This window comes from Paraburkholderia lebeckiae, from assembly GCF_050436225.1.
GTDB classification, from domain to species: domain Bacteria; phylum Pseudomonadota; class Gammaproteobacteria; order Burkholderiales; family Burkholderiaceae; genus Paraburkholderia; species Paraburkholderia tuberum.
Map to the genome: position 1 here is coordinate 917774 of NZ_JBNDLU010000001.1, position 56320 is coordinate 974093.

General features: G+C 63.9%; 51 protein-coding genes and 9 pseudogenes (2 of these 60 cut by a window edge). 24 read left to right on the forward strand and 36 right to left on the reverse strand.

Going from position 1 to position 56320, the window contains the following annotated elements:
* On the forward strand, window positions 1-188 hold the 3' end of the coding sequence (locus OKW45_RS04360) for an EAL domain-containing protein (protein WP_429466185.1). It extends 2134 nt beyond the left edge of the window; only the last 188 of its 2322 coding nucleotides appear in the window; the start codon falls outside the window, past its left edge; it ends in the stop codon at window positions 186-188.
* Between the two features lie 21 nt (window positions 189-209).
* Here OKW45_RS04360 and hpaI read toward each other — a convergent pair whose 3' ends face one another.
* From hpaI to OKW45_RS04395, 7 genes are all read right to left on the reverse strand, one after another.
* Window positions 210-1013 (reverse strand): 4-hydroxy-2-oxoheptanedioate aldolase, encoded by an 804-nt coding sequence (hpaI, locus tag OKW45_RS04365; RefSeq protein WP_429466187.1) that lies wholly within the window; start codon window positions 1011-1013, stop codon window positions 210-212.
* A 10-nt stretch (window positions 1014-1023) separates the two neighbouring features.
* Window positions 1024-1827 (reverse strand): 2-oxo-hept-4-ene-1,7-dioate hydratase, encoded by an 804-nt coding sequence (hpaH, locus tag OKW45_RS04370; RefSeq protein ID WP_429466189.1) that lies wholly within the window; start codon window positions 1825-1827, stop codon window positions 1024-1026.
* 7 nt (window positions 1828-1834) lie between these two features.
* Window positions 1835-2233 (reverse strand): 5-carboxymethyl-2-hydroxymuconate Delta-isomerase, encoded by a 399-nt coding sequence (locus OKW45_RS04375; protein WP_429466191.1) that lies wholly within the window; start codon window positions 2231-2233, stop codon window positions 1835-1837.
* A gap of 19 nt (window positions 2234-2252) precedes the next feature.
* Entirely contained in the window at window positions 2253-3116 is an 864-nt protein-coding gene (gene hpaD, locus OKW45_RS04380) for a 3,4-dihydroxyphenylacetate 2,3-dioxygenase (RefSeq protein WP_429466193.1), read from the reverse strand.
* Window positions 3117-3198: 82 nt separating this feature from the next.
* On the reverse strand, window positions 3199-4656 hold the full coding sequence (gene hpaE, locus OKW45_RS04385) for a 5-carboxymethyl-2-hydroxymuconate semialdehyde dehydrogenase (protein WP_429466195.1): 1458 nt from the start codon (window positions 4654-4656) through the stop codon (window positions 3199-3201).
* Between the two features lie 40 nt (window positions 4657-4696).
* On the reverse strand, window positions 4697-5455 hold the full coding sequence (locus OKW45_RS04390; protein WP_429466197.1) for a fumarylacetoacetate hydrolase family protein: 759 nt from the start codon (window positions 5453-5455) through the stop codon (window positions 4697-4699).
* On the reverse strand, window positions 5452-6225 hold the full coding sequence (locus OKW45_RS04395) for a fumarylacetoacetate hydrolase family protein (protein ID WP_429466199.1): 774 nt from the start codon (window positions 6223-6225) through the stop codon (window positions 5452-5454). The genes OKW45_RS04390 and OKW45_RS04395 overlap by 4 nt, the downstream gene beginning before the upstream one ends.
* 191 nt (window positions 6226-6416) lie before the next feature.
* Between OKW45_RS04395 and hpaR the strand changes: the two genes are divergently transcribed.
* The gene (gene hpaR, locus OKW45_RS04400) at window positions 6417-6824 is read left to right on the forward strand and encodes a homoprotocatechuate degradation operon regulator HpaR (RefSeq protein WP_018424961.1); all 408 of its coding nucleotides are present in this window, start codon (window positions 6417-6419) and stop codon (window positions 6822-6824) included.
* 9 nt (window positions 6825-6833) lie between these two features.
* Here the strand turns inward: hpaR and OKW45_RS04405 are convergent, their stop codons facing one another.
* The 3 genes from OKW45_RS04405 to OKW45_RS04415 form a co-directional block, all read right to left on the reverse strand.
* Entirely contained in the window at window positions 6834-7982 is a 1149-nt protein-coding gene (locus tag OKW45_RS04405) for a DSD1 family PLP-dependent enzyme (RefSeq protein ID WP_429466201.1), read from the reverse strand.
* A 34-nt stretch (window positions 7983-8016) separates the two neighbouring features.
* Window positions 8017-8691, reverse strand: a complete 675-nt coding sequence (locus tag OKW45_RS04410) for an HAD-IA family hydrolase (protein ID WP_429466203.1) — start codon at window positions 8689-8691, stop codon at window positions 8017-8019.
* A 98-nt stretch (window positions 8692-8789) separates the two neighbouring features.
* The gene (locus OKW45_RS04415; RefSeq protein WP_429466205.1) at window positions 8790-9695 is read right to left on the reverse strand and encodes a LysR substrate-binding domain-containing protein; all 906 of its coding nucleotides are present in this window, start codon (window positions 9693-9695) and stop codon (window positions 8790-8792) included.
* Between the two features lie 119 nt (window positions 9696-9814).
* Between OKW45_RS04415 and OKW45_RS04420 the strand changes: the two genes are divergently transcribed.
* A complete protein-coding gene (locus tag OKW45_RS04420) occupies window positions 9815-10894 on the forward strand; it encodes a hypothetical protein (RefSeq protein WP_429466207.1) in 1080 nt (359 codons plus the stop codon).
* 40 nt (window positions 10895-10934) lie between these two features.
* Here OKW45_RS04420 and aroQ read toward each other — a convergent pair whose 3' ends face one another.
* Genes aroQ through OKW45_RS04435 form a run of 3 tightly spaced genes read right to left on the reverse strand, consistent with a single transcriptional unit; the run spans window position 10935 to window position 13950 of the window.
* Entirely contained in the window at window positions 10935-11372 is a 438-nt protein-coding gene (aroQ, locus tag OKW45_RS04425; RefSeq protein ID WP_429466209.1) for a type II 3-dehydroquinate dehydratase, read from the reverse strand.
* A gap of 52 nt (window positions 11373-11424) precedes the next feature.
* On the reverse strand, window positions 11425-12495 hold the full coding sequence (locus tag OKW45_RS04430) for a Gfo/Idh/MocA family protein (protein WP_429466211.1): 1071 nt from the start codon (window positions 12493-12495) through the stop codon (window positions 11425-11427).
* Between the two features lie 51 nt (window positions 12496-12546).
* Window positions 12547-13950 carry an MFS transporter gene (locus tag OKW45_RS04435; protein ID WP_429466213.1) on the reverse strand — a complete coding sequence of 468 codons (1404 nt, stop codon included), beginning with the start codon at window positions 13948-13950 and terminating at the stop codon, window positions 12547-12549.
* 284 nt (window positions 13951-14234) lie between these two features.
* Between OKW45_RS04435 and OKW45_RS04440 the strand changes: the two genes are divergently transcribed.
* Window positions 14235-15191, forward strand: a complete 957-nt coding sequence (locus tag OKW45_RS04440; protein ID WP_429466215.1) for a LysR family transcriptional regulator — start codon at window positions 14235-14237, stop codon at window positions 15189-15191.
* 45 nt (window positions 15192-15236) lie between these two features.
* Here OKW45_RS04440 and OKW45_RS04445 read toward each other — a convergent pair whose 3' ends face one another.
* The 4 genes from OKW45_RS04445 to OKW45_RS04460 all read right to left on the reverse strand — a co-directional run bounded on the left by OKW45_RS04445 (window position 15237) and on the right by OKW45_RS04460 (window position 18484).
* A complete protein-coding gene (locus OKW45_RS04445) occupies window positions 15237-16586 on the reverse strand; it encodes an MFS transporter (RefSeq protein ID WP_429466217.1) in 1350 nt (449 codons plus the stop codon).
* A gap of 63 nt (window positions 16587-16649) precedes the next feature.
* The gene (locus tag OKW45_RS04450; protein WP_018424971.1) at window positions 16650-17216 is read right to left on the reverse strand and encodes an isochorismatase family protein; all 567 of its coding nucleotides are present in this window, start codon (window positions 17214-17216) and stop codon (window positions 16650-16652) included.
* A 47-nt stretch (window positions 17217-17263) separates the two neighbouring features.
* On the reverse strand, window positions 17264-17716 hold the full coding sequence (locus OKW45_RS04455; protein WP_429466219.1) for a MarR family winged helix-turn-helix transcriptional regulator: 453 nt from the start codon (window positions 17714-17716) through the stop codon (window positions 17264-17266).
* Between the two features lie 120 nt (window positions 17717-17836).
* Window positions 17837-18484: a VTT domain-containing protein gene (locus OKW45_RS04460; protein ID WP_018424973.1), complete on the reverse strand. Its 648-nt coding sequence runs from the start codon at window positions 18482-18484 to the stop codon at window positions 17837-17839.
* 151 nt (window positions 18485-18635) lie between these two features.
* Between OKW45_RS04460 and OKW45_RS04465 the strand changes: the two genes are divergently transcribed.
* Window positions 18636-19163 carry a GNAT family N-acetyltransferase gene (locus OKW45_RS04465; RefSeq protein WP_018424974.1) on the forward strand — a complete coding sequence of 176 codons (528 nt, stop codon included), beginning with the start codon at window positions 18636-18638 and terminating at the stop codon, window positions 19161-19163.
* A 91-nt stretch (window positions 19164-19254) separates the two neighbouring features.
* Here OKW45_RS04465 and OKW45_RS04470 read toward each other — a convergent pair.
* Window positions 19255-20314 (reverse strand): annotated as a pseudogene (locus OKW45_RS04470) (alkene reductase).
* Window positions 20315-20397: 83 nt separating this feature from the next.
* Window positions 20398-20700, reverse strand: a complete 303-nt coding sequence (locus tag OKW45_RS04475) for an ArsR/SmtB family transcription factor (protein ID WP_018424976.1) — start codon at window positions 20698-20700, stop codon at window positions 20398-20400.
* A 357-nt stretch (window positions 20701-21057) separates the two neighbouring features.
* On the opposite strand from OKW45_RS04475, the pseudogene OKW45_RS04480 reads away from it, so the two are divergent.
* From OKW45_RS04480 to OKW45_RS04490, 3 genes and pseudogenes are all read left to right on the forward strand, one after another.
* Window positions 21058-22072 (forward strand): annotated as a pseudogene (locus OKW45_RS04480) (IS110 family RNA-guided transposase); the annotation flags it as partial.
* Window positions 22073-22411: 339 nt separating this feature from the next.
* Window positions 22412-22708: pseudogene (locus OKW45_RS04485) on the forward strand (IS30 family transposase); the annotation flags it as partial.
* A gap of 1050 nt (window positions 22709-23758) precedes the next feature.
* Entirely contained in the window at window positions 23759-24013 is a 255-nt protein-coding gene (locus tag OKW45_RS04490) for a hypothetical protein (RefSeq protein WP_429466221.1), read from the forward strand.
* A gap of 156 nt (window positions 24014-24169) precedes the next feature.
* Here the strand turns inward: OKW45_RS04490 and OKW45_RS04495 are convergent.
* Window positions 24170-24325: pseudogene (locus tag OKW45_RS04495) on the reverse strand (NAD(P)/FAD-dependent oxidoreductase); the annotation flags it as partial.
* A gap of 18 nt (window positions 24326-24343) precedes the next feature.
* Window positions 24344-24608: pseudogene (locus OKW45_RS04500) on the reverse strand (NAD-dependent epimerase/dehydratase family protein); the annotation flags it as partial.
* Window positions 24609-25039: 431 nt separating this feature from the next.
* On the opposite strand from OKW45_RS04500, the gene OKW45_RS04505 reads away from it, so the two are divergent.
* The 3 genes and pseudogenes from OKW45_RS04505 to OKW45_RS04515 all read left to right on the forward strand — a co-directional run.
* Window positions 25040-25225 carry a hypothetical protein gene (locus OKW45_RS04505; protein ID WP_018425010.1) on the forward strand — a complete coding sequence of 62 codons (186 nt, stop codon included), beginning with the start codon at window positions 25040-25042 and terminating at the stop codon, window positions 25223-25225.
* A 93-nt stretch (window positions 25226-25318) separates the two neighbouring features.
* Window positions 25319-26803, forward strand: coding sequence for a mannose-1-phosphate guanylyltransferase/mannose-6-phosphate isomerase (locus OKW45_RS04510; protein WP_429469245.1), 1485 nt, complete (start codon window positions 25319-25321; stop codon window positions 26801-26803).
* Window positions 26804-26887: 84 nt separating this feature from the next.
* Window positions 26888-27019 (forward strand): annotated as a pseudogene (locus OKW45_RS04515) (porin); the annotation flags it as partial.
* Window positions 27020-27079: 60 nt separating this feature from the next.
* Here the strand turns inward: OKW45_RS04515 and OKW45_RS04520 are convergent.
* Window positions 27080-27413, reverse strand: a pseudogene (locus OKW45_RS04520) (IS21 family transposase); the annotation flags it as partial.
* 713 nt (window positions 27414-28126) lie between these two features.
* Here OKW45_RS04520 and OKW45_RS04525 point away from each other — a divergent pair.
* On the forward strand, window positions 28127-29302 hold the full coding sequence (locus OKW45_RS04525) for a M23 family metallopeptidase (protein ID WP_429466223.1): 1176 nt from the start codon (window positions 28127-28129) through the stop codon (window positions 29300-29302).
* Window positions 29303-30090: 788 nt separating this feature from the next.
* Here the strand turns inward: OKW45_RS04525 and OKW45_RS04530 are convergent.
* From OKW45_RS04530 to OKW45_RS04560, 7 genes are all read right to left on the reverse strand, one after another.
* Complete coding sequence (locus OKW45_RS04530; protein WP_429466225.1) at window positions 30091-30528, reverse strand: IclR family transcriptional regulator domain-containing protein; 438 nt, start codon at window positions 30526-30528, stop codon at window positions 30091-30093.
* Window positions 30529-30657 (reverse strand): hypothetical protein, encoded by a 129-nt coding sequence (locus OKW45_RS04535; protein ID WP_429466227.1) that lies wholly within the window; start codon window positions 30655-30657, stop codon window positions 30529-30531.
* Between the two features lie 15 nt (window positions 30658-30672).
* Window positions 30673-33270 carry an ATP-binding response regulator gene (locus OKW45_RS04540; RefSeq protein WP_429466229.1) on the reverse strand — a complete coding sequence of 866 codons (2598 nt, stop codon included), beginning with the start codon at window positions 33268-33270 and terminating at the stop codon, window positions 30673-30675.
* 16 nt (window positions 33271-33286) lie between these two features.
* Entirely contained in the window at window positions 33287-34519 is a 1233-nt protein-coding gene (locus tag OKW45_RS04545) for a hypothetical protein (RefSeq protein ID WP_026226624.1), read from the reverse strand.
* 297 nt (window positions 34520-34816) lie between these two features.
* Window positions 34817-36058 (reverse strand): phospholipase A, encoded by a 1242-nt coding sequence (locus tag OKW45_RS04550; protein ID WP_429466231.1) that lies wholly within the window; start codon window positions 36056-36058, stop codon window positions 34817-34819.
* A 558-nt stretch (window positions 36059-36616) separates the two neighbouring features.
* Entirely contained in the window at window positions 36617-37408 is a 792-nt protein-coding gene (locus OKW45_RS04555) for a phytanoyl-CoA dioxygenase family protein (RefSeq protein ID WP_429466233.1), read from the reverse strand.
* Between the two features lie 69 nt (window positions 37409-37477).
* Complete coding sequence (locus tag OKW45_RS04560) at window positions 37478-39481, reverse strand: bifunctional DedA family/phosphatase PAP2 family protein (protein WP_429466235.1); 2004 nt, start codon at window positions 39479-39481, stop codon at window positions 37478-37480.
* Window positions 39482-39631: 150 nt separating this feature from the next.
* Here OKW45_RS04560 and OKW45_RS04565 point away from each other — a divergent pair, with 150 nt between their 5' ends.
* Entirely contained in the window at window positions 39632-40015 is a 384-nt protein-coding gene (locus OKW45_RS04565; protein ID WP_429466237.1) for a hypothetical protein, read from the forward strand.
* 47 nt (window positions 40016-40062) lie between these two features.
* On the forward strand, window positions 40063-40539 hold the full coding sequence (locus OKW45_RS04570; protein ID WP_429466239.1) for an OsmC family protein: 477 nt from the start codon (window positions 40063-40065) through the stop codon (window positions 40537-40539).
* A 70-nt stretch (window positions 40540-40609) separates the two neighbouring features.
* Here the strand turns inward: OKW45_RS04570 and OKW45_RS04575 are convergent, their stop codons facing one another.
* Both OKW45_RS04575 and OKW45_RS04580 read right to left on the reverse strand, forming a co-directional pair.
* On the reverse strand, window positions 40610-40843 hold the full coding sequence (locus OKW45_RS04575) for a hypothetical protein (protein WP_129957547.1): 234 nt from the start codon (window positions 40841-40843) through the stop codon (window positions 40610-40612).
* Between the two features lie 87 nt (window positions 40844-40930).
* Window positions 40931-41401, reverse strand: coding sequence for an Lrp/AsnC family transcriptional regulator (locus OKW45_RS04580; RefSeq protein ID WP_018425024.1), 471 nt, complete (start codon window positions 41399-41401; stop codon window positions 40931-40933).
* Between the two features lie 153 nt (window positions 41402-41554).
* On the opposite strand from OKW45_RS04580, the gene OKW45_RS04585 reads away from it, so the two are divergent.
* Complete coding sequence (locus tag OKW45_RS04585) at window positions 41555-42235, forward strand: LysE family translocator (protein WP_429466241.1); 681 nt, start codon at window positions 41555-41557, stop codon at window positions 42233-42235.
* Window positions 42236-42288: 53 nt separating this feature from the next.
* Here the strand turns inward: OKW45_RS04585 and OKW45_RS04590 are convergent, their stop codons facing one another.
* The gene (locus tag OKW45_RS04590) at window positions 42289-42462 is read right to left on the reverse strand and encodes a DUF1289 domain-containing protein (RefSeq protein ID WP_018425026.1); all 174 of its coding nucleotides are present in this window, start codon (window positions 42460-42462) and stop codon (window positions 42289-42291) included.
* Between the two features lie 171 nt (window positions 42463-42633).
* On the opposite strand from OKW45_RS04590, the gene OKW45_RS04595 reads away from it, so the two are divergent.
* On the forward strand, window positions 42634-42960 hold the full coding sequence (locus OKW45_RS04595) for a YnfA family protein (RefSeq protein WP_429466243.1): 327 nt from the start codon (window positions 42634-42636) through the stop codon (window positions 42958-42960).
* A gap of 35 nt (window positions 42961-42995) precedes the next feature.
* Here the strand turns inward: OKW45_RS04595 and OKW45_RS04600 are convergent, their stop codons facing one another.
* Complete coding sequence (locus OKW45_RS04600) at window positions 42996-43508, reverse strand: DUF1993 domain-containing protein (RefSeq protein ID WP_429466245.1); 513 nt, start codon at window positions 43506-43508, stop codon at window positions 42996-42998.
* A 311-nt stretch (window positions 43509-43819) separates the two neighbouring features.
* On the opposite strand from OKW45_RS04600, the gene OKW45_RS04605 reads away from it, so the two are divergent.
* The 5 genes and pseudogenes from OKW45_RS04605 to OKW45_RS04625 all read left to right on the forward strand — a co-directional run bounded on the left by OKW45_RS04605 (window position 43820) and on the right by OKW45_RS04625 (window position 49117).
* On the forward strand, window positions 43820-45379 hold the full coding sequence (locus OKW45_RS04605) for a S53 family peptidase (RefSeq protein ID WP_429466247.1): 1560 nt from the start codon (window positions 43820-43822) through the stop codon (window positions 45377-45379).
* An 80-nt stretch (window positions 45380-45459) separates the two neighbouring features.
* Window positions 45460-47125 (forward strand): annotated as a pseudogene (locus OKW45_RS04610) (S10 family peptidase).
* Window positions 47126-47311: 186 nt separating this feature from the next.
* On the forward strand, window positions 47312-47986 hold the full coding sequence (locus OKW45_RS04615) for a hypothetical protein (protein ID WP_429466248.1): 675 nt from the start codon (window positions 47312-47314) through the stop codon (window positions 47984-47986).
* Between the two features lie 86 nt (window positions 47987-48072).
* Complete coding sequence (locus OKW45_RS04620; protein ID WP_018425032.1) at window positions 48073-48423, forward strand: hypothetical protein; 351 nt, start codon at window positions 48073-48075, stop codon at window positions 48421-48423.
* A gap of 427 nt (window positions 48424-48850) precedes the next feature.
* Window positions 48851-49117: an RNA recognition motif domain-containing protein gene (locus OKW45_RS04625; RefSeq protein ID WP_018425033.1), complete on the forward strand. Its 267-nt coding sequence runs from the start codon at window positions 48851-48853 to the stop codon at window positions 49115-49117.
* A 111-nt stretch (window positions 49118-49228) separates the two neighbouring features.
* On the opposite strand, the gene nadE is transcribed toward OKW45_RS04625, so the two are convergent.
* Window positions 49229-50089 (reverse strand): NAD(+) synthase, encoded by an 861-nt coding sequence (gene nadE / locus OKW45_RS04630; RefSeq protein WP_429466250.1) that lies wholly within the window; start codon window positions 50087-50089, stop codon window positions 49229-49231.
* Between the two features lie 448 nt (window positions 50090-50537).
* Here nadE and OKW45_RS04635 point away from each other — a divergent pair, with 448 nt between their 5' ends.
* Window positions 50538-51485 (forward strand): L,D-transpeptidase, encoded by a 948-nt coding sequence (locus OKW45_RS04635; protein ID WP_429466252.1) that lies wholly within the window; start codon window positions 50538-50540, stop codon window positions 51483-51485.
* A 39-nt stretch (window positions 51486-51524) separates the two neighbouring features.
* Here OKW45_RS04635 and OKW45_RS04640 read toward each other — a convergent pair whose 3' ends face one another.
* The gene (locus OKW45_RS04640) at window positions 51525-52394 is read right to left on the reverse strand and encodes a DMT family transporter (protein WP_184008269.1); all 870 of its coding nucleotides are present in this window, start codon (window positions 52392-52394) and stop codon (window positions 51525-51527) included.
* Window positions 52395-52480: 86 nt separating this feature from the next.
* Window positions 52481-54044 (reverse strand): annotated as a pseudogene (locus OKW45_RS04645) (ABC1 kinase family protein).
* 293 nt (window positions 54045-54337) lie between these two features.
* Here OKW45_RS04645 and OKW45_RS04650 point away from each other — a divergent pair.
* The gene (locus tag OKW45_RS04650; protein WP_018425038.1) at window positions 54338-55093 is read left to right on the forward strand and encodes a DeoR/GlpR family DNA-binding transcription regulator; all 756 of its coding nucleotides are present in this window, start codon (window positions 54338-54340) and stop codon (window positions 55091-55093) included.
* Between the two features lie 498 nt (window positions 55094-55591).
* Window positions 55592-56320, forward strand: the 5' portion of a protein-coding gene (gene phnS / locus OKW45_RS04655) for a 2-aminoethylphosphonate ABC transporter substrate-binding protein (protein ID WP_429466254.1). 363 nt of this gene lie beyond the right edge of the window; the window shows 729 of its 1092 coding nt (coding positions 1-729); the start codon lies at window positions 55592-55594; its stop codon lies beyond the right edge, outside the window.

The following is a 56320-nucleotide window of genomic DNA, read 5'->3' on the forward strand; positions in this document are numbered from 1 at the left end:
GGCCTTACTTCCGCAATGCGGTGCTGCTGCCCGGCGAGGCGACCACCAGTAATCCCTATCTGTCGCTCGCGAGCGGGCGGCCGTGCATTGCAGTGACACTTGCCGTGCAGCTGGCGAGCGGGCGCTGTGTGTTGGGGGTCGAGCTGGATTGGTCGGCGCGAGGCTTGCCTTGGCCGGCGGGCGAGTAGGGGAAGTGAAAGGCTTTCGCTTCAATACCCGCCTTTGACCTGTGGCGCGCTCGCCGCCAGGTTCTTGTACGACGCGGCGAGGTCCGCGGCCGCGCGGCTCAGCAAGCCGGTGTCCGTGCCGACCGCGACGAAGGTCGCGCCCGCCGCCAGATATTCGGCCGCCAGCGCGGCATCAGGGGCGAGCACGCCCGCTGCCTTGCCAGCGGTGCGCACGGTGTCGATGCCGTGGCGAATCGCGTCGCGCACGCGCGCGTCGCCCGGCTTGCCGAGCAATCCCATCGACGCGCTCAGATCCGACGGCCCGAAAAACACGCCATCGACGCCATCCACATGCGCGATTTCCACGAGATTGTCGAGGCTCTGCACGGTCTCCGCCTGCACGATCACGCACAGTTCGTCGGCGGCGGTGTCCAGATAGTCGGGCACGCGATTCCAGCGCGACGCACGCGCGAGCGCGCTGCCGACGCCGCGAATGCCTTGCGGCGGATAACGCGTGGCGGCGACCGCATCGAGCGCTTGCGCGGCCGTGTCGATCATTGGCAGCAGCAGCGTTTGCGCGCCGATGTCGAGCAACTGCTTGATCAGCGCGGCGTCGCTGCGCACCGGCCGCACGACCGGATGCGACGGATACGCGGCGACCGCCTGCAATTGCGACAGCGTGCTGCGTACGTCGTTCGGTGCGTGCTCGTTGTCGATCAGCAGCCAGTCGAAGCCGGCGGTGGCGAGCAGCTCGGTCACGTAGGCGTCGGCGAGCGCGGCCCACAGGCCGAACTGCGGTCTGCCTTCGGCGAGCGCGCGTTTGAAGGCGTTTTTTGGCAAGGACATATTGATGCGTTCAGATGAAATTCAAACCGATGCCGCCGAGCGGGCCATAGTCGATGTGGAACGTGTCGCCCGCGCGGGCGGGAATCGGGCTCGTGAACGAGCCGCTCAGGATCACGTCGCCCGCATTCAATGATTCGTCATGCGGAGCAATTTTGTTGGCGAGCCACGCGACGCCGGTGGCCGGATGGTTGAGCACCGCCGCCGCGAGCCCGCTTTCCTCGACCGCGCCGTTCCTGTACAGCAACGCGCCGACCCAGCGCAGGTCGACGTCGAGCGGACGCACCGGCCGGCCGCCGAGCACGACGCCCGCGTTCGCGGCGAAGTCGGAGATCGTGTCATGGACCTTGCGCGGCGAGCGTGTTTCGCGATCGAACTGCTCGATGCGCGCGTCGATGATTTCGACAGCCGGGCTCACGTACGCAGTCGCGTCGAGCACCTCGAACAGCGTGACGCCGGGGCCCTTCAGCGGTTTGTTCAGCACGAACGCGAGTTCTACTTCGACGCGCGGCGCGATGAAGCGATCCACGCGAATGTCCTGGCCGCTTTCGATGAACATGCTGTCGAGCAGTGGCGCGTAGTCCGGTTCGTCGATCTGCGACGAGCGCTGCATCGCGCGCGACGTCAGGCCGATCTTCCTGCCCTTGATTACGTGGCCTTCGGCGAGTTTCAGCTTGACCCACTCGCGTTGTATCGCGTAGCCGTCCTGTACGGTCATCTCTGGGTACTGCGCGGAAAAATGGCGCAGCTGCGTGCGGGTCTTTTCCGCGCGATCGAGTTGCGCGGCGAGGTCGCGAATGGTTTGTTCGTCTAGCATGCTGATGTCAGCCCTTGAACCGCGCGTGCAGATTGTTGTGCTTCCAGGTGCCCGCTTCGCTGAACTCGTTGATTTCGAGCGACAACGCGAGCCCCTGCCGTTCGAACTCAGTGGCGAAGCGCTGCTTGATCAGCGCGAACAGCGCGTCGCCGGTCGCCTTCTTGACGACCTCCGGGCGGCCCGCGCCGATCTTCAGATTGGCGTGCAGGAACGCGGCGTCGGGCCGCCCATCGGCGATGCAGTACTGGTCGCAGCGCAGCGCGCGCACGCGGATGCCGCCGAGCGGATAGACGCGCTCGCCGTTATCGCGCTGCGCGTCGAGGCACTGCGCGAGGTCTTTGCATAGTTCGCCGAGGCGTTGCGCGTCCGCGAGGTTGGCGCTGTATTCGAGTGTCAAGTGAGGCATGGCGATACCTTCGCGAATGTCAGACGGGTAGCGGCGTGACCGGGAAGATCGCGTTGATCTGGCCGGTGCCCGAACTGCCGAAATAAGGCGTGACGACTTCGACCTTGCCGTCGTAACGATCCCAGCCGAGCGCACCGAGAAGCATCGCGGTATCGTGCATGCCGCCTTCGCCCCAACATTTCTCGTTGTAGAGCGGCAGCATTTCGCAGAAGGTCTTCCAGTCGCCGGCTTCCCACATGCGAACCACGCTGCGATCCATCTGTTCGAGGAACGGGCTCCAGACTTTGTGCATGAACTGCTCGGCGGTGCCGTTGTTCGCGAAGTGATGCGACAGCGAGCCGCTCGCGAGAATGGCCACGGTACCGTCGTAGCGTTCTTCGATGGCCTTGCGTACCGCGAGGCCGAAACGCGCGCTGGTCGCGAGGTCGTGCCACATGCACCAGCCCGCAACCGACACCGCCTTGAAGTGCTGATCGCCGTTCATATAGCGCATCGGCACCAGCGTGCCGTATTCGAGCTCGAGCGTGGTCTCGCTGTGCGCGCGGCTTTTCACGCCCATTTCGTTGGCGACTTCCGCGATCAGCTGACCGAGCCCGACATTGCCCGGATACGCGTACGGCATGTTTCTGATGAAATGCGGCAGCTCGTTGCTCGTGTACACGCCTTCGAACTTCGGCGCGCAATTGATGTGGTATTCGCTATTCACTAGCCAGTGCACGTCGAACACGACGATCGTATCGACGCCAAGTTCGCGGCAGCGTCGGCTGATTTCATGATGTCCGTCGATCGCGGCCTGACGGCAACCCTTGTGCGGACCGTCGAGCTCGGATAAATACAACGACGGCACGTGTGTAACTTTTGCTGCCAACGCGAGTTTGCCCATCGCGGTCTCCAGTGTCGACCGGCGTTAGAGCGTCAGCTCTTACTCCGGTCCCATGCTTTAGCAATTTCGTTTGACGTCGCGATTAAATGCCCCAGCGCGGAATATGATGCGAGCCGAGCGACACGCAGACGTTCTTCGGTTCGAGGAACACTTCATAACTCCACGTCCCGCCTTCACGGCCCACACCCGACGCCTTCGTGCCGCCGAACGGCTGACGCAGATCGCGCACGTTCTGGCTGTTCACGAAGCACATGCCGGCTTCGACGGCGGCCGCCACGCGCAACGCGCGGCCCGTGTTCTCGGTCCAGATATAGCTCGACAGACCATACGAAATATCGTTGGCGAGACGGATCGCCTCGGCTTCATCGTCGAACGGAATCAGGCACGCGACCGGTCCGAAGATCTCTTCCTGCGCGATGCGCATACGGTTGTCGACATCGACGAACACGGTCGGCGTGACGAAATTGCCGTGACGCAAGGCGTCGGGCAACTCGGGCGTATCGAGCCCGCCGCACGCAAGCGTGGCACCTTCCTTCGGGCCGAGTTCGACATAGCTGCGCACTTTGGCGAGATGCCCCTGGCTGATCATCGGGCCGACGATCGTGCTGTCCGCGAGCGGATCGCCAACCGTCAGACGCTTCGCGCGCTCGACGAAGCGCTCGGCAAACCGCGCGTAAATGGAGCGCTGCACGAGAATGCGCGAGCCCGCGGTGCAGCGCTCGCCATTGTTGGAGAAGATCATGAACACAGCGGCATCGAGCGCGCGTTCGAAGTCGGCGTCGTCGAAGATCACGAACGGCGACTTGCCGCCAAGCTCCATCGAGAACTTCTTCAGGCCCGCGGTTTGCACGATGCGATTGCCGGTCGCGGTCGACCCGGTGAACGACACCGCGCGCACGTCGCGATGCGCGACGAGTGGCTCGCCCGCTTCCTTGCCATAGCCGTGCACGACGTTCAGCACGCCCGCCGGGATGCCCGCTTCGAGCGCGAGCTTGCCGAGCATCGAGGCGCTCAGCGGCGACAGCTCGCTCATCTTCAGCACAGCGGTGTTGCCGAACGCGAGGCAGGGCGCCACCTTCCAGGTGGCCGTCATGAACGGCACGTTCCACGGCGAGATTAGCGCGCACACGCCGACCGGATGAAACAGCGTGTAGTTCAGATGCGAGTCGGTCGGGTACGTGTGGCCGTCGACGCGCGTGCACATCTCCGCGAAATAGCTGAAGTTGTCGGCCGCGCGCGGCACCAGCTGCTTGCGCGTCTGCGAGATCGTCTGGCCGGTGTCCTTCGTTTCGGTCTCCGAGATTTCCGGCACGTGCTTCGTGATCAGCTCGCCGAGTTTGCGGATCAGCTTCGCGCGTTGCGCGGCGGGTTTCGCGGCCCAGGCGGGGAAGGCGCCTTTGGCCGCTTGCACGGCCGCATCGATCTCCTTCGCGCCGCCGCGTGCGACCTCGGCGAGCACTTCCTGGGTGGCCGGGTTGACGGTTTCGAAGTAGTCACTCGAGGTGCACGCCTCACCGTTGATCAGATGGTCGATCGGCATTGCCTTGTCCTTTCGCTGTTCGGTGGGTTTTTGCTGTCCATCAGACGCGGCCGAAGTCCGCGTCCGAGGCGATCGTGTTGACGAGACGGCCGAGGCCGTCGATTTCGCAGACGACTTCGTCGCCCGTGTTGACGTTGACGATGCCTTCGGGCGTGCCGGTCAGGATCACGTCGCCGGGCGCGAGCGTCATGAAGCCGCTCAGGTATTCGATCAGTGCGGGAATGCCGGTGACGAGATCGCGCGTATTGCCGCATTGCTGACGCGTGCCGTTGACGAACGTGCGCAGCTCGAGCTGCGTGACGTCGGCGATGTCGGCGGCGTCGACGAACCAGGGGCCGAGCACCGTGCCGCCGTCGCGATTCTTCACGCGCAGATTCGGGCGATAGTAATTTTCGAGGTAGTCGCGAATCGCGTAGTCGTTCGCGATCATGTAGCCCGCCACGTGCTGCATGGCGTCTTCACGCGCGACGTTTTGCGCCGTTCGCCCGATCACGACCGCGAGCTCGCACTCGTAGTGCATGAACGTGACGTCGGCCGGGCGACGCGCGACGCCGCGATGGCCGAGCACCGTGCCGGGTCCTTTCAGAAACACCAGCGGTTCTTCCTGTTTGCTGAACTGCAATTCCTTCGCGTGCTCGGCGTAGTTCAGGCCGAGCGCGAAGATCGTGCCGACTTCGATCGGCGCAAGCCAGACTACTTCGTCCTCGCGACGCACGCGGCCGTCGGCGAGGCGGACACCCTGCTCGTGCGGATACGCTTCGTGAATCGCTCCCGCATAGGCGACGCGGCCGCGCATCATGACGGTTCTCCGTTGCGTTGATCCATGCCGATGAACGATATGGTCAAGGGCGGCAGCGTGCCGATCGACAGCGTGGCCGTATCGCCGACATGCGCGACCGGCGAGCCGTGCGGGACGCCGAGCGTGAGCACGTCGCCCGCGTTCAGCGTCATGAAATCGGTGACGTCGGCGAGCAATTGCGCGATGTTGCGCACCGACGTTGCGGTGCTTGCCGTGAACGGTTCGGCGCGGTTCAGCGAGACGGCGATGTCGAGCCGATCCGGCGCCGCGACGTGGCGCGCGGCGACGAGCGCCGGTCCGATCACGCAGAAGCCGTCGCGTCCGCGCAATCGCACGTTCGGGCGATACACGTTGGTATGCGGCACGCTCAGATCGCCGACCAGCGTATAGCCGGCGATGTAGTCCGCCGCGCGCTCGACGCCGACGCGCGTCGCGGTACGGCCGATCACGATGCCGAGTGACGCGCCGACCTCGACGCCGAGCGTGTTATCCGGCACGACCACGCGCGCCCGATGCCCGGCCAGCGTGTTGCGCGGCTTCAGATACAGAATCGGCGCTTTCGGCGGCGCCTTGTACGGTGCCGCATGCACTGCGTCGCCCAGCGCGTTCAAGGCGGCGCGATCGTTCAGCAGGGTGCCGTACACGGCGCCGCCGACTGGCGCGCGACACGCAACGCCGCGTGCCAGCAACGCGGCCGCGGTGTGCGCGTCCACGTCGCGAGGCAGCGCGTCGCCTTCGGGATGCAGCAGATGATCGGCAAAGGCAAACATGAATGCGCAGCCTCGTGGCGAAAGTTTGGCGAAAACACTAAGATGTTAGTAGTATCCCGCTTGATATCATTGACGGTCAATAGGCTGCCGGTTGATCGCGGGTTTTCCCGTAAGCTTCGACAGCTGTTTTTTTCTGATTCCTTGCCACCATGTCCGCTGCGTCCACCCGAGTTTTGCACCGCAATTTGCCGATGCTGTTGTTACGCGCCCGCGAAAAAATGATGGAGCGTTTTCGTCCGTTGATCACCGCGCATGGACTCACCGAGCAGCAATGGCGCGTGATTCGCGCGCTCAACGAGCACGGCCCGATGGAGCCGCGCCACATCTCCGACATCTGCACGATTTCGAGCCCGAGCATGGCCGGCGTGCTCGCGCGCATGGAGAGCATGGAACTCGTGACGAAAGAACGTTTCGCGGAGGATCAGCGGCGCGTGCTCGTGTCGCTGACCGATACGAGCGTTGAACTGGTGCGCGTGATTTCGAAGGATCTCGAGGCGCACTATCGCGAACTCGAGCGCAAGGTGGGACCGGAGATCGTCGAGCGCGTGTATCGCGCGGTCGACGATCTGTTGGCGGGGTTGTCGGAAGAGGATGAGTGACGCGCCGACCTACCAGCCGTAAAACCGCTGCCATTCGACGCTGCTGCCGTCCGGCGCAACCGCGTGATACTCAGGGAACTGCGCGCCGGTCGCACAAGCGTGGTTCGGCAGGATGCGCAGTTTCATACCGATCGGAAAGCGCTGCGCGATGTCGTCGGTCTGTGCGTTGGCTTGCGCATCGGCCGGAACCGCCGCAAGAATCCCATGCTCCTGATTGGCGCCGCTCACGACATAGTCCGGCAGCAACGTGCCATTGAGCAAACACGGCTGCCCATAGCCGAAATCGTGCGACTGCCGCGACGTACCGCGATCACGGCTTAACGCCATCCAGCCCGCGTCGAGAATCGCCCAGCCTTTGTCTTCCTGATGACCGATCACGGTCGTGAGTACGCTAAGCGCGATGTCGTCGAGCGTGCAAACGCCCACGTTGTGCATGACCAGATCGAACAGCACGTAGACACCCGCGCGCACCTCGGTGACGTCTTCGAGATGCCGCGCGGCGAGCGCGGTTGGCGTCGAACCGACGCTGACGGCCGGGCATTCGATGCCCGCTTCGTGCAACCGCTCGGCGGCGCGCACGCAGCCCGCGCGCTCCTGCTCCGCGAGCGCGGCGAGCGCTTCAGGTGTATTCAACTCGTAGCTCGAACCCGCATGGGTCATCACGCCACCGACCTTCACGCCGTTCTCGTGCAGAATCCGCCCGACGTCGAGCAGCGTCTGCTGTTCGGGCTGGATGCCCGAGCGATGTCCGTCCGTATCGACCTCGATCCAGACCTCGAACGATTCGCCGTGCTGGTCGCCGAACGCGGCAATCGCCGCGGCGGCGGTCGGATTATCGACCACGAGCTTCAGATCGCACCCCTGGCGGCGCAGCGCGAGCGCGCGCGGCAGCTTCGACGGAACCATGCTGACCGCGTACAGGATGTCGTCGATGCCGGCCGCGAAGAACGCTTCCGCTTCCTTCAGCGTCGACACCGTGATGCCGCGCGCGCCGGCGGCGATCTGCGCGCGCACGACGTCGATGCACTTGGTGGTCTTCACGTGCGGCCGGAACGCGACGCCGAGCGCATTCATCCGCCCCTGCATCCGCGCGATGTTCTTCTGCATCCGCGCGACGTCGATCAGCGCGGCCGGGGTTTCGATCTGTTCGAGTTTCATGCTTGCACCTGAGGAGCGGGGTGAGGGTGGAGGTTCAGTGACAACGATTGTGGCCAAAGCCTGCGAGCCACGGCACCAGCCCATCGAGCGATGCCGCTTCGACCTCGGGCGCCTGCGCTCCCGTGACGAGCGGCAAGCCGACGTGGTTGTGCCAGTAAGTCCGGAAGCCGACGGCCGCGGTGCCGAACATGTCGTAGCTCGATCCGGCGACGAACGCGGCGCGCCGCGGCTCGACGCCGAGCTTGTCGAGCGCGAGGCGGTACGGTTGCGGGTCCGGCTTGTAGAAGCCGGCTTCCTCGGCGGTCACGATCGCGTCCCAGCGCACGGGCATGAGCGCGGCCGCCTGCGAGCCAAGCCGCGTCGAGCAATTGGTGACGACCGCGAGCTTGCAGTGCGGCGCGAGCGCGCGCAACGCACCGGGCGCGCCGGGCCACGGCGTCAGGTTCAGCCAGTTCGCCTGGAGCGCGTTCGCGGCCGATTCGGACAGACCGAGTTGCGTGGCGGCCTCGCGCACCAGTTGTTCGTAGGGAACGTAGCGGCCGCAGCCGTATGTCAGACGCAGATAGGCGGCCCGCCATGCGCGGCCCGCTTCGTCGGAGCCTGCCGCACGGTTCCATGAGGTCCACGAGTCGAGCAGGGCGGTTAGCAGGTCGAACAGGACCGCGTCGGGGTAGGCGGGGGTGTCGGTGGAATGGGCGGCGGCAGTCATGATTGCATGGGGCCGGCTGTTGAGGATGAGTCAATTATAGGTTTTCGATAGTACGCCAGCGTTCAGACAGGTTGACTCTTAGATTCAGATCGACTGAATCATCGCCGCCACGGTGGCAGCGGCCTGAAGCGGCTTTGCAGATACTGCATGAAATGGCGTGTGCGCGCGGGCAGTCCCGCCCGCTGATGCGTGAGCGCGATCACGTTCGCGTCCGGCGCTTTCCAGCCCGGCAGCAGACGCACGAGTTTGCCCTTCGCAAGATCCTCGGCGACGTCCCATTCGGAGCGCAGAATCACGCCGCGTCCCTCGCAGGCCCATTGGCGGATCACGTCACCGTCGTTGCAACTCAGATGCGCGGACACGCGCACGCTGCGGCGCGTGCGGCCTTTGCTGAACTGCCAGAGTGACACGTCCTCATTGTTTTCGCGCAGCACGATGCACGGCAGCCGGCTCAACGCATCCGGCGATTCGGGCTGGCCGATTCGCTTGACGAGCGCGGGCGCGGCGCAGACGAAGCGCGCGTTCGGCGCGATCGTGTAGCCGACCAGGTTCGACGGCGGCAGCTCGCCGATATGCAAAACAATATCGAAGCGGTCGAGCGTTTCGGTCAACGGCCGGTCGGACAGCGTCAGCGCGACGTCGATGTCAGGGTTCTGCTGCTGGAACTCGCCGATCAGCGGCGCCAGATGGCGTCGTCCGAAACCGAGCGGCGCATTGATCTTCAGCGTGCCGACGAGGCCGCCGCGGCGCGTTTGCAGATCGTCGAACAACGCGTCGAACTGCGCGATCAGTTCGGCGCCGCGCTCGCACAGCAGCAGGCCTTCGTCGGTGAATTGCAGACGGCGCGCGCTGCGGTTCACGAGCTGCGTGCCGAGCTTCTTTTCGAGTTGCTGCAGGCGCTGCGTGACCGCCGACGGCGACAGCGCGAGTCGGCGCGCGGCGGCGATCAGGCTGCCGCTCGCGCGCAGCGTGAGCAGGAAGCGGATATCGGCCGAATCGTTCATGGGTGCGAGGCGGGTGCAATGGCGCAAGCGGGGAATCTCGCAGCATAATGCGTCCCGCTCGTTCACAGGGTAAAGTGGCGCTTCCGGTCTATTGATTCAATCATTGGAAGAGAAGTCCCATGCCGTTGCCTCATGAGTCGTCCGCGTACGACGCCGCGCCCAATACTCCGCTGAAACAGGCGGTTTTTCTGCACACGGGCTGGCGCAGCGCGGGGACGTGGGTGTGGTCGCGGCTGCGCGAACACGAGCGCGCGGCCGGGTTTTACGAGCCGCTCAGCAATGTGCTCGCCGATCTCAAACTCGCCGACGTGCCCGCCTCGCGGCCGACCTTGACCTCGGGGCACCCGCCGCTCGCCGCACCATACTTCGACGAATACCGCCCGTTTCTGCGCGAAGATGCGCGCGGCGTGGCGGGTTACGATCGGCGCTTCAGCATCGATCGCTTCACGCGCGCGCCCGATGCGACATTCCCTTCACTGCAGGCCTATCTGCGCGCGCTGAGCGAGCACACGATCGAGCGGGGCCGCGTGCCCGTCTTCAAGTTTTGCCGCACGGGCGGTCGTCTGCCGTGGCTGAAGCGCGCGTTTGCCGAGGCGCTGCACGTGGGCGTGCTGCGCAATCCCGCATCGCAGTTCGCATCGGGTTGGATGCTGCGGCAGCAGTGGAGCAATGCGTTCTTTGTCGCCGCGCCGTTTCGCGTGCTCGGTCTGAATCAGATGGACCCGCTGGTGCGCGAAGCGATCGGCGTGTGCGGCGTACGCCTGCCGCCGCTACCGTCGATGCCCGATGACGCGTATGCCGTCGCCTGCGAGCAATTCGCGCGCACGGTGGACAGCGACAACGCGTATCGAGCGTTCATTGCGTTGTGGATTCTCTGCGCACTGCGCATGGGCGAGGGCGTTGATTTGCTGATCGATATGGAGCGGCTCGGCGAGTCGCGCGACTACGCGGCCGGTCTGCGCGCCGCGTTCGACGCGCAATGCGGCTTGTCGCCCGATTTCACGAGCGCGCGCGATCTGGTCGAGGAAACGCGCCGCAGCGCGGCGCGTATGACGGGCATCGACGGCGGCGCGTTGCGCGCCGTGCATTCCGCCGCGCTTAAATTCCTGAAGGCGCAGGCGGGCATCGACGCGGCCTTCGTCGAGGCGGTGCGCCAGAAGATGGTGCTGGCCAACGAGTTGACCGAAACATGGCGCTAGCCGCCGTGCGAGGCCAGCGCCGCGCGGCGCATTCCCGTGGCTAGCCCGCCGCCGATACCGCCGCGCGCAGCCCGAGCAGATAGCTGTCCACGCCGAAACCGCAAATCTGTCCTTTGACGATCTCCGCGAACACCGACCGATGCCGGAACGCTTCGCGCGCGTGAATGTTCGACATGTGGATTTCGACCACCGGCACGGTCAGGATCGCGAGTGCATCGCGAATGCCGTAGCTGTAGTGCGTCCATGCGCCGGCGTTGATCAGCACGCCATCGGCGTTGTCGGTGAACGCCTGGTGGATGCGCTCGCACATCGCCGCCTCGCTATTGGTCTGAAAGCTCTCGACCCGCACGCCGAGCTCATCGCCGAGCGCGCGCAGGCGCGCGTCGATTTCTTCGAGGGTGATCGTGCCGTATTGCGCGGGGTCGCGCTTGCCGAACATGTTGTGGTTGATGCCATGCAGCATCACGAACGATTTCATAGAGTCATCCTGAGTAAGCTACTGAGTAGTCTCGACGCGACTTCAGATTGTTTTAGCGGACGGCCGCCGCGACGGCGCGCGTCGTATCGACGACCGCGCCGGTGCGGGCCGCTTCGACGATCGCCTCGGTGATACGCAGATTCCGCAAGCCGTCCTGCGCGCTGACGAGCGGCGGCTCCTTGCCGTGAATGACGCGCACGAAATGCTCGAGTTGCAGCTTCAGCGGATCGTCGCGCGTCATGTCGGCGACGCTGACGTCGAATGGCTTCCACCACGAGCGGTCCGCGGCTTTGGCGTAGGTCTTCAGGCGCATCGTCGGTACCGCGAGCGAGCCGAACGTGCCCGCGATCACGTAGCAGTCTTCGTCCGGGTACGACGGATAGGCCTTGTTCTCTTGTGACGTTTGCTCCCAACTGCGCGCGCTCGCGACGGTATCGGACAGCATGAAGCTGCCGAGCGCGCCGTTCGCGAAACGCAGGTTGATCGCAACCGTATCCTCGACCGGAAATCCGCGCGTCGCATGTGACGAGAAAGCCTGCACGGCGACGATGTCACCGCACAGCATGCGCAGGTTGTGCACCTCGTGAATCATGTTCAGCAGGATCGGACCGCCGCCGGGCTGACGCCGCCAGTCGGCATCGGCGAAGTACTCGTCGGGTTTGAAGAACACCGCGCTGCCCATCACCGCGACCAGCTTGCCGAGCCGGCCCTCGTCGATCAGCTGCCGCGCGCGCGCCATGATCGGGCTGTGCGCGCGATGATGGCCGATCAGCAGCGGCACGCCGCTGCGCGCTGCGTCGGCGGCGAGCGTTGCCGCTTCGTCGACGCTCGGCGCGATCGGCTTTTCGAGCAGCGTCGGCACGCGCGCCGCGAGGCAACGCGACGCGTGTTCGACGTGCAGCTGGTTCGGCGTCGCGAGAATCACGCCGTCCGGGCGATCGCGTTCGAACAGTTCGTCGAGCGTGCGGAAGAGCGGCACGCCCGCCTCGGCCGCGAGCGCGGCGGCGGCGGGCGACGGGTCGACGATCGCCGACAGCGTGCACGCGTCGCTTTGTTGCGCGACCGCCAGATGGGCGCGGCCGATGTACCCCGCGCCGGCGACGGCGATCCGGGTGCGGTTCATGAGCGGGTTCCCTGAAAGTCCTGATCAAGACGCGTTAAAGGGCAAACGGGCTCAAGCAGCGGCCTTTTTCGCATCGGCCATGCTCTGCGCGCGCATTGCGTCGTAGCTGACCTTGTCGAGCGGCACGACGTTCTTTTCGCCGAGGTCGCCAAGCCGCACACGGAAGTTCTCACGCGCGCTCCATGCGGCGATCGCGCAGACGATCGTGATGGCGAACGTGATCGCGCCGATCGTCAGCGGCACGTTGTGCGATCCCGGCGGCGCGACGTAAGCGAACAGCGCCGGCAGCAGCGCGGTGATCGTCGTGCCGATGTTCTGGCCGATCGCCATCGCGGAGACGCGCGAACGGGTCGGGAACAGTTCCGGATAGAAGCTCGGGAAGATCGCGTTGTAGCCTTGATAGATGACGCCCCACATCAGGATCGACATCACCATCGCGAGCGGCACGTTGTGGATGCTGATCGCGTACAGATACGCGAAAGACAGCAGCCCTGCGCCGATCGAGCCGACGATGATCGGCATACGCCGCCCGATCCGGTCGGACAGATCGCCCACGTACGGAATCACCAGCACCGCGACGATGTTGCCGATCACCGGAATCCACAGATACAGGCTCTTCGAAAAGCCGATGCCGTACGACGGCTGCACCGCGTACGCCGCGCCGAAGATCGTCGCGACGACCGGGATCACGTTCATCAGCGAGCACAGCACGACGCGCAGCATGTCGCCCCAGTTGTATTTGAACGCTTCGACGATCGGCGAGCGCGGCACGCCGCCGCTCGCGTCCTCCTTCGCGAACGCGGGCGTTTCCTCGACTTCGCGGCGGATGATGTACCCGGCGATCAGCACGACCGCGCTGAGCAGGAACGGAATGCGCCAGCCCCACGCATTGAACGAGGCGTCGTTCATGAAATAGGCGAGCGGCAGGAAGACCGCGGCGGCCAGAATCTGGCCGGCCTGCACGCCTTGCAGCGTGAAGCTCGCGTAAAAGCCGCGTCGCCCGAATGGCGCGTGTTCGAGGATCATCGAACTGGCGCCCGAGATTTCACCAGCGACCGCGAAACCCTGGATCAGTCGCAGCACGACGAGCAGCACCGGCGCGAGAAAGCCGACGTGCTGATAGGTCGGCAGCAGACCGACCGCCATCGTCGACAGCCCCATCAGGAACATGCAGACGAGCAGTACATTCTTGCGCCCGTGTGTATCGCCCCAGTGTCCGAGCACGACCGCGCCGATCGGCCGCGCGACGTAGCCGACGCCGTAGGTTGCGAGCGATGCGACGATCGCGATCTTGGGATTACCGGAAGGGAAGAACAGCTGAGGAAAGATCAGGGCGGCGGCCTGCGCATAGATGAAGAAATCGTAGTACTCGAGTGCCGAGCCGATCCAGCCGCTGGCGGTAGCCTTGCGCGCCTGCGAGCTATGCCCGCTGCTTGCCGATGCGTTCGTTTGCATGACGTCTCCTGAATGGGAAATGTTTTTGTCAGCTTCTACGGCTGAATCATTGGCGCCTTTAAACGGGCGCCGCGCAAGCCAGGATTTTCCTGGTCTCGTTGCCGCGGTGCGGCACAACGGGATAGATCGACGCGTGTCACGAGCTGCCGCGGCGCACTCCGGGTTAACCACGGCCTGAGTGCGCCGGGGATTGCATTCAAGCCGGCATTCAAACGACTGCCCCTTGCCCAACCAATCCGTCGGCGCTAGGGTAATAGCGTTATGCGCCGACACAATGCGTCCAGATGCAAACTCAGAATGCGCTCACAACCACGAATGAATCCTTCCTGCGCGATCTGCAGTTGTTCTGCCATATCGCGCGGCGTGGCAGTTTTGTCGCGGCGTCCACGGAGATGGGGCTGTCCCCGTCGCATGTGAGCAAGCGCATCGCAATGCTCGAAGCCGGTCTCGGCGTGAAGTTGTTCCAGCGCACCACGCGCCGCGTCAGCGTGACGAGCGACGGCGAAGCAGCCCTGCAGTGGGCGCAAAAAATTCTCGATGACGTGCAGGGGATGGCCGACGCATTCGCCGATCGCCGCACCGAGCTGAGCGGTCTATTGCGCATCAGCACGAGTTTGCGGCTCGGCCGCAAGCACGTCTCGCCGATTCTCGCGATGCTGCGCGAGCGCCACCCGAAGCTCGAAATCTGGCTCGAGCTGCTGGATCGGCGCGCGGATGTCGTCGGCGAGAACTTCGATATCGACGTGCGCGTGGGCGAAGTGCAGGAGCCACATCTGATCGCGCACAAGATGGTGGAGAGCGCGCGCATTCTGTGCGCGTCGCCAGCTTATCTCGAGCGGCACGGCGCGCCGGTGGAACTCAACGATCTGACTGGCCACGATTGCCTGCTGTTTCGCGGCCGCGACGACCGCTTCGGGGTCTGGCGCCTGAGCGGGCCGCATGGCGAAAGGAGCGTGAAGGTGACGGGCACGGTCGCGTCGAATCTGAGCGACATCGTCGTGCAGTGGGCGAAGGAGGGATACGGGATCGTGATGGTGTCGATCTGGGACGTGGCCGAGAGCCTGCGCGCGGGCGAACTGGTGCGCGTGCTGCCCGACTATCGGCAATCCGCCGATGTATGGGCGGTGACGGCCGAGCGTTTGTCGTCGTCGGCACGGATTCAGGTGTGCATCGAGTTTCTCAGGGAGCAACTGACGCGCGGACCGTATGCACTGGTGACGCGCGACGTGGGCGGACTCTGAGCTACGCCGCGCCTGCCTGGATCCGGTGCTCACACGCTTGCGCTTTTACACGCTCGAAGCCGTATCCTCTTCCGCCTCGTCCAGCTCGCTACGCTGAACCGTCGTTACGGAGTCGGGAATGACCGTGGTGGCCGTGACGGGCCGCGGATCTTCGATGCTGTAACGCAGGCGCCAGCCTTCGCGATAGAAACGCAGTTGTCGGTATCGCATCAGATAGACAAGTCCGACGAGCGCCGCGCCGAAGCCCGATGCAGCGCCGACGCCGAGCGCCCAGCGTGGCCCGAAACGGTCGGCGACCCAGCCGACCACCGGCGCGCCGAGCGGTGTGCCGCCGAGCGCGATCGCGAGCAGGATCGCGATCACGCGGCCGCGCATGGCCGGTTCGGTGGTCAGTTGCACGAGGCTATTGGTCGAGGTGGTGAAGGTCTGCGTCGACACGCCGATCACGATCAGCACGATGCCGAACAGCACGTAGTTCGGCATCAGCGCAGCCGCCGTGCAGCCGACGCCGAACATCGCGCCGGCGCCGAGCAGCAGCCCCATGGTGGGCCGCGCGCGGCGCGCGGCGAGCAGAGCGCCGGTGACCGAGCCAATCGCCATCGTCGAGCTGAGCACGCCGTACTCGCCCGCGCCCGCACGGAACGCGGTGACGGACATCGTCGAGATGAAGATCGGGAAGTTCAGGCCGAAGGTGCCGATCAGGAACAGCATCAGGAGCGCCGCCTTCAGATCGGGGCGTGTCCAGACATATTTGAAGCCTTCGACGAAGCTGCCGCGCGAGCGCACATTGCGCGGCTTGATATGTAACTGGTCCAGCCGCAGCATGCGCAGTGCACCGAGCACGGCGACGAACGAAAGCGCGTTGATCAGAAACACCCAGCCACTGCCCACCGACGCGATCAACAGACCCGCAACCGCTGGCCCGAGCATGCGCGCGGCGTTGAACGACGTGGAGTTCAGCGCGACGGCATTCGCGAGATCGCGTTCGCCGACGAGGTCGGATACGAAGGTTTGGCGTGCGGGGGAGTCGAACGCGGTCACGCAGCCGAGCAGGCCCGCGAATACGTAGACCTGCCATAGCTGCACGAGCCCCGTGACCGTGAGCAGACCGAGCGCGAGCGCCAGCGTACCCATTGCCGCCTGGGTCGCGAACAGCAGCTTGCGGCGGTCGAAGTGATCGGCCGCGTAGCCGGTGAGCGGCAGCAACAGCATCTGCGGCCCGAACTGCAGCGACATCACGATGCCCACCGCCGTCGCGTTGTGATGCGTAAGCTCGGTGAGCACAAGCCAGTCCTGCGCCGTGCGCTGCATCCATGTGCCGATGTTCGAGACGATCGCGCCGCTCGCCCAGACACGATAGTTGAATATGCGCAGCGAACGGAACGTGGTGCTCACGGCAGGGGTTTCCTCAACGCGGGGTGGGGCGCATGCGGATAGCGGCCCGCTTCAATTCAGGCTTTAAGCGCGCGAACGTTCGAGCAGATCGAGTACTTCCCGCGTCGTGCCGGTTTCGCCGAGGCGCGGGAAGATGCGCGTGATGCTGTTGGTGTGCGCGTCGGCGTTCAGATCGGTCATCGCGTCGACGACGAGCGTGACGTTCAGGCCCGCCTCGCTCGCGAAGCGCGCGGTCGATTCGACGCCGATGCTGGTCGCGACACCGACGAGCACCACTTGCGTGACGCCTTGCTGTTGCAGATACGCGGCCAGGTCCGTGTTCGTGAAGGCGCCCCACGTGCGCTTCGTGACCAGATGGTCCGACGGCTGCTGCTTCAGTTCGGGCAGAAGCTCGGCGAAGTCGGGCGGGAAGTCGGCGGAGCGGCGACCCTGGTCGGTGCGGCCCGGTGCGCCGGCGGTGACGTTCACGAGCACGACGGGCAGGCCGTGGCGGCGGAACGCGTCGAGCAGCGTAACCGAGCGTTCCACGATTTCGCTGGCCGGATGGGGGGCGGTGGGCAGCGCGACGATGCCGCGCTGCAGGTCGACGACGACCAGTGCGGTTTTGGCGTCGAGAGTAGTGAGTGCCATGAAGTGCTCCTGCGAGTGGCGCGAGACGCGTGTGCGCGAATCGCGAGTTACAAATCGACGAGGCGTTTCAGCAGGTCGACGCCCGTCGCGAGTTGTTGCTGTTCGGCTGCCGTGAAACGCGTTTGAATCGTGCGGTACAGCCAGTCTTCGCGTGCCGCGCGGCTTGCCTTGACCTTCTTGCGAAAGGAGGGTGTCAGCGACAGAACCGTCTGCCGTCCATCGTTAGGATCGGGCGTGCCGCTGACGAGCCCCGTGGCTTTCAGTACCGCGAGCGTTTCTCCCATCGACTGCGGCCGCATGCCGTGCGCACGCGCGAGCGAGGTGACGGTGGCCGGGCCTTCGCGTTCCAGCAGGCTCAGCACCTGCACCTGCGACGGCGTGAAGTCGCCGACATGCGACTCTTCGCGCAGACGCCGGCGCAGCTTGCCCGCCAGCACGCGCAGATCTTCGGCGAGCGTATGAAGTTCTTCCGGCGTAACTGCGGGAGGGGATTTGGTCATGCGGTGAACTCGTGCGATGACGTGATGTGAAGGTTTCCTGATAAGGTTACCTTCGTATCTCGCCCGGGTCAAATTTTGAGGTGGCGGGAGGCCGTACGCCGAAACGTCGCCACGATGGCCTCAGCGCGCCCGCATGCGCCGGTTGAAAAAGCGCCATACCGCTCCGCCGACGAGCATCGCACCGCCGAGCGCGAGGCCCAGCAACACCAGCGAACTCAGATGCTCGCGCACCACCGGCACGTTGCCGAACAGATAGCCGCCCGCGATCAGCGAGACCACCCACAGCGCCGCGCCCGCGGTGACGAACGCGACGAAGCGTGAGAACGTCATGCGCGACACGCCCGCGGCGAACGGCGCGAACGTGCGCACCACGGCGATGAACGGTGACAGCAGGAAGGTCAGGCGGCCGCGCGTCTCGCTGAACACGTGGGCGCGGCGCAGCGCATCGCGATTGAGCCAGTAGTAGTTGCGGGTATAGACCTTGTCGCCGACCGCATGGCCGATTGCGTACCCGACGCTGCTGCCGGCCACCGTCGCGACGAACAGCACGGGCGCGATGATCCACACGTTCAATGCGCCGGTGGCCGCGAGCGCGCCGCAGATGAAGATCAGCGGATCGCCGGGCAGAAAGAACAGCGGCAGAAAACCGTATTCGACGAACACGACGACAAACAGCAGTGCGTAGATTGCCGTGCCGAACTGCACGATCAGCGCGCTCAGGTGCTGATCGAGGTGCAGCGCGATCTGCAGCACATTCATCAGGTTCATCTTGGCGTGGCCTCAGGTGGCGTTCGGATGTGATGAGTGTAGTCCCGCGAGCATGCGTGCAGGGCGCTTGCGCGAGTTTTTGCCATATGTCGCTTGTCGATGTTGCGGTGCCGATGTCAAACTCGGGGCGGTCATCATCGGACGCAACGCCATGTCGCACGATTCCGCCATCACCTTCCGTTTTGCCGCGTCGCACGAAGCCGAAACGATTCGTGCCATCGAATTCGAAGCGGGCCTGCGTTTCGTCAGCGTCGGCATGACCGGGGTTGCCGATGCGCCGCCTATGGCGCGCGAGGTCGTCGAGCGCAAGATCGAGGCGCGCGAGATCATCGTCGCGCTCGACCAGCAGACGATCTGCGCGGGCTTCGTGATGTTCGAGCCGCAGCCGACGCGCATCTACGTTCAGGAACTCGATGTGTTGACCTCGCACGCGGGCAGGCGTATCGGCGCGGCATTGATCGAAGAGGTCGCGCGAATCGCGCGCGCGCGACAATTGACACAGCTGGTGCTGTCGACGTATCGCGACGTGCCGTGGAATGCGCCGTATTACCGGCGGCTCGGGTTTCGCGATCTCGACACGTCGGAACTCGACGCGGCGTTGCTCGCGCGGCGCGACGCGCATATCGCGCGCGGGCTCGATGAATCGAAACGGGTGTTTATGCGGCGCGAGCTTGTCTAGCGCGCAAAAAGCGGCGGGCGTGACTGGAATTCAGTCACGCCCGCCGCTTTGTCATTTCATACGGCGGACATGAGCCCGCTGTCGCTACCGATTACACCGTTTCGAGCGCCGGATAATCGGTGTAGCCGACTTCGCCGCGCGCATAGTACGTCGCCGGGACCGGCTTGTTCAGCGGCGCATCTTCAGCGAAGCGGCGCACCAGATCCGGATTCGCGATGAACAGCTGACCCCAGGCCACCGCATCCGCTTCACCGGCGTCGAGCACCTGCTGCGCGCTTTCCTTCGTGAACTTCTCGTTCGCGATATACGGGCCGCCGAACGCTTCCTTCAACTGCGGGCCGAGGCGGTCGTCGCCGAGCGCTTCACGTGCCGCGATAAACGCGATCTTGCGCTTGCCGAGTTCGCGCGCGACATAGCCGAACGTTGCGGCCGGATCGGAATCGCCCATCGTGTGCGCGTCGCGGCGCGGCGCGAGATGCACGCCGACGCGGTTTGCACCCCACACGCTGATGCACGCGTCGGTGACTTCGAGCAGCAGACGCGCGCGGTTTTCGATCGGGCCGCGCGTAGGTATCGGTACGCTTGTTGGTGCTGTCCTGCAGGAACTGGTCGAGCAGATAGCCGTTCGCGCCGTGCACTTCGACGCCATCGAAGCCCGCGGCCTTGGCGTTTTCCGCGCCCTTGCGGAACGCTTCGACGACACCGGCGATTTCATCGAGGCCGAGCGCGCGCGGCGTCACGAACGGACGCTCGGGACGCACGAGGCTCACGTGACCACCCGCCGCGATCGCGCTCGGCGCGACCGGCAGCTCGCCGTTCAGGAACAGCGGATCCGAAATACGGCCGACGTGCCACAGCTGCAGGAAGATCTTGCCGCCCGCGTCGTGCACGGCCTGCGTGACAAGCTTCCAGCCTTCGACCTGCTCCTGCGACCAGATGCCCGGCGTTTCGGCGTAGCCGACGCCTTGCGGCGTGACCGACGTCGCTTCGCTGAGGATCAGACCGGCGCTCGCGCGCTCGGCGTAGTAGCGCGCCATCAATGCGTTCGGCACGCGGATTTCCTCGGCGCGCTGACGCGTGAGCGGCGCCATGATGATGCGGTTCGGCAGCGTGATATCACCAATTTGCAGCGGATCGAAAAGAGTCGGCATAAGAGTTCACCTTTGGCGGCGGGCAAGGCCCGAGCCTCAAAAAACTGCGTGAAAAAGGAAGCGCGGCGATGCGAATGCGGCGCTCAGAGCTTCGTGTTCATGTATTCGAGGAACGCCTGAATGACGGGCTCGTTGCGCTTGAAAAACACCCATTGACCGACCCGTTTCGACGTGACGAGACCCGCGCGCTGCAACGCGGCCAGGTGCGCCGACACGGTGGACTGCGACAGGCCACAGCGCGAGTCGATCTTGCCCGCGCACACGCCGTGGTCGAGCGGCAACTCCTGATCGGCGAAATGCGCGTGCGGCTCGCGCAGCCAGCCGAGAATCTCCCGGCGGACCGGGTTGGCCAGCGCTTTGTGGATCGCGTCGAAATCGGGCGTCATGTGGATGGTTTTCAGGTGATTCGGCAACCGGCACGCCGCATGGCGTGCGCGATATGCATCGCTACAGAACGAATCATATATCGGAACTTAACGATATTGGTGAAAACACTACTGCGGATGGGGCGATAGGTATCGACATACAAAAAAGTCCGCATTTTCGGAGCAACGCTCTAAACTGAACCGCCCCGGATTTGGTGGAGGCTCCAACTCTTGAGAAAAATGGTATGGGCGCCTCCCGCTTGAGGAAATGGTAGGAATTTCGCAGGTAACCAAGGTCGACTTTCACGGGCCTATGGCATGGGCATGCTCATGGTGCAAGATTATGTGGATGTTCAAAGGCAAACTGGAGAGGCCGAGATGAAGCTGACGCCAGTTGGAATCGATATTGCAAAGACGGTCTTCCAGGTGCACTACGTGGACGAGGACACGGGCGAGATCGTGAACAAACCAATCAAACGTGCGGCGTTACTCGAACATTTTGCGAACCGGTTGCCTTGCCTTATCGGCATGGAAGCGTGCGGTGGTGCGCACCACTGGGCGCGGACACTGGTGAAGATGGGCCATCAAGTCAAGTTGATGCCAGGAGAATTCGTGAAGGCATTCAACATCCGAAACAAGAACGACGCAGCGGACGCCCGGGCGATCTGGCTTGCTGTGCAGCAGCCTGGCAAGGCCGTTGTGGCGAAAACTGAAATGCAGCAGGCAATGCTGGCGCTGCATCGCATGCGCGAGCAACTTGTGAAGTTCCGGACCATGCAAATCAACGGCTTGCGCGGACGGCTAACCGAGTACGGCGAAGTTACGGCTAAAGGACGGGCGTCGATTGACAAGGCGATACCCGAGATTCTTGTCCGGGTTGCGGAACGGTTACCCGCAGTGCTCATCGACACGTTGCGTGAGCAATGGAACGGGCTGACGAAGCTGGACGAGCAGATCGCAGCGATCGAACGCCGGATGCGCGAATGGAAGAAGGACGATCATGCCGTAAAGGCGATCAGTGAGATCCCCGGCGCGGGGTTGCTGACCGCGACCGCGGCGGTTGCGATGATAGGCGACGCGAAGGCGTTTCGATCGGGGCGGGATTTTGCCGCGTGGGCGGGACTGGTGCCGAAGCAGACCGGTTCGGGTGGCAAGGTAAACCTTCACGGCATAAGGTAAGCGCGGCGACACATATTTGCGAACGCTGCTAATCCACGGTGCACGCGGTGTGTTGATAAATGCGAAATAACCAGGCGCATGGGTCGAGCAGCTGAAAAAGCGGCGGCATCCGAACGTGGTGATTGTCGCACTGGCAAACAGAATGGCGCGGACGATCTGGCCGGTACTAGCCAATGATCGTCCGTACCAGAAGGGATACGTGAGCATACATCCAGCGGAAGTGGGAAACTTCTGGTTCAGCCGGCGGTACTGGCGGATAATGGCAAGTAGTTGGCCGACGACGCGGCGCGTTTGCAATAGCAATGAGAAACAGACGGCGCGATCAAATCTGAACTGCAACACCTTCCTCGTGTAAGGTGCGCACATGCAAAAAAGAAGAACGTATCAGCAGCTTCAGCCTGAAGAGCGCGTGACCATTGCAAGCATGAAGCAGCAGGGTTCGAGTGTTCGGCCATGGCCCGAACTGTGAGCCGCGAGCTGACCAGAAACACGTGTTCTGTCGTGGGCTATGCGTCTGCCCCGGCGGAGTCGCTCAGCACGAGCCGACGCCGGCAATCAGTCTTCCGTCGGCGTGCTGGTTGAGCGCACCAGTCGCCTGGTGCTGGCGAAGATGGAAGACGCCACCGCCGCTTCGGCACTGGCGGGCTTCACTCCCAAACTGAATTCGATCGCCGCCCCACTGCGCCAGAGCTTCACTTACGACCAGGGTAAGGAAATGACCCGGCATCAGGAGCTCAGCGCCGCCACCAGCGTGCGTGTATACTTCTGCGATCCGCACGGTTCATGGCAACGCGATACCTGCGGGAACACCAACGGGCTGCTGCGGCAGTATCTGCCCAAGGGTACTGACGGCACTATCACGTTGCTGAGACGGTCGGGTAAGCTTGGTACAGAACCATACCTTTGACAGGTGAGGCACAAGCGAGTCCATTAAAAGGCTTCTCGGAATCTCTGTCTCGCCGCAGTCCTCGAAGTTTTTATTCAGTTCCCGACCAATGACAATATCAGGGAGTTTCGCATCGAGGCAACGGCGCAGCGCTTCGATGATCTGTTTATTGAACTCTAACCCACGCTTATAGCACCCTCGAAAATGTGCGCGATATCCAGTTCGCGCATTGAAGAACCAATCGAATAACCCAACGCCCACGGCGAATTGGACAACAGCGCGGGAGTCGTCCGGTTGGGCCTCTGCGTGTTCGCGTCCGAATCGCACTACGCCGAGACCGAACGCCTCGTCCAATGCCTTCACGGTTGCCTCCAGCAGTGCGCTTGGCGGTCCTGCCATTTCGAGTGTAAAGGCTCGATTAGGGTCGGAGCATGCTATCTGGTCAAAGCGCCAGCTTGAGTTGTCCGGAAGACCTGTGCACCGGGGATCGGGCATTGCGTAACCCGCATGGCGAGCATCCAATAACAGCTACGATCTTTCAACGTCCCACTATCCCCCAACGTTTCTCGCACAAACTGCATAGCACACGCCGCTTTTCGTCATTTGCAACTAATTCGAGCAGGCGGCGATTGCAAGCCGGGCCGGCCGAATGCAAGCACAGTTGCAGGTAATCCGGGCACGCGCGGCGCGTCAGTTGCAGTTAATTCGAGCCGGAAGCCGCATGGATTGCAAGCACGGCCAGTTTCAAATGCAAGTCGCTACACCTAAAGGTCAGGATTTCGGGGACGGACTGTCCAGCGATCGTTTGCCTGTCTAGTGATAGACCAACATGCCAAAACAGTCCGCCTTGAGATGTAAAATCCGCCGAAACGCAGTTTTTGGAGGTAGCTCGACCGCCTCTGCATCGCTAAAGGTCAGGGTTTCGGGGATAAAAGGTCAGGGTTTCGGGGATGAAGTTTTGTCAAAAACCCGGCGCTAAGCCCCGTTAGAACAGTGTTGCAGCATGGAGCCATCTTGAAAAAAGTATTCGTCACCGTGTTTTTAGTGTCGCTCGCGGCGTACGCCAATGCCAGTTCGGCCGATACGCCCTCGCAACAGGCCGCTGATAGGGGCTATGGGAACCTGCACAGCCAATCCCTCGCACCCATTAAACCGCCCAATCGGGCTCCGCAATCCGGTGCAAAAACGAGCAAGCTGACGAAGCAGCAAGCGGCAGACAGGATCTATGGAAATATTCACAGCAACAGCATGAAGCCGCTCAACAGATAAACCGAGCCGGATTGCGGGAAAGGTCAGGGTTTCGGGGATGGTTTTTCAGGGTTGTATATCTCAATGCAAGGCAAGCCCGCGACGCGGGCGCGTCAGCCCGTAGGGAAAGCATCGCGGGGAGTCGGTGTGCAACGTTGGAACCCTGGCCCTCTGGCCGACGAAACCACAGGACGCTTCGTCGTCGCCGAGATAGTCAGCGAAATTATTGAACGCCCACCACGGAGCGCGCGCGAGTTCCACGTTCTGGCGCACCGAATAGTGCGTGCGCAACAGGCCGGACGACTGTTACGTGCTGCCCGCGCCGATCATGCCCTGTTCGATAATCAGCACCCCGTTGAGCTTTGCCTCGTGTGTCGTACGGATGAGCGCAGTCAGCACATGCCCGTTCTGCAAATCATCGTTGTCGTTCGGACATCACCGATATGTACCGCGTTCCGGCCTGTCGGTTATACCCCTCGCAAAGCTTGAGCCCGGCGACGTTCGCGATAGCGTAGGCTTCGTTGGTATGCTCGAAGCTGCTCGTGTGCAGGTACTCTTCCTTTATGGGCTGCGGGCAACACTTTGGATAAGTGCATGATGAACCAAAGAAGAGCAGATCGGGTGGTGATAGCCGTGACTGGCAATGCGCCGGAGAAGGCCGAACCAACCATACCCTTGTGTCCAGCGACATAGATCCGGGAAGTCTTTATTCATGTTGGTGCCCAATCGTCCATTGAGGCGCATTGATCCGAAGGTGATTTCAAGCGGAGCGTGGATCCTGAAAGGCCCGACGTGCGATTCTCAGGTTAGTGACGGGTGTAGACAGGTCTCAGCCTGTTGCGGCCGGTGCCAGGATCTTGTCGCGACCCGCGCTTCCTCTCACCGATGACATCGGCGAAATGAATGCGTGTGAGACCACCTTGTACCGCGAGACTCGCTTCAGCCAACGTCATGGCATATTCGGTCAACCGGTCTAGTGACCCTGGAACTGCTCCTATGCTTGCAGACGCGTGAGGTCGTTCTCTCTTCATCACGCGGGGCCGCACGATGGTCAAGCTCTATACGGCCGATCGAAAATTCCTGATGAGCCGCGTGCTGTGCGCGGGTGATGTCATCTTGCTGGCGTCAGGTGGGCACGGGTTCGAGGTCATCGACGACGTATCTTTCATCGAAGTCAAGCAGGGCCCCTATGTGGGAGAGCAGGAGAAAGTGCGCTTCACGGCGAACCCATAACCGATGAATCGAATTGGCGATGCCGGGAAGTACGTGTTCGACGCAAGACCAGAGGGGTGGATGATGGAAGACGCGGTGAGTTCTGAAGACGCAATGGCAGCGGCGATCGCAGAAGCGTCGCTCGGGCACTCCTGTCGGCGCATCGTCCCGGTCATTCTCGCAGGCGGATCGGGCACGCGCCTCTGGCCGATGTCGCGTGAGCAGTTTCCAAAGCAGTTGATCGGCGTGGTCGGACGGGATTCATTGCTGCAGGCTACCGTCACACGGATGGAGGGTTTCGTCGGCGGCTTCGACGTCGACACTCAGCCGATTATCGTGTGTGGGGAGGAACACCGGTTCCAGACAGAAGAGCAGGTGCGGGCGTGCGGCGTCTCCGCGAAGATTATCGTCGAGCCTGCGCGGCGCGATACGGCGCCGGCGCTCACGCTCGCGGCGCTCGCAGCCGTTAATCAGGATGACGACGCGATCATGGTGGTGATGCCGTCTGACCATTCCATCTCAGACATTCCGGCGCTGCATCGTGCGATCGCAATTGCCGCTGAATATGCCGAACGCTCCATGATCGTGACGTTTGGCGTTGCGCCCACACGGCCGGATACCGGCTTTGGCTACATCCGAATCGGCGACGCCCTCGAAAACGGCGCACATCTGATCGACCGCTTCGTCGAAAAGCCCACGACCGAACTCGCCGCGCAGTACGTCGCTGCAGGCACCTACTGGTGGAACAGCGGCATCTTCATCGTGCGAGCGGGCGTGTGGCTCGAAGCGCTAGCCAAGCTCAACGGCGACATGCATGCGGCCTGCACCGCGGCGTTCGTGGAAGGCAAGGCGGACGACAACTTCATTCGTCCTTGCCCGTTTCAGTTCGGCCGTGTGCCGGCGGATTCCATCGACTATGCGGTAATGGAGCACATCGGCGCGGCCGGCTCGCCTTGCAAAGGCGTGGTCGTGCCATTGGCGGCGGGATGGTCGGACCTTGGATCCTGGGATGCCGTGTGGGAAGCGATGGAGAAGGACGGGCTCGGCAACGTCGCGAGCGGGCGTGTCGTTTTCGAAGGCGCGACCTCGAGCTATGTGCGCGCCGAGGGCGGGCGGCTGGTTGCATGCGTTGGCACCTCCAACGTAGTCGTCGTCGACACGGACGACGCCGTGCTCGTCGCGGACCGCTCACACGCGCAGGACATCAAGACGCTGGTGGCGCGCTTTCGCGAGCAGCGCGCGCCTGAAGCCGAGACGCACCGGAAGGTGCGCCGTCCGTGGGGCTTCTACGATGCGATCGAGCGCGGCGAGCGGTTTCAGGTGAAGCGCATCGTGGTTGCGCCAGGCGCTCGCCTATCATTGCAGATGCACCACCATCGCGCCGAGCACTGGGTCGTCGTGCGCGGCACCGCGCTCGTGACACGGGGCGAGGACCAGTTTCTTCTTTCAGAAAACCAATCGACCTTCATTCCGCTCGGCGTGCAGCATCGGTTGGAGAATCCGGGCAAAGTGCAGCTCGAAATCATCGAGGTTCAATCGGGCAGTTATCTCGGCGAGGACGATATTGTGCGCCTGGACGACTGCTACGGCCGAACTTGACCGTATCGCATTACATAGTGCATCGGAACCCAATCCTATCGACTGGCGTTCGTCGGACTCGAATCGGACCGCTACGGCGCGATGATGCTCGGCCGGCAGATGACGCCGATGTATCGCTACTTCCTCGCGCTCGACCCGCTCGGTTATTCGAGTTACGGCCTTTCCGCGCAGGACGCGCAGTTCGTCGGTCGCGCGGATAACGCGGTGTCGTATCTCGGCCATGTGGGACCATTCGAGCTGAATGCGCTCTACAGCCTCGGCTATGACGCAGTCACCTACAACCGGCTTCGCTTCGTGGCGCATATACGGCGCCAGAAATACCTTAAGCTGGCTGATACCGCCTTCGTAGCCGGCTTCCTGCAGTTCCCGAAGCAGCGCTGTCGCCGAATCCAGTACGGTCGTGCAGCGACGACATACTCGAGCAGATAGTCTTTGAAAGGGTCGAGCTTGGTCGGGCGTGGCTCGCGTTGCTTGTATCGGGCCGCCTGCTCATCGCGCAGATAGCGGCGCACCGTGTTGTGCGACAAGCCCGTTTGCCGCGCTATCTTCTGCACCGCCGTTCACGGTTTGCCAATGTCTTGATTTCCCCTGCGTGCTCCGGAGTCAGCATCGGCGGCAAAAAGCCGCCGTCTTATCCTAGGTGGATCAGGCTTACTTCGGCGGGTGGGTCATGGTCGTCGATGACTGTAACGACGGCGTTGTTCGAGTGCAGATCGATGCCGCTGTAGGGCATTTCGGCCTCCTCTTTGAGCTGGTTGAGCGTTGGAGTTCAACTGTAACCCTGGCCGCGCCCCCTGCCTAGGGCGGCCAGGAGGGCCTTTCAATGATTATCAGTTTCACATCGGCCCTAAAAACTATCGCATTCAATCTGTTCGTGAGTTCTTAAATCACAATCGCGGCGAATATGACCCCATTTGTTTGCATTGCTCTCGGGCTTATCGGAAGCGGCAGGTGCGAACTTGTGTTCAGAAAATCACGTCTACCGCATCGAAATCGGCGTTTGAGTTCATAGTTTTGCTGGTTTGCGATCGAGGGTTAGACGCGCTCAATGGCGTCGCCACTGGAAAGTGAAGTGCGTACTTTTTTGTGTGTACAGAATAGGTATCGGCGGCGTCGATGCAATCGCCTGCGCTGGCGCAGGTTATCTCAAAAATCGGATCGGGCTGATATTCGTGGCTAACCGCAATCCATAGCCTTGAGGTTCTTCCTACTGGGTTGTGTGGCGCGAAGGAGGAGCCTTCTGTCAGTCAGGTTTCCGGTACGTCTCAAGCAACGTCACTCATGCCCACGGCGCCCTTGTTCCGACTGTGAGGTATTGAAGCGATGCGGTTGTCCTATCTATGTCATGCCTGCGCAAGCGCTCAGGCCATTTCCACCAAAGTGAGTCATTTGGTGCATTCCCGATTTGAATCTGTGGCGCGCGCCGTGTTGCTGTGCGGTGTGGTTGCGGTGCTGAGTGTGTCCGCGTGGGTGACGGTATCCGAGATAGTCAGTCGCGCGAACAAATCCAGCGCGTCCCAACCGACCTTGGCTTTGGAGATGGCTGCGCCGGCTACTGACAAATTGGTTACTGAAACCGGGAATAGTCAGCTATCTGACGCTGGACCTTTTGTCATGTCGGAATCTTACAGTGGTGCATACGCGGGACGCATCAAGGGTAACTTGCTCGACACCTTGGAGCGGGCCAGCGTGCCGGTCGAAATACGGGAGCAGATCGCGCGTATTTTTGCCTCCCGGCTCGACCTCGCCGCGCCCGCGCATAAGGACGACACTTACCATGTTCTCTACGCGCGCGACGAGACAACCATACAGCGCAAGCATCTAACGGCCGTCGAACTCCGGTCGCGCGGTGAGACCTATCAGGCCATGTGGTTTATCCCGCCGGGGCAAACTGGCGGAGACTACTATTCATTTGACGGACGGCGGCTTGCCGCTGAGCCATTCTCGATGCCGCTTGATTACGTTCGGGTAAGTTCGCGATTCGGTTACCGAACCCATCCGGTAACGGGCAGGCACCTGATGCACACAGGTGTGGACTTTGCCGCCCCGAAGGGGACCCCGGTTGTCGCGGCTGCCTCGGGAACCGTGCAGTTCGTTGGCATCCGAAGCGGATACGGCAAGATCGTCGTGCTCCGTCATCCGCGAGGCTATATGACGTTCTATGCTCACCTGTCGGCCTTTGCGCGTGATTTGCGCGTAGGCGCGCCGGTGACTGAAGGGCAAGCGCTCGGCGCGGTAGGCGCCACTGGGACGGCCACCGGAGCCCACCTGCATTTTGAGGTGCGCAAGAATAATCAACCGATCGATCCGATATCTGTGACGAGCCGAACTGGCACCATGCCGCTCACTACCATTCAGCGAATCGCGTTCGACAGCGCGACGGGCGCTCTGCGCGAGAAACTCGCGGCATTGCCCGTGGATATTCCGACGACAAGGATGGCGTCGAATGCTGAAGGCACACCGAATCGATCTGGAAAGCCGGAGGGCTCCTCGGTTTGAGGAGCGAGACGATGCGGATATTGTCGCATTGACGAAGTCAACGGAATTCGTCGGGCAGTAACGTGGATGAGCATGATGGCAAAGACGAGAACGCCGGGCATTGCGCCGGCTTTGGAGGTAGAAGCGTCTCACTGCTCATTGGGAGATGATTCTGCTGTGTCTCGCCATTCGGACGGATCACGACGGGCGCGGTTGTCCGTATCGTGCGCGTGTCCGATGGAATGTCCGGTGCGACGAGTTCTTGATGTCTGGAAGCGAAGCCGCGCGTGCTTCAGCCGCCGTGCTGCTCACACCGGTAACCGGCGTCGCTGCATTGACTATTGCGTCGTCGCCGCTGTCCAACGACGAAACATCGCACACACACGCGTCGGTCAGATGAACAGCTCGGTCGCACAGGGCGTACAGCCGGCCAACAACGCTATCGACCAGTTGCTTAACCCAGGCAAACCAGGCTATCGACGATGTCGCCGAAAACGCTTATGCCGGCATCGCAGCGGCAATGGCTATGCCGAACATAATGCCGTCCGGTTCCTGGCGCCCGGCGCTCGCGGGGCGCGTGATAAACGCACAGCCAGAGGCGTGAGGTTTCGGCTTCAGCCCTGAATCAGCCGGAGCCTGAGCAAAGCGTCGACTTTTCTGACGACGCTCCCGGCGTTGGCCAGCGCCTTTGAGGCCGATTTCACCGACGTGCCGTACCCGGCGGCCGTCCAGTTTCCCCTTGATGCCCAAGCGCACGCGACAGATTGCCCACCTCGCGCTTGAGCAGCTCCGCGAACTGCGCGACGCGCTCATCGGTTACGCGCACGCTTCGGCCCGAAGATGCACACCGAACCTGCCACCTGGTTCGCGCCGTTGAAGAACGGCGCGGCTACCGTGACTGCGCCGGCGATCAGCTCGTGATGGCTGGTGCCGAAGCCTCGTGCGCGGACCGCGTCGAGATCGGCGGCTAGCGCCGCGACGTCCTGATCCGAATCGGTCAGATAGCGCCGCAGATCGTCCTCCGAAAGCGGCATCTGCGAAAGAATCGTGCGGCCGCTCGCGCCGAGCACGAGCTTCTCGCGATAGCCGACCCCGCGCCGGAAACTCAGCGGCTGCGGACTTTCCAGTTCGGCCACGCAGATCCGGTACGTCTCCTCCGGCACGAACAACGCGACCGTCTCCGATGTCGCTTCCCAAAGCTCGCGCAGCATCGGCTGCGCAAGCTGCGCGATCGTATTGTTCGCCATCTACGCATGCGCGAGTTGCGCGACCGAACTGCCGAGCCTGAAGCGTTGCGGCTCGCCCGACGAGGCGAGAAAGCCGTTCTGTTCGAGCGTATTCAGCAGCCGGTACAGCGTCGGTCGGCTCGGGTCCACGCGTGTCAGCAGCTCTCAATCGCTCAGCGCGTCGCGATGATCGCGCGGGCCTTTCGCCGACGCGTAATACCGCTGCAAGGCGTCGGTCGAGCGCGCGCTCAGCGCGCGGATCTGCGCGTGCCAGTCGGTTTCCACTGGCCACTCACCGGCGATCACGCGTGGATAGATCTGCCGCGCGTAGCGATGCAGTGCCTTCGCGCCGATGTTGCCGCTGACGCCAAGCAACGCGTGCAAGCTCGCGTGCGTCGCCTTGATATCGACGGCCGCGCTGTTGCCTGCGAGACGCACGACGAGCGAGCGGATCTGCTCGATGCCGTTCAGGAACGATTCGTCAAGCAGATCGAGCGAGACCAGTTCCCCGAGGTGCGCTTCGTCGAGCAGGCCTTCTTCAGCGATGGTGGCGGCCGCGGCCGCGCTCGCAGTGAGGGGCAATGCCACCGGCATCGCCGCAAAATCCGTTTGCGCGGCTCCGCCCGCGGTTTCCGTGATTCGTTGTGGAGCGTCCGCAACCAGCGCGCCCCGTGTGCCGAACTGCCGCGCGAGACATGCGTACAGCGAGCCGGCCTGCACCGGCTTGATCAACACCTCGTTCATCCCGGCGGCAACGCAGGCCTGCACCGCTCCGGCATCGGTGTGACTGGTCAGCGCAATGATAGGCAGCGTCGCGTAGGCATCGGTGCGCGCGCGAATCGACTTCGTCGTCTCGATGCCGTTCATGCCCGGCATGTTCACGTCCATCAGGATCGCGTCGATGAAGCCGTCTTCGTGCAGTTTGGTCAGGACCGCCTGACCGTGGTCGGCCTCGACGACACTCGCGCCGCAGCGCTCCAGATACGCCTTCGCGACAAGCCGGCTGTAGGTGTCGTCGTCGGCGATCACAAAGGTTCTGCCGGCGAAGACATCGGGCAGTTCGCCCGGCTGATGATGCGCACCGTTGTCGAAGAGGGTCTGCAACGCGGTGAGCAGCTCCTGCACACTCGACGTCTTGCTGATGATCTCGTCCATGCCGGCGCGCCGCGCGCGCAGTCGCACCGCGATGCCCGGTTCGGCGGTATAGGCGGCGATCAGCACGTTGCGGTTCGGGCAGTCTCTGTCGGCGCGGAGGCGCTCGGTCGTCGTGTAGCCGTCCATCGCGGGCATGCTGATGTCCATCAACACGAGGTCGTAGAGCGGCGCGCGCCGCAACGTGGCGAGCGCAAGCTCGCCGCCCGACGCCTCGCTGACATAGGCGCCGGCCTTCGTCAGCACGCGGCGGGTGCGGGCGCGCAGCGTGTCGTCGTCGTCGACGACGAGCACGCGCTTGCCCTTGAACGCCGGCATCGCGCGTTCGAACAGGCGCCGCTCGTGCTCCTCGACCTCGTTGGCCGCTACCGGCGGAAAGCGCAGCGTGAACGCGGTGAACCTGCCGAGTTCCGATTCGCAGTCGATGCTGCCGCCGAACGCGCGCATCGCGCGCTGGCAGTACGCAAGCCCGAGCCCGGTGCCGCCCGAGTTGCCGGCCGTGCGAAACGGCTCGAACAGATGCTGCAGGATCTCCGGCGCGATGCCGGGGCCGGTGTCGCGTACGATCACCGAGTCGCGGTCGACGGTCAATGTGAGCGTCGCCTGCGGATACGCGACGATGTGATGCAGCGCGTTCTTGATCAGGTTGAACAACGTGAACAGATAGACCGTCTCGTCGACCTTGAACACGAAGTCGCGCCTGACGACGACGCTCACCTTCGCGCGTTCCTTGTCGTTGTCGAAGCCGTATTCGGCGAGCGCCTTGCGCGTGGTCGCGCCAGCGTGGAGGTAGCTGAGGCTATCCGGGCGGATCGATTTCGCGGCGACTTCGTCGAGCGTCATCGCGATGATGCGCAGGCCGCGCTCGATCGACAATTGCCCCTGCGCGAGGTGGTTGTACATCAGCGAGGCCGTGCCGTCGGTCAGCGTCGGCGCCGCGCCCGCTTCGGTCGCCGCGGGCAGCGCTTCCTCGACGCGGTCGAGCACGTGCCGCAACTGGCTCAGCGGATTGCGCATCTCATGCGCGATGGACCCCGCGAGCGCCTGCAACGCGCGGTTCTTTTCGACGAAGATGCGTCCCTTGCTGATTGCATGACTGAACGCCATGCTGCACAGCACGACCACCGGCAGCAATGCGAGATTGGACTTGTCCTGCGCGCTGAGAACGACCGGCGTCGGCGCGCTCCACACGCCGGCGAGCCCGCCGGAAAACACGCCAATACCGATGCAGGTTATCAGCAGCAGGGGGTTGTCGATACACAGCGCCAGAATGAAGATCATCATGACCTCGGTCATCATCCACATCGTGGAGAAACCGTTTCTGACGGTCAGGAACGTGCAGACGAACGGCAGCACGTAAATCAGACAGCAATGCCAGTAGATCAGCAGCGCAGGGTTGTAGCGCCTCGGCCAGCGCGCCTGGCACAGCAGGGGAACGCAGACGGCCGCCGCGCTGAGCCGCAGCAGCAGGTTGTCGTAAGGCTGCGGAAGAATGTAGGTCCAGACGACGTAATAGATGGGGTGACACAGGAGGCCGAGTGCGCCTCCCCATCGAATTGCGAACCTGCTTCGTTCCAGCATATCCCGCATGCTTTCGCGCGGTATCGCCATCAGGCCTCCGAGTTCATTAGGAACCCATCATTTCATGCGTATTGAATTGCTGTGATTCGACGACTTCGGCGAGCGAATCGCCGTTCTTGCCGTGAAACGGTCCGACCGAAAAGCCATACTTCTTCAGGAGACCATGAGTATAAGAGACCGACCACACGGGCGGGCTGCCAATGATGAAATCGGAGGCGATACCCTCCTGCCATGCCGAATAGCCTTCGGCGAAGCAGGTATAGCAGTCGCGGGTGGATGGCAGCCTGAACGGGAACGCGGTGTCGAGTCCGGCGGGCCCGCGCGCGAAGCATTCAATATAGAGCGTATGACCGCGAGAAGCGAGTTCGGCTTCGACGCTTGCGGCGCGCGGATGCGAGTCGTCGATCCAGAATTGCGCGCGTTTCAGATCGGCGGCGCTCAGGTAAGGCACGCTCGTGCTGCTCGCGAGAATCGCGCCGTCGAAGTCCGGCAGCGGCGTGTCCGGGCTGAACGTATGCACCGAAACTTTCGATTTGCCGAGCAGGTCCGACGCGAGCAGCTCGTTCGCCTGATCGATCAGCAGGTTGATCTTGTCGGGCAGATCGATCAGCACCAGCTCCTTCGGCGCATCCTTGTAGAGCAGATACTTCGCGACCGTCGTGCCGAGCCGGCCGGCCGCGCCGAACAGCGCGAGCTTCGTGTTGCCGAGCTCGAGGTCGAGCTGCTCGCAGCAATGGATCGCCCAGTCCTTCAGCATCGCCGCGGTCGCCGCGTGACCAGTCGTGATGTGAGGCGGCTTGACCGGCCGTGGCAGCGCGCCGTAGTTGCACGCGTAGGGCGTCGACGCGCCCATCGCGACCATGTTCAAGCCCGCCTTTCGGGCGAGCTCGAGCGCCGGAAAGAATTGCGTTTCGCGAAAGCGCTTGATGCCGCGCGGGCTGCCGAGCCACATTTCGAGCGGCACCGGGCAGGCGATATTCGCGCCGATCACCTGCGCGCCCGAATAGATCGGCGATGCGATGAAAGGCCTGGTTTTCCACAACTCCTCTTCGAACGATTCGCTTCGTTCGCGAACGTTGTGAAAAGAAAATGAAAGGGTTTCCCAATCGGTCGCGTGGAACAGAAAGCCGACTCCCCCCTGACGGGCCGGCAGGCTATCCCGGATCTGTTCCGGGTGAATTTCGTGCTTGAGCGCAAGCGGTGCACTATTCCGATGCAAAAGAAGTCCGGTTGACTCGTTTGAAACAGGCGACACGTCTTTAAGGAGAGCAGTTTTCATTGGTTTTTCCGTGGTTTTGATTAGACGCTGGAAAAGTCAGCGCGCGGCGTGGCCAGCCGGTTGGACCGGCGACCCTACAACTCTAGAGAAATCCACATCGATATGCCCGTCTGTTCGTGCACACAGCATTCACGAGCGGTCCATGACGGGTTGCCCGCCGGGTGGGGGGCGGCTATGGGCAAACTTCTGAAAGGATTACGGCAGGACTTTCGAAGTATTACGGCTAGTCGTAGGCCGTCATCGAATGGAAAAGGGCCGCTCGGCGGCCCTTTGCTTGCATGCCAGGTGAATTCCGGATTAGCGTGTGATGCTATAGCCGATTCGCGCGATCCAGCGATGCTGGTTGTAGTCGAGAATGTCCTCGCCATAACCGCTGAAGAAGCCGAGCCACAGATAACCGCCCCAGCGGCTATTGATCAGCTTCGCCAATGGATAGGTGAACTGCGTATCGACGCTGCCTTTGCCGCCTTGCGTTCCTTTGCGCAGCGTCGTGTCCAATTGCGCGCCGTCGGGGCTGCCGTAGATGAACCGCAGATCCACATAGCCGCGGTAGTCGGCGATGTCGTGGTTCTCGCCGGCGATGTGCGTATAGTAATAAAACTTCGGCTCGATGGTCAGATGGTAGCCGTTGATGTCGCCGAAATCCCAGATCGGCTTGAGGAACACATAGTCGACGCCGCGCGATTCTGGACCGTCGCGTCCATTCGATTCGTGTTCGTAGCCGGCCATCACGCCCATTCTGCTCCACCACGTGCTCTTCCAGCCGGTGTCTTCGAGGTAATAAAAGAGTGCCGGCATATAGCTGGTGTCGCGGAACGGCGCCGAGTACTTCTTGATATCCCACAGCGAGGTTTGCGTATAGGCGAAGTACAGGTTGTCCGCGAAACCACGCGAGCGCGGGTCGTCCGGAACGACGAGGCGGAACTTGAAGCTGAGCTGGAATTTCGCGAGGGACTCGCTACCGCCGCCATCGGCGAAATACGTCGGTTCGAAGGCGGAGAAGCGGCTCAGGAAAGTGTTGATTTGCGGCACCGGCGCATCCGGTCGTGAAGGGGCGGGCGACGACGCGATCAGGCTCGTCGACGACGGTGCGCCGCTCGCGGTGCCCGCCGCCGTTGCTCCATTGGCGCTCCCGGCCGACGCGAGCGCCGCGTCCTTGCCGGAGCGCGGCGGACGAGTCAGCAGCACGTACGATGGCGACACGTCGAGATCTGGCACGTCGATCTGCATCGCGCCGCGCGCCCATTCGGGCCACGTGCCGGTATAGCGCACTGTCTTCAGTTCGCCGGCGGCGAGCTTCAGATGCTCGGGTGCGCCGCTTTCGCGCGTGAGCGCGAGCCGATGCGGTACCACGTCGGTATTGCTGATCGCGATATTCAATTGCGCCGGCACGTCGACTTCGGTGCCACCGGGTTGATCGCCGGCATAGACGATCGTCACTTCGAGTGGACTGCTAGATAGCGCTTCGCGCGGCGGACGCAATACGGAAACGCCGGCGACGCCATACGCGGAGTAACTGCCGAGCACCAACGCAGTCATGCAAAGCGATAACCGGGGGAGAAGCCTGGAAAGCGAGCTGGAAACCGAGCCGGAAAGCGGACTTGAAGATAATCGGGAAACACGCGAGCGGAGGCTGCGAACGGCGGACTGGCGGTCTTTCTTCACGCGAGACATCGATCGATTCCGCACACGAAGCTCCTGGTGGACTACGAGTTCAGCTCGCAAAGAGACGATAGCGTTAATGCGTGCAATTGGGCAGAAAATCGCGGCCGCCGTGTTTCATTGCGGAAATGGCGACGCATGCCGGTTCCCGCTATCTGGCGTTCTGCTCATTCTGCCAGTGCGATTACGGATTGCGTGAGTGGAAAAATGAATCAGGCGCGCTATCGGTGCAAATAGCGGGGAGGAAGTGGGGATAATGCCGGTGTGTCGTTGCATTTGCGCAACGAAGACTTAAATGTCAAATCGATTGTCGTTCGTGACACCGTGTATCCCCGCTTCGCCTCAGTCATTTCCGTTATGGCAATTGCGCGTCAATTGGCGATTCGCTTTCGTGACAATTCGTTGCGCGGCCAATGCGGCGACTGAATGCTTTCTTCAATAGGCGAATTTCCGGTATTGCTCCGGCGCGCTTGCATTGTCGAGTTCGCTCACGCGCGGCATATGGCGCAGCAGGCGTTTCGCCCGTGGCGCCAATTGCTGATAGACGGCGCCGGGTACGTCGATGTGGACTTCCGGTCTGAAGTACCAGCTGCGGCTATAGCCAATCACGACCATCGGACGCGGCAGCTCCGTCCGGTTCGGCGTGCCACGATGGAGCGAGCGTACATCGCGAATCATCACGTCACCGAGTTCCATCGTGATCGCATGCAACGGCAGGCGGCCGTCGCGCCATGCGTTCAGCGCGTCTTCGGCGCGCATCCGATGCGTGCCGAGCGTCGTTTCGAATGGGCCGTTCTCGAGCGTGACGTCGCATAACGGGAAGTTGACCGCGAGCTGGAACGACGGGGTTTCCGCTTCGCCGTCGAACAGCGCGGGCGTGTCGCGATGAACCTCCTGATACGTCGAGCCGTTCAGTGGCGTGTCGGTGGCCAGTTGGCACATCACGGGGTCGTCGCCGGCCACGCGCTCGACGATGCCGAGGACGTCCGGATCACAGAAGATCGACTGATCGGCGAATACGCCCGTGAACGGCAGCGTGATGTAGTGCCGGTTTTCGCCGCGCACGGCGGTCGCCTGCGCGGCGATCTGTTGCTGCAACAATGGCGCGAATGCGTCGCGCCATGCGAGCAGCGTCGTCTTCGGGAAATGCTGGCGCAGAACGACCATGCCGTCGCGTTCGAATGTCACTGCGTAGTCATCGAGTTGTTCGGTCGAAAAGCGGCCCACGGTTGTCTCCTTTATCGAATCGTTGAGTTGGGGATGCCTGAGATGCCTGACGGTGCCTGGATGTGCAGCTCATTGCCTCGGCGAGACCAGCAGCGACACCGGCACGCCGTGACAATCGACCTCCGCGAGAACCGTCGCGCCGAGCTCGGCGCCCGACCTGGTGGGCGCGTCGAACGGGCTCGCGTCGTGATCGATGTGCAGAATGTTCAGCGGCCAGGACGGCCGCGTCAGCCGCTCGTGCGCGAACGCGCCGACCCACAGCGGCGCCGCGGAGGTGCCGTCGTCGACCGCGTAGCCGCTCGGCCAGAAGCGAAGCACGTAGCGTTCCTCGCGCGAATCGCCCGGTCGCATGAAGACCAGCGACGACGGCACGCCATTGTTCAGCTTCGGTAGCACCGGCAGCGACACCGCCGCGACGTCGGGCGAAACGAGCGACAGCAGGCTGTGCGCGGACACGTCGGTGCCCTCGACCCAGCCCTGCGCGCGCAACCGCTCGCGTATCGAAGCGGGCTCGGAGACCCATTGCAGCGTCAGCGGCTCCTTTTGATCGCCGCCCATGTCGGAGCGAAAGCACGGCAGCCGCTTCCACCCGGAGAGCTTCCACTGCGTCTGCGTGAACTGCACGGGGGGTGGTTGCGGCGCGCTGTCCGGCGGCGTCGGCATTGCGACGCCGAGCTGCAGGCCGACACTGAGCGCTACGACCGCGAGCACCACGAGCGGCATGAAACGGCGCGGCGGCGGCGGCCGCGGATGCCGCCAGATCGCCGTCAGCGCAATCAGCGCGACCCACACGTACGCGAGCGCCGCGCCGCCGATCGCGTCGGACACCCAGTAGCGGCCGAAATAGACGCCCGCGAGCGCGACCACGATCACGACGATGATGCTGGCGGCGGCAACCAGCACGCCTCCGAGCTTGCCGATCCGGCGCGCGAGCAGAAACGCGAGAAAGCCGTAGATGATCACCGTCGCGGCGACGTGATTGCTCGGAAACACGAAGTGGCCACTCATGAGTTCGTTGGGCGGGGCGCGGCGCATCGCGAGTTGCAGGCCGAGAATCAGCAACTGCGAAAACACGACCGCCGCGAGCCAGTAGACGATCGTGCGCCAGCGCCGCTCCAACACCATCCACAGGGCAACCGTGACGACCAGCGCGGACAGTGTGATGCCGCTGCCGAGCGTCGCGAGCGCCGCGAGCACCGTGTCGCCCCACGGCGTGCGTATCGATTGCAGAAAGTGATAAACGGACAGGTCGATGGTCGTCAGCGGATCGCCGCTGACGACGTCGTCAAGGACCCCGAAGAAAAGCGCGCCGGCCACCAGCACGATCAGCGACGTCGCGAGCAGGTAGGTCGCATCGGGCGTGTCGGGGTCGAGCATGCGGCGCGCGATGCGGCCGAGCGGACCCGGATGGCGGCATGCCCAGCTGCCGAGATGACGGCCTGCCGCGCTCGACCACGTATTCGCGTGCGACACCAGAAACCCAGCGCCGCGAAAGCTGAGCCACACGATGCACGCCAGCATCGCGATGATCACGACGAGCCGGAACGACACCGCCCCCGCGAGCAGCACCGACGCGCCGAACACGACGCCGGGCAGGATGTGCGCGGGCGCCCACAGCAGCGCGGAGAGCACGTTGATCGAGAGGAAGCGCAGCGGCCGCATGCCCATCATGCCCGCGACGACCGGCACGATCGCCCGCAGCGGGCCGATGAAGCGGGCGAGCACGACGCTTTTCGCGCCATGTTTCAGAAAGAAGCGCTGGCCCGCGTCGAGTACGCCGGGGTGTGCGCGGAACGGCCACAGAGTGACGATGCGCTCCCTGTAGCGATCGCCGAGCCAGAAGCTGGCGCCGTCGCCGGCGACCGCGCCGACGATCGCCCACACGAAGACCCAGGCAAGGCTCAGCGAGCCGGTGCCCGTCAGCGCGCCGGCGAGGAACATCGCGGTGCTGCCGGGGACGAAGGTGCCGATGACCGCGATCGCTTCGAAAAAAGCGGCGAGGAAAACGACCGCGAGCATCCACGTCGCGTGGCCGGCGAGCAGATGCAAAAGGTGGATGTAGGCGTGCTCCATCGTGCGCGATCGGCCGTTCGGGCGTAACGATCGATCATAACGCGCACGGACACGTCGCGGGCGCGGGAGAGAGCGGCGCCGCTGCATCGGTCGCGCGATCGGCTCAGAATAGATATCGTGTTCGGCGGATCGATGCGATTGGGAGTAGCTATGAAGACAGCAACAGGTGGGATCATGTGGTCGGCGTTGCTTGCGGCGCTGTTGACGGTGGGGCCCGCTGCAACGGTAGAGGCCCAGCAACCGGGCAATCCTGGCGGCAGCCAAAACGGTACTCATGCGGGCACGAACGCGGGCACCAGCGGGGGCAGCGGCAATGCGGCTGTCGGCGGCGCGATGGGCATCGGTACCGGCGTCAGTCCGAGTGCCATGCCGGGGCCCGGCATTTCGGCGGGCGGCTCGTATGGGCTCGGCTCGGGTGGCGCGACCGGCTCGGGCGCCGCGCTCAACAACATGCGCGCGAACGGCACGGCGCTCTATATGAATCCCGACCCACGCGCGCCGAACGTGACCGGCCGCGCGGCGCCGCCGCGCTAGTGTGGCGCGGATAGAATGCAGGTCCGATTCGACCAAAGGGGAAGCGAATGGCGCACGGCGAACACAAGTACCACATATCGGTGAAATGGACCGGCAACCGCGGCAGCGGCACTTCGGGCTACCGCGACTACGACCGCGATCACGTGATTTCTTCCGGCGGCAAGCCCGACATTCCGGGCTCGTCGGATCCGGCGTTTCTCGGCGACGCGACGCGCTGGAATCCCGAGGACCTGCTGGTCGCGTCGGCGAGCGCGTGTCACAAGCTGTGGTATCTGCACCTGTGCTCGGAGGCGGGCATCGTCGTGCTCGACTATCGCGACGACGCCGAAGGCACGATGCTCGATACCCCGCAGGAAGGCCGCTTTTCGCAGATCGTGCTGCGCCCGCGCGTGACGATCCGCGCGAGCGGCGATGTCGAGCTGGCCACGCATCTGCATCACCTCGCGCATCAGAAGTGCTACGTCGCGAACTCCGTCAATTTTCCGATTCTCTGCGAGCCGGTGGTGGAGACGGACGCGCGTTAAGGCGCATGCGGCGACGCGAAGCGTGCGAGGCGGCTGGCGAGCGTGGCGCCGGCCAGCCGCTCGCTAGCGTTCAACGATTGCCGTCGAGCAGATCGCCGAGCAGTTCGTCGAACGCGGCTTGCGCGTCTTCGAGTTCTTGCAGCGCGGCGTCGAAAGTCTGCAACGCAAATTGCGAGGGTTTGCCGCTGCCTGCCGGCGGGAATTGCGATTGCAGCGACGCGAACGCGGTCTGCACACGCTGGGTGGCGGTCAACACGCGTTCCATTGCGGCGGTTTCTTCGGCTCGCGCCTTGTCGTGATCCATGAGAACTCCGGGGTCGTCGGGGTGCGTCGGAACGGCTCGCGCCGCTTCAAAAGGGGACTAAAAGGGGGGACTATGCCACGTGCGCGCTCAGGACAGCGGCAGACCGCCAAACGCTTTCACTTCGCGCAACGATAAGGCCGATTCCACTGACGTCACGCCCGGCAGGCCGCGCAGTTCGTCGCGCATGAACGTGCCGTAGTCGTCGAGGTCGCGCGCGACGATCTGCAGGATGTAGTCGGCACTGCCCGACACGTTGTGGCACGACAGGATACGCGGGATCGCCTGCACCTCGCGCTCGAAGCGCGTTGCCACCACGCGGTCGTGCACCGCGAAGCGCACAAGCACGAACGCGATCACGCCCAGACCGAGCCCGGCGCGCGACAGCACTGCGCGGTAGCGGTCGATGTAACCATCGTTCTCCAGACGTTTCAGACGCCGCGCGCAAGGCGTCTCGCTAAGGCCGACCATCTCGGCGAGACGCGCATTCGACATGCGGCCGTCGTTTTGCAGCGCGGCGAGAATCGCGCGATCGGTTTTGTCGAGATCGTCAGTGGACATGGTCGGAAGGGGACTGCAGGGTGGTGGAAGGCGTCGCCAGATGTCGAAATATTAGCGCATTCCGCTATTTTCTGAATGCAGAGGACTGAAAATCGCCAGCAAACCCTCCACATCCGATATCAACATGGAACCTCGAACAACAAGGAGGCTCCGATGATTTCCGCTCACCTGCTGACCGTCTACGTGGCGGCATTGATTGTCGTTTATGCGGTGCCTGGGCCGGACATGGCGCTGATCCTGCAAACCAGCATCGCGCGCGGCGTGCGCAGCGGCTTCGCGGCCGCGGCGGGGCTCGGCGTATCGCGCGCGACGCACGTGACGCTGTCGGCGTGCGGCATGGCGGCGCTGCTGCGCAACGCGCCGTGGCTGTACGACGCAGTGCGCTATGCCGGCGCGATCTACCTCGCGTGGGTGGGGATTCAAATCTTCCGCTCGCCCGGGTTCGCCTTGCCGGCCGGGTCGCGCGACAAGCAAGCGGCCGGCGCGCCGCGAGTGGAATCCACTGCTTCGAGCGATGCGGGCAATGCGGTGCGGCCGTTGCGGACCGCGTTCGTCAAAGGTCTGCTGACGAACCTGCTCAACCCGAAGGCCCTACTGTTCTGCTCGGTGCTGTTGCCGCAATTCGTGCGGCCGGAAGCGGGGCCGGTAGCGTGGCAGATGATCGAGCTTGGTGTCGTGCTGCTCGTGATCGGCGCATGCTTCGACGCGTTGTATGCGATCGGCGCGGCGCGCATCGCCAACTGGATGCGCGTCCATCCTTTGGCGCAGACCGTACAACGGTGGACCTTCTCGGCTGCGTTGATCGGCTTCGCGCTGCGGCTTTCGCTGGACTGAAACCCGGAGCTGGCGTGAGTTTGCGTGAGCGACCGACCGGCGACGCCGGCCGCTCACTTCTTCAGCTTGCGCTCGCGCCGCGGCCGGTCCTCGATAATTTTCTTGCGTTGCTTGTCCTTCATTTTTTTCCAGCTTTTGCATTCGTCGCGCGTGCGCATACAGCCGATGCAAAGGCCGGTTTTGTCGTCGAACTTGCAGATGTCGACGCAGGGTGACTCGATGCTCATGACCGGTGGCCGTCGGAGTTGAAGTAGCGCGACTGTCGCACGCGCAGCACGCGCGGTGCCAAGTGATTGTGTTAATAAAACCAACAGCGCAGCCGGCAGCGACGCCGCTGCGCGCCAGAACAGGCGGCCGCGCGCACGCGCGGCGACACAACCACCTTCTCACGCTCATCAATGAAAATCTTCCTGCTGTATGTCATGACCGCTGTCGCCGAGATTCTCGGCTGTTACCTGCCGTGGCGCTGGCTAAAGGAGGGCGGCTCCGCGTGGCTGTTGCTGCCAGGCGCGGCAAGCCTCGCGCTGTTCGCGTGGCTGCTGACGCTGCATGGCACCGCCGCGGGCCGCGTGTATGCAGCCTACGGCGGCGTGTACGTGGCGGTCGCGATTGCGTGGCTGTGGGTCGTGGACGAGGTGCGGCCCACGCTGTGGGACGCGGCAGGCGTCGCGCTGACGCTGGCCGGCATGGCGGTAATCGCATTCCAGCCGCGCCTGCACGCGTGAGGGCGGCCGCGCGATCGACGACCCGGCCGCTCCGTTTACTGTTGCATCCCGCCCAGATAGTCGAGCTTACCGAGCTCGACACCGTTATGACGCAGGATGTCATACGCGGTCGTCACGTGGAAATAGAAGTTCGGCAGCACGAAACCGAACAGATATGACGCTCCGGTGAACTCGATCGGACCCAGCCGCATTTTCAGCGTGATGGTGCGGCTTTCCGAACCGTCGATCTGCGCCGCGTTGAATTCCTTCAGGTAATCGATCGTTTTCTGGATACGGGCCTGCAGTTCATCGAAAGTCTGCTCGACGTCGTCGAACTTCGGCGGCTCGACGCCGGCGAGGCGCGCCGCGCAACCCTTCGCGGTATCGCTCGCGATATACACCTGGCGCACGAACGGCAGCATGTCCGGCGCGAGCCGGGCATTCGTGAACACCGACGGTTCGATCTGCTTTGCGGCCGCGTGCGCTTCGGCCTTGCCCAGGATGGCCTGCAGGTTCGTGAGGCCGCGAATCAGCACAGGCACTGATGCTTGATACATCGAAATTGACATGGGTTCCTCTGATTTCTCGATCGTGCGCGCAGGCGGCGCGCGCGCCAATGAAACGGCGGGAATGCCGCTGCAGCATCATAGCTTGTCGCATCCACGCCGCGCATTAGACCCTGGCCATGCGGACGACTGTCGCGCTGGCCGGAACTGTGTTCGAATGCTTTGGTCGGACGCTGGGACGAAGTTCTTGAACAATCCCTGCCGCGTATCGCCAAGATGCGCTTCATGCAGGCGCGTGGCGTGCTTGCGCGCTGCCGGGCCGCGCGGTCGTGCATGACCGCGTGCGAAGCCACGCTAACAGGAGAGTCGATACCATGGTCATCAAACATCCATTGCCGGGCAGCGAGCGAAAGGTCGCGCAGGGCACGACGGTCATCGGGCAATGCGATCCCGCCGAGCGGATCGAGGTCTTCGTGATGCTGCGCCGCCAGCAGCAGGCGCAGTTCGACGCCTTGATAAAGCGCATCGAAGCCGGCGACGCGAGCGTGAAGCCGCTGTCGCGCGAGGCGCTCGCCCAAGACTACGGCGCCGCGCCCGATGACATCGCGAAGGTCCGCGCGTTCGCAGCTGCGCATGGGCTCACCGTCGCGCGCGAGGATCCGGCGGCGCGCTCGGTGCTGCTGAGCGGCACGATCGCGCAATTCCAGAGCGCGTTCGAGGTCAAGCTCGAGCTCTACCAGCATCACGCGGCCGGCCAGTTCCGTGGCCGCACCGGCTCGATCAGCGTGCCGGACGATCTGCATGGCGTCGTGGAGGCGGTGCTCGGACTCGACAACCGGCCGCAGGCGCGTCCGCACTTTCGCATCCGGCCGCCGTTCGTGCCGGCGCGCGCCGGGCAGACGTCGTACTCGCCGCCGCAGCTCGCCTCGCTCTACAAGTTTCCGCAAGGCGACGGCGGCGGTCAGTGCGTCGGCATCATCGAGCTCGGCGGCGGCTACAACGCGTCGGACCTCAAGACCTATTTCTCTAGCCTCGGCGTAAGCGAGCCGACCGTGACCCCGGTCGGCGTCGATCAGGCTGGCAACGAGCCGAGCGGCGATCCGAACGGCCCGGACGGCGAGGTCACGCTCGACATCGAGATCGTCGGCGCAATCGTGCCGGCCGCGGCCATCGCCGTGTACTTCACGCAGAACAGCGACGCCGGCTTCATCGACGCGGTGAGCCGCGCGGTGCACGACACAACCAACAAGCCGTCGGTGATCTCGATCAGTTGGGGGGCGCCGGAATCAGTGTGGACCAGCCAATCGATGCAGGCGCTCAACAGCGTACTGCAATCGGCGGCGGCGCTCGGCGTGACCATCTGCGCGGCCTCGGGCGACAGCGGGTCGAGCGACGGCTCGGCCGGAGGCGACGCGGTCGACTTCCCGGCGTCGAGCCCGTACGTGCTCGCCTGCGGCGGCACGCACCTGAGCGCGTCCGGTTCGGCGATCACGCGCGAGGTCGTTTGGAACGACGGCGAGCAGGGCGGGGCCACCGGCGGCGGCGTGAGCAGTGCGTTTCCGGTGCCGGCGTGGCAGCAGGGTTTGTCGGCCACGGCGACGGGCGGCGGCAGCCGGCCGCTCGGCGGGCGCGGCGTGCCGGATGTCGCGGGCGATGCGTCGCCGTTGACCGGCTACGACGTGCTGGTCGACGGAATGCAAACGGTGGTGGGGGGCACCAGCGCGGTCGCGCCGCTGTGGGCGGCGCTGATCGCGCGCATCAACGCGGCGAAGGGACAGCCGGCCGGCTTCGTCAACGCCAAGCTTTACAAGGCGCCGGGCGTCTGCAACGACATCACGCAGGGCAACAACGGCAGCTTCGCGGCGTCGAAGGGGTGGGACGCCTGCACGGGACTAGGCAGCCCCAATGGCGGGAAGGTGGCGGGCGCACTATAGTCTGCAACACAGCGCATCACACAACAACGAGACGTAAGAACGAGGACGCACGGCAAGTAAAACGAACCCTTGGAGCGATCATGACGAATACAGAATCAGCTTCCGGTAGCCAGCATTCGCCGCACAACACGCATGCCACGGCCCCGGCAGGCGCGTCCACCGCCACGAGCGCGCCGCACAAGGCCGGCGACCAGCCGCTCTTCGACCCGGTCGCCTATGGCAACGGCCCGGACGATTCGGTTACCGATACAGTCGAGACAGCCGCGATCACGCATCATTCGGTGACGATCGGAGGTCACAAGATCGACTACACGGCGACCGCGGGCCATCTGGTGATCGTCGATCCGAGCAGTTCGCAACCGTCGGCGAGGATGTTCTACGTCGCGTTCACGCAGGACAATCAGAAGGAAGAAACGCGGCCGGTCACGTTTTTCTATAACGGCGGGCCGGGGTCGTCGTCGGTATTCGTGCTGCTCGGCTCGTTCGCGCCGCGCCGCATCAAGACGTCGATGCCGGGGTTCACGCCGCCCGCGCCTTATTCACTCGAAGACAATCCGGACAGTCTGCTCGACAAGAGCGACCTGGTGTTCATCAATCCGGTCGGCACCGGCTATTCGGCGGCGATCGCGCCGAAGAAGAATCGCGACTTCTGGGGCGTCGATCAGGACGCGGATTCGATCAAGCAGTTCATCAAGCGTTTCCTGACGAAGAACAACCGCTGGAATTCGCCGAAGTATCTATTCGGCGAATCCTACGGCACGGCGCGTAGCTGCGTGCTCGCGTACCGGCTGCACGAGGATGGGGTCGATCTGAACGGCATTACGCTGCAATCGTCGATTCTCGATTACAGCGCAATCGGGCAATCCGGTCGGCGCGCTGCCCACGGCGGCCGCTGACGCGTGGTATCACAAGAAGCTCGGCGTCGCGCCGCGGCCGACCGATCTCGGCGCGTTCGCCGAGGAGGTCGCGCAGTTCGCGCGCACCGACTACCTGGCCGCGCTGCGCAAGTTTCCGACCACAGATTCCGCGACCACCGAAAAGCTCAGCGAATACACCGGCATCGACAAAACGACGCTGCTCGCGTGGAGCCTCGACATCGCGGGCTACGACAGCCGCGGCAATTCACTGTTCCTGACCACGTTGCTGAAGTCGCAAGGCCTCGCGCTCGGCGCCTACGACGGCCGCGTAACGGCGATCGACACCGGCATCGCCGGCAAGATCGACCCGAACTCCGGCGGCAACGATCCGACGATGACCGCGGTCACCGGCGTCTACACAACGATGTGGAACGTCTATCTGAACGAGCAGTTGAAGTACACGTCGAACTCGTCGTTCACCGACCTCAACGATCAGGCGTTCAAGTACTGGGATTTCGGCCATATCGATCCGACCGGCGCGCAGAAGGGTCTCGACTCGACAGGCAACATCATTCTGTACACGGCCGGCGACCTTGCCGCTGTGATGGCGCTCAATCCCGACCTCAAGGTGCTGTCGGCGAACGGCTTTTTCGATTTCGTCACGCCGTTCTATCAGACCGTGCTCGATCTGCAGCAGATGCCGCTGGTCAGTCACCAGGTGCGGCAGAACCTGTCGGCACGGTTCTATCCATCGGGGCATATGGTGTATCTCGATGGCGGTTCGCGCACCGCGCTGAAAGCCGACCTCGCAAAGATGTACGAAGAGACGGTGTCGAACGCGCAGGCGCTTGGGCGGATCCGCGCGTTGCAGGCGCGGGTGGCGAAGTAGCGGCGGCGGCGGGGCGCCCCACTCATCGCGACGTCGCGCGGGGTCGGTCTGCGCTGGCTCGCGGCGGCTGCCGCGAGCCAGCAAACGGCGCGCCGTCATGTCCGGCTTTTGTACTCATCCATATTGAATGTGTTTTAATTGCCTTGCGAATTGAACTACCGCGTGCCGCCGCCGGCGCGCCGACGAATGAACGCAGGCATCGCAGACACGCATCGGCGCGGTCTTTCCCGCGACACGACCAGCACCAATGACGCGGCCAACGCGCCGCGGCTCGGACGCAGGCGCGTCCTTCGCCCGCGCGTGCGTATCACGCACCGTGCGCTGCTCGTCACCGTTGGCGCACTGCTGGCGCTGCGCATCGGAGATGCCGCCGCGCAACCGAGCGCCGTGCTCGACGAACGCGTGACCCAGCAGTCGATCGGCCAAACGATTTGCCGCCCCGGTTATGCGGAAACCGTCGCGCCGCCGTTCGACGAGCTGATGGCGCACAAGGATCGCATGCTTGCCGCACGCGGCATCGATGCGGATGACGTCGCCGCGTTCGCGCTCGACCGGCGTGTGCCGGTCATGCTCGGCGGATCGCCCGATGCGCCGGCCAATCTCGATCTATTGCCGTGGTCCGGCCCGCAGGGCGAGCGCCGCAAGGCACGCGCGGCAGCGATGCTCAAGCGTTGCGTCTGCGAAGGCAAGCTGAGTCTCGCGCAGGCGCAAGCGGTGATCGTCGGCAACTGGTCGGCGGTGTATGCGGGCTTTGGCCAGGCGTCCTGCGACGTGAGCCGGCTCGAGTTCGCGACTCGCGACGACGATGGCGTCGACAGCGAAGACAGCCGACGCGGCGACGCGCATGCCCGCGAGCGTTGAGCGCGTCACGTGCTCGCGCGTCCGCACGCTGCGCATTCCTCGCGGAACCGCGGTTCGCTGCCCCTTACTTTTTTCGGAGAAACACGATGACCCATTCCCGTCTCGCCGCCGTCGCGCTGACGATCGGCTGCCTGAGCGGCAGCGCCGCCGCGGTTGCCGTCGCGCCCGCGCATTGCGCGCGCGCCAATGAGCTCGAGATTCGCGGCGACGTGCCCGCGGCGCTCAGCTTCGACGTGTATCGGCAACTGCGCCCGCTGGATGCGCAGCGAATCGCGCTGTTCGAGGCCGCTGGCGAAGTGAAGCGCCTGCCCGACGGCCTGCCGGTATGCCAGATCGCCGACGACGGCGTCGAGGATCCTTCCGCGGTGCTGGTCCGTCTGCCGCAAGGTAAGAATGCGTGGTGGGTGAGCGCGGCGAACGTGCAAGCGGCGGACTGATCGGCGCGATCAGTCCGCCTTTGCCTACGTCCCCCGCACGATGCTTTCGACGATAGGTCTGCGTGCCGGGCCGGAGCTGGCCAGGCATGCAAGGTGCTGAGGCAGCCGATGTTTTCCCAGGATTGGCGCGGCTGATTCAGGTACAGTGCATCGACGGGGATGTTTCGCCATTGCCTACGACACTGCGTCACAGTGTGTTCGCTGTCGAAGCGGGCTATCCTGACAACAGGATGAAATTCGCACAGGAGATTTGAACGATGGCCTTCTACTTGTCATGGCTCGCTATGGGGTTAGCCGGCGCGACCGGCGTGGTCGCACTTCGCGCACTCGGCGCGACTCAGACGAAGCAGCGAGCCGCGCTGCGACCGGTGCCTATCGCAAGCCCTGACCGACGGACGGACCGCCAGGCGCGGCGAGGGTAGGCCGCATGAACCTGACCGTGCGCAATATCGCCGAATCGTGCAGCGAGCAGGACGTGCGGGAATTTCTGAAGCGCGAACTCGGCCATTACGCGAAACACGTCGAGGTGGTGGACGCCGGCAAGCCCGGCGCCTACGCGACGGTCGAACTCGACGCGAGCGTGCCGTATGTCGGCGACGTGATCGCGCGGCAGATTCACGGCAAGCAACTGGGTGGCCAGCCGCTCGAAGCGAGCGCCGATCTGTTCAGCGACGAACCGCCGCCGGAGCAGTAAGCGCTGCGGGCGGTGCAGTAAGCTCTATTGTTTTCGAAGGCGGTGGACAGGCGCGACGACGCGCGCATGTCCACCGCCTTTATTCGTTTGAGAGTGCCGTTCGCGGGCGCATCATTGCCCATCCGGCGACGCCGGCCAGTCGAACGGCGTATACGGCAGCGCCCGCTTGTGACGCGTCGCGTTGTAAAACTGCAGGACCACGTCACGCACGGTATCGCTGACCGGCTTGCCTTCGAGAAAATCGTCGATCGCGTCGTATGGGATGCCATATGCGTCTTCGTCGGGACGAAGCGGCCGCAGCATCTCGAGGTCGGCGGTCGGCACTTTGTGCGCCAACGCGTCGGGCGCGCCGAGCGTATTCGCGACCGCACGCACGCGGCGCTTGCTGAGCCCGGCGAGCGGCAGCACGTCGGCGCCGCCGTCGCCGAACTTCGTGAAAAAGCCCATCACCGATTCGGCCGCGTGGTCCGTTCCGATCACGACCCCCGAGCGCGCGCCAGCCACCGCGTATTGCGCGATCATCCGCTGGCGCGCCTTGATATTGCCGTGCACGAAATCCCGCTGGGATTCGTCCTTGAGCGACACGCCGCTTTTATCGAGCGACTCGAGCATCGCATCGGCTGCGGGTTTGATATCGATAGTCAGATTTTCGTCGGCGCGAATGAAGCGTAATGCCTCGAGCGCATCCGCTTCATCGCGTTGTTTGCCGTAAGGCAGACGGACGGCGACGAAACGCGCGTCGTAATGGTTCGCCCGCAAACGCTCGACCGCGAGTTGCGCGAGACGCCCGGCCGTCGTCGAATCGACGCCGCCGCTAATGCCGAGCACATAAGTTCTCAGGTGGCTATTGTGCAGATAGTTCGCCAGAAAATCGACCCGGCGCTCGATTTCGCGGCTTGCGTCGAATTCGGCGGCGACGTGCATTTCGGTCGCGATGCGGGCCTGGCGCGCGGCTGGATCGGATTGAGCCATGATCGTTGTTGTCCTCGCGAGAGAAAGAGCGATTGAAGTGGCTTGAAACAGATTGCAAGCAGGTTGAAAAACGGCGTGAGTATCGGCACGTGCTGCCGTCTTCGGTCTACTTTCGTCGAAAGAAATCGTATATTGCCTTTTGGGGTTTGAGTTTCCAACGACCGATTTAATTGCGTATTAATTCCCTTTTCGCTGGCATGTAGATTGTCGAAAAATAGCCGATCATTTTTGAAGAGTTCGCAGGTTAGAAGGTATTTTCATCGACACGCCTCGATTCGCTGATAACATCGATCATTCCGAACGCCGCAGGGACCCGGCGTGCAGTCAATAATAATCATGTTTGCTCCAAGACGCGATGAGATACCCAGATCGGCCTGGCCAGCCTGGATTGAACCGCCTGAGGTTTTGCGCATGGGTTTGCGCAGCCGTCGTCTCGAGTGCCGGTGCGATGGCGGGGCGGGTTCATGCGGCGGCGCCCGGTAGCGCTCAGTCGCCTACATTCGCGACATCGGCGGCGCATACGGTGAATCTGGCCAATCCGGCCAACGCGTGGAATGGCGCGAGCCGGCCGTTGCCCACGATCGACGCCGCCACCGTCGCCGCGCCCGACGCGGCTGGCGTCGTCGATCCGCGCCGCGCATTCCTGCTGCGCGACGTATTCGTGCAGGACGTGACGCGCCGGCTCAGACTGCCCGTCGCGGAGCAGCGCGCGTACGCCGACCGTCTGGAGACGGCGCTCAATGAGAACGAGCTTGGCAATCTGTCGGGCGAGTACGTGGTGCTCGTCGATCGCAATGCGAACGTGCAGGCGCTCCTGATTTACTTCCGCCCGGCGCCCGCCGACAACTGGCAGATGATCGGCGCATCGCCGGTATCCACGGGACGGCCCGGCGAGTACGACCACTTCATCACGCCGCTCGGTGTGTTCGAACATACGCCCGACAACATGGATTTCCGCTCCGAGGGCACGCAGAACGAAAACCATATTCGCGGCTACGGACGGCGCGATATGCGCATCTTCGATTTCGGCTGGGCGCAGGGTGAACGCGGGTGGGGCAAAGGCGGCATGTCGCAGATGCGCTTCCAGATGCACGCGACCGACCCCGAGCGGCTCGAACCGGTGCTCGGCATTCGTCATTCGAAGGGCTGCGTGCGGATTCCCGCATCGCTGAACACGTTTCTCGATCACTACGGGATTCTCGACGCAGAATATGCGCAGGTCGTCGATTCCGGCCAATCGCTGTGGGTGCTGAAAAGCGACCGGCAGATCATGCCGTGGGCGGGGCGTTTTATCGTCGTGGTCGATTCGCGGCGCAAGAGTCGGCCGGCGTGGTCGCCAGCACCGGGCGCGGTTGCGCGAGCGAAAATGCCCGCGCGCGCGGATACGGCCGACTGACGGGCGCTTTGTAGCAATACTGACGCGCGCCGCCCCTCATCACGACCTCGCCAACAACACGCCAGCAAGCGCGACCGCAAACCCGGCGATCTGCACTGGCAGCAGCGTTTCGCCGAACCCCAGATACCCTTCGAGCGCGGCAAGCGGCGGCGCAAGAAACAGCAGCGCGGTCGCGCGCGCCGCATCGCCGCGCCGGACCATCCAGACGAGCAATGTGACGCTGATGCCGGATAGCATCACGATGCCCCACGCAAGCGACGCCCACAGCGTCGGCGAGGCGATCCAGCGATGCTCACCGAGCGCGAGCGCCAGCACCCCCGCGACTATCGCCGCGCCTACGTTCTGCACGGCGCTCGCGCTGCGAATGTCGGCCTTTGCAAGCGAGGTCTTCTGGAACAGCGTGCCCGCCGTGATCGCCCCCACCGCGACGATCGATATCAGCACGACCAGCCACGCGGGTGCGTTGCCGTGCGTGGGCGGCGTCGCGGCAGCGAGCTTTGGCGCGAGCACCAGCACGACGCCGGCGAGGCCGAGCGCCATGCCGCTCCAGCCGCGCCGCGACAAGCGCTCGCCGAACAGCGGCGCGGCGACGGCGGCCGTCGCGAGCGGCTGCAGCGCGCCGAGCAAGGCCATCACGCCCGCGCTCAGACCTTGCGCGACGGCCCAGTAGCCGGCGCCGAGATAGACGCCCTGCAGCAGTGCGCCCGCGGCCAGGTGCTTGCCGAAGTTGCGTCCGGTCGGCCAGGCCGAGCGCGCGACCAGCGCGGCCAGCGCGAAGACCAGCGCGGTGCCGCCGAAGCGGGCGAGCAGAAACAGATTGGGATCGGCGTAAGGCGTGATCGCGCGGGCGACCACGAAACCGGTCGACCACAGCACGACGAAGACGGCGGCAAGAAAGGCAGCGAGCATCGAGGCGGGAGGCGTGAAAAAGCCGCCATGTTGGCGGCATGGGCGGCGCGCGTCTTGTTCAAAGCTGCAATGCGCGCGCGGGCCCGTCACCACGCGAGCAGCGTCATTCCCGCTCCGAGAACGCCGCCACCGACGACGCACGCCCACAGCAGCCAGCGCGTGCGCCGGTATTCGCGCGCGAGATCCGCGAGCAGTTGCGCGTTCTGCTGCGGGGTGCCGGTGCGATCGTGCTGCTGCAGATAGCGCACCGCCAGTTGCGGCACGCGCGGCAGCATATGCGCGAGATGCGGCAGCTCGTGTGACAGTCGCTTGAGCCAGCCGCGATGATCGAGATCGCGTCTCGCGTCGCGCGATATCGGCGAGCACCCCGCGCGCGATGTTCCATGTATCGATGCCCGGATGCAGCGCCCGCGCGAGCATCTCCGCCTGCTGGAACGAGCGCTGCGCGATCGCGAGCCGGCCCGGCACGTGGCCGTCGAACGGTTGCACGCCGTGCAGCAGATGATGAAACAGCGAACCCGCCGAGCGATCCTCGGGCGCCGCCGCGAAGTGCGCTTCGGCGCGCGTACGCAACTCGGCTTCGAGCAGCTCGGCGCGCGTGTCGTCCGGCACGTGGCCGGCCTCGCGATGCATGTCGGCGAGCCGCCCGTAGTCCTGGTCGAACAACGCGGTCGCGCCGTGCACGAAAAATTCGCGCTCGCCGCTCGACAGCGTCGCCATGATCGAGAACTCCGCGAGCACGAGGCGCCCGAGCGTGTCCGGCTCGATGCTGGCGCGCACGCGGCGCGCATCGAGCGTCGCGTGGAAGAAGCCATGCTCGAATGCCTGCTCGGTGACGACCTCGACGATATGCGCGGCGAGCGGCGCCAGCTTGATGCCGTGCGCGTGCAGACCGGGCAGGTCGCTCGCGGGCAGCGTGTCGATGCGCTGCATCGTCAGCGTGTGGTCGGTGCACAGTTCCCAGATCACGTCCGGCACGACGATGCGCTTGTCGCCGTCGAAATGGTGGCCGGTCTGGCTCAGGTTCGCGGCTTCGGCGCGCAGGTCGAAGCGGCGCAGGACGTCGTCGGTGAAGGTTTGCGCGAGCGCGCGCAACTGCAGCCGCCGCGCGACGCGCGACAGCTTTTCGAGCCAGCGCGCGACCCAGCGTAACAAGGCGAGTTCATCGCCGATCTGTTGCAATTGCTGCGCGCGCACGAGCTTGACGGCGACTTCGTGATGACCTTTGATCGGCATCGCGAGCCGCGCGAAATGGGTCTGCTCGGCGAAGCCGCTGCGTACCGGCACGAGGTCGACCGCGCTGAACAGCTCGCCGAGCGGCCGGCCAAACGCGCGAGTCAAAGCCAGCGCGGAGTCGTCCGGCGACAGCGGCACTTCCATGTGATCGATGGCGTCCAGCGCGTCATGCAGCGTGCCGCTCGCGAGCTCGGGGCGCCTGGCGAGCGTCTGCGCGAAGCGGCTCGCGAGCGGACCGAGCGCCGGCAGCAGACCATGCAACTGCGCGCCGCTGCGCTCCGACGCATGCACGCGGCCGATCAGTTCGATCATCCAGTGCAGCTTGTGGTCGGGCGGGGCGGCGAGCCAGATCAGGCGCGCGCCGTAACGCAGCGCATGGAACAGCAGCAGTAGACGGCGAAACAGTGGCGGCATCGGCGGTTCGGTTGACGGGCGAGGCGTTGTGCGCGGGACTCGGCCGGGCGGCGGCGTTGCGTTCGCCGCATGGCCGGCGAGTCCAGCCGTCAAGGTTAGCAGGTCGGCGCGATGGCTGGCGTGTTCGCGCAAGGGCGGCTCGATGCAAGCCGAGCGCGCCATGAACGCGCCCTCCACGCCACCTGAGCGCCACCTGCACGCCAGCACTAACAACGCGCAATACGCGTAATACAATACGGCGGCCTGCCTCAACCACGGCGAAACCCAAGCGTGCCGGCTCTCGGCCTTCTCAGATGCTCGCAGAACAACGTCATCAATACATCCTCGCGCAAGTCGCAAAGAACGGCGCGCTGTCGGTCGCCGAACTGGTGCGCGAACTGAACGTATCGCGCGAAACGATCCGTCGCGACCTCAACGCGCTGGCCGGCCGCGGCCTGCTTGTGACGACACACGGCGGCGCGTTGTCGAGCGATCGGCGCGAGCCCGATCTCGATACGCGCGAAGCCGAGAACGCCGGCGCGAAGCGTGCGATCGGCGAGCGCGCGGCCGAGTTCGTGCCGGACGGCGCATCGCTGATCATCGATTCGGGCAGCACCACGCAGTCGGTCGCGCGCGCGCTGCTCGACCGGCATCGGCTGACGGTCTACACCAACGACTGGCGCATCGCGCTGCTGCTCGGCCGACGCAACGACAATCGCGTGACGCTGCTCGGCGGCGAGCTGTCCGATATCGAAGACGCGACCTTCGGCCTCGACACGGTTCAGCAGCTCACGCAGTACCATGCCGATTTCGCGTTCATTGGCGCGGGCGGAATTTCGCCGGACGGCTATCTCACCGACTACAGCCGCATGGCGGCCGAAGTACGCAGCCGCATGATCGCCGCGGCCGACATGGTGGTCGTCGTCGCCGATCACTCGAAATTCGGACGCGTGACGCCGGTGCGCATCAACGGGATCGAGTCGGCGCGGTATCTGGTCACCGAACTGGCGCCCGAGCACGCGCTTGGCAAGGCGATCACCGCGCATGGTCCGGAGATTCTGATCGCCTGAGACGGCCTGGCGGGGCGGTTCCCGCCGCGTTCGTACCCAGCTCGCGCTGAGCGACATTCCGCGCCCGCCAAAATCTAAAGAAAAAAGCCACCCGCCCCCTCCGCAATTTCCCGACGCACCGTGCAGACATCGTCATTTTCGCCATGTACGATCCACACGGGATCGGCGCGCGGGGTCCGCTTCTGGGTGGCGCGACGAATTCCATCGGTTGGCGCGAGTTGGCAATTTGTGTCTTTTTTTGGAATTCGGCGCAATCGTCATGGCCTTGTCATCGAAACCTGTAATTCTTGCCGTGCCCGCTCAGCGCGGCAGACAGCGCGGGTGTGGTAGGGGGCTGTCAGTCAGACTGGGCGAGAAGCGGCAAAGTTGTCTGCAATCTGCAATCCACGACACACCGGCGCGGCAACCGCAGCGGGCAACACGCAAGCGTGCCGCCGTTCAATCACTGCAGGTATGGGTTATCCCGACCGTCTGGTTTTTAGCTTCGGAGAGAGCGACATGAAAAAGACGAATTCCCTTCACGCTGCGGCCGGCCTCGCGCGCAAACTGCTGCCGGCGCTGGTCGCCGCGGCCGCGTTCGGCGGTGCCGCGATGCAGGCTCATGCGGCCGACGCCGTCGTGCTGTACACGGCCGACGGCCTCGAAAATCTGTACAAGGATGTGCTGCCGGCCTTCGAAAAGAAGGAGGGCGTGAAGGTCAATATCGTCACGGCGGGTAGCGGCGAAGTCGTGAACCGCGCGACCATCGAGAAGGATCAGCCGAAGGCCGACGTGCTCGTCACACTGCCGCCGTTCATTCAGCAGGCCGACCAGAGCGGCCTGCTGCAGGCGTACCAGAGCGCCAACTACAAGAACGTGCCGGCCATCGCGAAGGCGCCGAACGGCGCGTGGGCGACCTTCGTGAACAACTACTTCTCGTTCGCGATCAACCCCGAAGTCACGAAAACCCAGCCGAAGACGTTCGCGGACCTGCTGCACCCGGACTTCACCGGCAAGGTCGCGTATTCGAATCCGGCGACCGCCGGCGACGGCATGGCGGTGATCATCCTGACCTCGTCGCTGATGGGCGAAGACCAGGCATTCGACTATCTGAAGAAGCTCGAGCAGAGCGCCAAGTTCCACACCAAGGGCACGGGCTATCTCGACGTACTGCTGTCGCGTAACGAGATCGCGGTCGCCAACGGCGATCTGCAGATGGATCTCGACGACGCGGCCAACGGCGGCCTG

Coding starts and splice junctions, on each gene's coding strand:
- OKW45_RS04505 (WP_018425010.1), top strand. CDS start 25,040: ATGGTCAAGCTCTATACGGCCGATCGAAAATTCCTGATGAGCCGCGTG.
- OKW45_RS04550 (WP_429466231.1), bottom strand. CDS start 36,058: ATGACTGCGTTGGTGCTCGGCAGTTACTCCGCGTATGGCGTCGCCGGC.
- aroQ (WP_429466209.1), bottom strand. CDS start 11,372: ATGAAATCGTTCGTGATGCTGCATGGCATCAACCACAACATGTTCGGC.
- nadE (WP_429466250.1), bottom strand. CDS start 50,089: ATGGCTCAATCCGATCCAGCCGCGCGCCAGGCCCGCATCGCGACCGAA.
- OKW45_RS04375 (WP_429466191.1), bottom strand. CDS start 2,233: ATGCCTCACTTGACACTCGAATACAGCGCCAACCTCGCGGACGCGCAA.
- OKW45_RS04580 (WP_018425024.1), bottom strand. CDS start 41,401: ATGTCCACTGACGATCTCGACAAAACCGATCGCGCGATTCTCGCCGCG.
- OKW45_RS04455 (WP_429466219.1), bottom strand. CDS start 17,716: ATGACCAAATCCCCTCCCGCAGTTACGCCGGAAGAACTTCATACGCTC.
- OKW45_RS04420 (WP_429466207.1), top strand. CDS start 9,815: ATGCCGTTGCCTCATGAGTCGTCCGCGTACGACGCCGCGCCCAATACT.
- OKW45_RS04395 (WP_429466199.1), bottom strand. CDS start 6,225: ATGTTTGCCTTTGCCGATCATCTGCTGCATCCCGAAGGCGACGCGCTG.
- OKW45_RS04460 (WP_018424973.1), bottom strand. CDS start 18,484: ATGAACCTGATGAATGTGCTGCAGATCGCGCTGCACCTCGATCAGCAC.
- hpaE (WP_429466195.1), bottom strand. CDS start 4,656: ATGCCGATCGACCATCTGATCAACGGTGAGGCGTGCACCTCGAGTGAC.
- OKW45_RS04560 (WP_429466235.1), bottom strand. CDS start 39,481: ATGGAGCACGCCTACATCCACCTTTTGCATCTGCTCGCCGGCCACGCG.
- OKW45_RS04540 (WP_429466229.1), bottom strand. CDS start 33,270: ATGGCGATACCGCGCGAAAGCATGCGGGATATGCTGGAACGAAGCAGG.
- OKW45_RS04595 (WP_429466243.1), top strand. CDS start 42,634: ATGAAAATCTTCCTGCTGTATGTCATGACCGCTGTCGCCGAGATTCTC.
- OKW45_RS04390 (WP_429466197.1), bottom strand. CDS start 5,455: ATGATGCGCGGCCGCGTCGCCTATGCGGGAGCGATTCACGAAGCGTAT.
- OKW45_RS04410 (WP_429466203.1), bottom strand. CDS start 8,691: ATGACTGCCGCCGCCCATTCCACCGACACCCCCGCCTACCCCGACGCG.
- OKW45_RS04585 (WP_429466241.1), top strand. CDS start 41,555: ATGATTTCCGCTCACCTGCTGACCGTCTACGTGGCGGCATTGATTGTC.
- hpaD (WP_429466193.1), bottom strand. CDS start 3,116: ATGGGCAAACTCGCGTTGGCAGCAAAAGTTACACACGTGCCGTCGTTG.
- OKW45_RS04570 (WP_429466239.1), top strand. CDS start 40,063: ATGGCGCACGGCGAACACAAGTACCACATATCGGTGAAATGGACCGGC.
- OKW45_RS04435 (WP_429466213.1), bottom strand. CDS start 13,950: ATGCAAACGAACGCATCGGCAAGCAGCGGGCATAGCTCGCAGGCGCGC.
- OKW45_RS04625 (WP_018425033.1), top strand. CDS start 48,851: ATGAACCTGACCGTGCGCAATATCGCCGAATCGTGCAGCGAGCAGGAC.
- OKW45_RS04615 (WP_429466248.1), top strand. CDS start 47,312: ATGAACGCAGGCATCGCAGACACGCATCGGCGCGGTCTTTCCCGCGAC.
- OKW45_RS04575 (WP_129957547.1), bottom strand. CDS start 40,843: ATGGATCACGACAAGGCGCGAGCCGAAGAAACCGCCGCAATGGAACGC.
- OKW45_RS04600 (WP_429466245.1), bottom strand. CDS start 43,508: ATGTCAATTTCGATGTATCAAGCATCAGTGCCTGTGCTGATTCGCGGC.
- OKW45_RS04590 (WP_018425026.1), bottom strand. CDS start 42,462: ATGAGCATCGAGTCACCCTGCGTCGACATCTGCAAGTTCGACGACAAA.
- OKW45_RS04605 (WP_429466247.1), top strand. CDS start 43,820: ATGGTCATCAAACATCCATTGCCGGGCAGCGAGCGAAAGGTCGCGCAG.
- OKW45_RS04525 (WP_429466223.1), top strand. CDS start 28,127: ATGCGGTTGTCCTATCTATGTCATGCCTGCGCAAGCGCTCAGGCCATT.
- OKW45_RS04405 (WP_429466201.1), bottom strand. CDS start 7,982: ATGAAACTCGAACAGATCGAAACCCCGGCCGCGCTGATCGACGTCGCG.
- OKW45_RS04510 (WP_429469245.1), top strand. CDS start 25,319: ATGGCAGCGGCGATCGCAGAAGCGTCGCTCGGGCACTCCTGTCGGCGC.
- OKW45_RS04475 (WP_018424976.1), bottom strand. CDS start 20,700: ATGACGCCCGATTTCGACGCGATCCACAAAGCGCTGGCCAACCCGGTC.
- OKW45_RS04620 (WP_018425032.1), top strand. CDS start 48,073: ATGACCCATTCCCGTCTCGCCGCCGTCGCGCTGACGATCGGCTGCCTG.
- OKW45_RS04545 (WP_026226624.1), bottom strand. CDS start 34,519: ATGAAAACTGCTCTCCTTAAAGACGTGTCGCCTGTTTCAAACGAGTCA.
- hpaH (WP_429466189.1), bottom strand. CDS start 1,827: ATGCTAGACGAACAAACCATTCGCGACCTCGCCGCGCAACTCGATCGC.
- hpaI (WP_429466187.1), bottom strand. CDS start 1,013: ATGTCCTTGCCAAAAAACGCCTTCAAACGCGCGCTCGCCGAAGGCAGA.
- OKW45_RS04635 (WP_429466252.1), top strand. CDS start 50,538: ATGGCGGGGCGGGTTCATGCGGCGGCGCCCGGTAGCGCTCAGTCGCCT.
- OKW45_RS04450 (WP_018424971.1), bottom strand. CDS start 17,216: ATGGCACTCACTACTCTCGACGCCAAAACCGCACTGGTCGTCGTCGAC.
- OKW45_RS04440 (WP_429466215.1), top strand. CDS start 14,235: ATGCAAACTCAGAATGCGCTCACAACCACGAATGAATCCTTCCTGCGC.
- OKW45_RS04530 (WP_429466225.1), bottom strand. CDS start 30,528: ATGGCGAACAATACGATCGCGCAGCTTGCGCAGCCGATGCTGCGCGAG.
- OKW45_RS04415 (WP_429466205.1), bottom strand. CDS start 9,695: ATGAACGATTCGGCCGATATCCGCTTCCTGCTCACGCTGCGCGCGAGC.
- OKW45_RS04430 (WP_429466211.1), bottom strand. CDS start 12,495: ATGAACCGCACCCGGATCGCCGTCGCCGGCGCGGGGTACATCGGCCGC.
- hpaR (WP_018424961.1), top strand. CDS start 6,417: ATGCTGTTGTTACGCGCCCGCGAAAAAATGATGGAGCGTTTTCGTCCG.
- OKW45_RS04465 (WP_018424974.1), top strand. CDS start 18,636: ATGTCGCACGATTCCGCCATCACCTTCCGTTTTGCCGCGTCGCACGAA.
- OKW45_RS04565 (WP_429466237.1), top strand. CDS start 39,632: ATGAAGACAGCAACAGGTGGGATCATGTGGTCGGCGTTGCTTGCGGCG.
- OKW45_RS04640 (WP_184008269.1), bottom strand. CDS start 52,394: ATGCTCGCTGCCTTTCTTGCCGCCGTCTTCGTCGTGCTGTGGTCGACC.
- OKW45_RS04650 (WP_018425038.1), top strand. CDS start 54,338: ATGCTCGCAGAACAACGTCATCAATACATCCTCGCGCAAGTCGCAAAG.